Genomic DNA, 55,650 nt, shown 5'->3' with positions numbered 1-55,650 from the left:
GTCCGACCCGAATACCCGGATCTAGGATGAGCGGAGCTCCGGCATAGAACCAAACACGAGGCTCGCCGACGAAGAGACGATTTTCCCGGAACCGCTCGTCCTGCGTGGCATCCTCGATGACCAGGACGTCATCGCTCGTGATCGGGTAGGTGCAGAATGCCATTTCTCGAGGAGTGCTGTCGATCTCGAGCCTGCAACGGGCCTTGAACCACTGCCGGTCCTGATCGACCAGCGAGATCACAGCGACCGGGACTCCGAAGGCGCGCTGCGCGACGAGCACGACGGCATCGAAATGAGCCGCCGGCGCTATGTCGAGAATGGCCAGATTGAGCAGGGCGTGCAGGCGTTCAACTTCCGTCGGAAGAAGAGGGTACAAGGGGCAATCTCTTGAAACGGCAAGCAAAGGATAGCTCGATCCATCCGGCGCTCTCCAGGAGTAGTCTTTGAGAAAGATCAGGCCGAAGGGATGGTTCGCAAGGGAATCCTGATTGAAGATGAATGCGCGTTTCGGTCGTCCGAACTGGCCTGTTGCAGCGTGCCCGTTGTCGCGGGCCAGATCTGTCTCTGAACGGTGCAGAAGCGTCGAGACCGCTCAATGTGGCTAGGATCAGTTTTCCCTCGGAAGAGACGGCCGCCCTTGGCCTGTGCCTATACCCGGCCTACCTCTCGGGACTGTCCCAAGCTACGCAGGAAGGAGTAGATGTCGAGACCAGTCACTCGCGGTGTAAACTTATCGCGCAGGGAACTTGTCGCCCTACTGTAATGAAGTCGTGGTCCCAGAGAAACCGTCGTGGCACCGGTTCAAAAGCCTGATCATCGATCCAACCAACTCCTCGCTGCTCTGGATTCCAACGATTTTCTCGCCTGGAGCCCGACCTCGAATTTGTAAACCTGTCCAAAGGTGATGTGCTTTATGATGCCGGCGACACCATCCGGCATACCTATTTCCCGCACAATGCCATCGTGGGTCTCATCAATGTCATGGAGGATTGCCGCTTCATCGAAGTGGCGTCGTTCGGGCGCGCGGGGCTAATCGGCCTGATCGGCGCGATCGTCTCCCCGGAATCCTTCGGGCGATATACGGTCCACATCGCCGGCACCGGCTCACGCATTGCCATCGCCAAGATGCAAAAGGCGATTGGTGCAAGACCGAGGCTTCGACGGCTGGTTCTCAGCTACACCGACGCACTTCTCGCACAGACGTTTCAAACAGTTTCTTGCAACGCCGTTCATTCTGTCGAAGCCCGTTGCTGCAACTGGATTCTGAGCACACGGGATCGGATCGATCAGGATGATCTTCCTCTGACCCATGAGCTGCTTGCGGAAATGCTCGGTATTCAGAGATCCGCGGTCAGCATCGCCCTGCGAACGCTCCAGACATCAGACCTGATCGGCCAGAGCCGGGGTGTCATCACGGTGAAAGATCGCGCCGGCCTCGAAGAGGTGGCTTGCGAGTGCTACGGCAAGATCCTCGAACGCTTCAAAAAGTTGCTCCCCGGTCCTCATTTCCGATCATGACCGCATAGGCGTTGCGGAAAATGATCGCCACGCGGCACGAGCCGAGGCTGTTCTCAAAGAGCGTCAACAACCTGTCCGCAAAGATTTTTAGACGATCACGTGATGCAGGTTCGTTGGGAACCGCTCACCTGGACATGCGTTAGCTCGCGATTACTGGACAGGATTTCGCCTATGAAAATGATGTCTCTCCTGGCCGCGGCTACGATTGGCTCCGGCCTCCTTGTCACCGTCCCCGCAATGGCCCAGCCGCAAGTTCAGTTTGGCATCGGTCCGGATGGTCGGCCTCAGATCGGTGTGCGCGATCCCGAGCAGGAGCGGCTTGAGCGTCGCGAGTATTGGCGCGAGCGCCGAGAGGAAGATCGTGCCCGGGCGTATGAGCAAGGGCGCCGCGACGCCGCGCGCGAGGGCCGGCGCTATGGCGCTTACGATGATCGCTGCCGGAACATTACCATTCAGGAAGAGGATCATCGGGGCCGTCTTGTCACCAAGCGGATCCGCCGCTGCGACTGACCCGCCGTGAGCCCGGACGTGTCAGCAGGCTGACGGGGCTTTCAAAGCGACGTGCCCACTTCTGGGCTGGCCGCCAGCAGAAAGCCGTTCTCTGCGGCACTCCGGAGGACTGCGGAAAGTCCCCCGGCCGGGCATGTCAGGGCCACCTTACGGGTTGCAGCCGTGCGCTTGCTGTACTCACGACCGCTGCCGTTATTCGGACCTGCGATTTTCGCGCTCCTTGCGACGCAACGCCAGCAGGAGTTCGACCTGCTCTATGGGAACTGGCGTGTTGTCTGGCGGGAAATAGACTGCATGAAGCCGCCGGCCGATCATCGCCCGCGACTCTCGGGTAAGGGGTGGTGCATTGCCGTGGCATTTCTGATCAGGCATGGACACTTACTCGGTTCAGGCACCAAACTGGCTCCGCAGAATTGTAAGTTTAGGTTAATAAAGGCTTAATGCTCCATTGAGCCGCGTCTGCGGGCTGCGGCCCAAATGACCTGAGCCATAAGACCGAGCGTAGCTGGCCACTCCAACGGTCCTTCTCCGGCGCAGGCGGCGGGAAACCGCCTGAGTCCCCGCGAGCCCTCGAGGGGCGGAACGGAACGACTGCTCCTGGCGTTCGCCCAGTGGCTGCCCACGGTGACGGCCTACTTGCGTTGTCACATCAGGAGGACGTCGAATATGGCAAACGGCGATCGCTGGAGAGGCGAACAGGATCGGTATGGCTATCGGAACGCCGATCGCGACCGTTGGCGCTCCGAAGGAGGACGGGACGATTTCGAGCGTGGGGGGCGCTACTCCGGCCGTTGGGCTGGAGAGACGAGCGGCTACGGGTCTTATGGCCGAGATGACGAGACCCGCAGAGGCCGGTTCGGCGATGATGCCCGGGTGTACGAGCGTGGCTATGGTCGAGGAGGAGACTATCGCAGCGGCTACAGCGGCGGTGGTGGCGAATTCCAGGGCTTTGGCGGTGGAGGCAGCTTTCGGGACGACTATCTCGGCGGTCCGGGCTCGGGAACCTATGGCGGCACGGGGCGGGAGCGTCGTGGCTCCGGTTACGGCGCTTTCGGCTCAGGCGGAGATTATCAGGGCGGCGGTCGTACACACCGCGGCGGGCGCGATTTCTCTCAAGGCTCGTACAATACCGACCGGGATTCTGGCAGCCGACAGGGCGGCTATTTCGGCGGTGATCGCGATCGCGAGCCAGCGGCGCGCGACTTCGGAGACGGTCTCGGCTACGGGACCGGCTATGGTGGGCAGCCCGATTACGATCCGGCCCTTCACCCGGACGAGCCGTACCTTGGGGGGATGTATTACGGCGGAGGTGAGGTCCGCAGCGACTATCGCGGTCGGGACACAGGCTATGAGCGGGGAGGGGGGCGTCACGAGCGTGGCTTCCTCGAGCGCGCCGGTGACGAGGTCGCGTCCTGGTTCGGCGATGAGGATGCGGAACGGCGGCGTCAGATGGACCAAGCGCAGTCAGGAAGGCACCGCGGACGTGGCCCGAAAGGATATACGCGTTCCGATGATCGTATCCGTGAGGATGTGTGCGAGCGCCTGACCGACGATCCCTATGTCGATGCGTCGGAAATCGATGTCAGCGTCTCGAACCGCGAAGTGACACTGTCCGGTACGGTCGACAGCCGGGAAGCCAAGCGGCGCGCCGAGGATTGTGCGGAGCGGATCTCGGGCGTTACCCACGTCCAGAACAATCTGCGCGTCAATCAAGGCACATCGGGCGGCACGGCAGCCTCAGTGGGGATCGGCGGCACGACCGGCGCAGCCGGCACCGGCATGTCGGCCACTTCCAGGGGCACTTCGACGAGTAGCAGCACTGCCACGGCAAGTTCCAATCGCTCGAGGACGGACACGACAGTTTAGCCTGGAGCATAAGAGGCGCCCTGCCAGATCAAGGCGTCTCGTGTTTTCTGGCTGCCCACCTCCCGATCAACATTGCGACCCGGAGTAAGTCTCCGATCGAGATTGCGGTTCTGCCTGTGCTGGCGATGGAGTGACGTGTCTCACGCCCGGGCGCGCGAGCCTCAGCGGAACGCTTCGATCAGGGCCGCATCCGGGAAGCAGGTCTCCTGACGCTGACCCCTGGCTTGCCACTGGCCAATTGCGGTGCGCGTCGCAAAACCGACCAGGCCATCTACCTTGCCGACATCGTAACCTTCGGCCTGCAGGCGTTTCTGCATGGCCCAGATATCACTTCGCTTCATGAGATCGAGTGGTGACCAGTGGCCGGTCAGGGCGGAGGCGCCGCGCAACCGGTCGGCAAGATGACCGATGAAGAGGGCATAGAGGTCGGATTCGTTGTACTGCTTCAGGACGTAGAAGTTTTCCGAGACGAGGAACGACGGGCCCAGGCGACCGGCCGGCATGAGCAGGAATGCAGTTGTATTGCGGCTCTCCGGTGGGAGGGCCGCGCCACCCACACGCGTGATGCCGAGGCGCGCCCATTCCCGCGCGGGCCGGCCCTGCCGCGGCCCCTCGAGGGTGCAGGAGACGCTCGCAGGCACGTGGACCTCAATGCCCCAGCCTTGACCCGGCCTCCATCCGTGCTCCCGCAGATAATTCGCGATGGAAGCCAACGCGTCGGGCACGGAGCGCCAGATGTCGCGCCGACCATCGCCGTCTCCGTCAACCGCAAAACGCAGGAACTTCGAGGGCAGGAGCTGCGGCTGGCCCATGGCGCCGGCCCAGGAGGACAGGAGGGTCTCTCCAGGCAGATGATCCTCCTCGAGGATCACCAATGCCGCGAGAAGCTCAGGGTAGTACAAGGCGCCCCGACGCCCCAGGAAGGCCTGGGTTGAGAGGACCCTCAGGGCTTGGTGCCGCGGGGCCACCCGGCCGAAATGCGACTCCCGTCCCCAGATCGCCACAACGATCTCGCGCGGGACGCCATAAAGCTGCTCGATCGCCACGAGGATCGATTCCCAACGCTTCAGGAGACCGCTCCCGGTCTTGGTGAGCGAGGCGAGTTGGGCCTCCGCGAAGTAGCGGCCCGGGCTCTGGAACTCCGCCTGCTTTTGTTCGCCCGGTGCCGCGGGCCGGCCGGGAATCTGGAGTTCCGGGAGGTCCCAGTCGAGGGTGATCGCCGCAAAAGCGCGATCGAACGTCTCCCGCGAGACGCCCCGCTTCTGCGCATCGAGCCAGACCGTCTGCACGAGCCAGTCTCGGAACTGCGCCTCGACCGCTTGGCGCGCATCGGGTGCTTGAGCCCTTGCAGGCGGAAGCCCAGCGGCAAGGACGGTGCACAGGACGACCGCCAGAAGTGCCGCGCGCACGTGGTCCAGAGGAGAAACGAGGTCCGACATGGCGCAAAGAGTAGCATCGCGGGACCGTTTGTCCTCCAGTCGCAGCACCATACGCGCGAACCGGCAGCGTGACGCAACCATGGACTGGTTCGGCTCCTAACGAGGGAATGAACAGCCGCAGGAATCTCCGGCTGGGGCGACCCGGGAGAGCCCAGCCCCTCTGCTGCGCTGCGAGACAACATTCTCCCCATTCCGGGGCGGAAGAGGTAAGCTCGGCCTTCGTCAGCCGAGGGAGGTCCCTCGTGTCACCCGCCAGCATTCGTGAGTCCCCAACCTCGCCCGAAGTTGGTGCGTCCGACCTCACGCCCGAAATTCTCGGCGCCCTCCAAGCCCTCGCCGATGTCGAGGCGCGGTATCGCGCGGAGCGGGACCGGCTGGGGCAATGGTCGGGGCCGAGAGTCTTGAAAGAACGCTTCCTGGCTCAGCTGGAGGAGCGCCATGCACGGGAGCGGCAACCCCTGGTGCAGCGCCTCGCGGATCTTCAGCAGGAAATGACGTCCGCAAAGATGTTTGCCGGGGTCCCGCTGCACTGATCCGGCCCCGCCCGGAGAGAAACTGCTCCTGACCGGGCAGGTTCGGGGATGGAGTAGCCTGCGTCAGTGGTATGTCCGGGCACCGATCGCCGGACCATATCCGCCGGCACCAGGGCGATCCAAAGCCACGGTCCTTGGGAACTCACCCGCAGCATGGCCGTTAACCGGGGCCATTTGATCCGCCCATCCGAGGAGGAACTGGTGAGTCGGAAGCCCCGTTGCCGCGTTCTCGTCGTCGAGGACGAAGCCGTGATCGCCATGCTCTTCGAGGACATGGTGCTCGAGTTCGGCAGTGAGGTTGTCGGACCGGTCGCGAAGATCAAGGACGCCCTCGATCTCGCTCACACTGAGCTCGATGCGGCCATTCTCGACATCAATCTCGGCGGAGCCGTGATCTTCCCGGTGGCGGATGTGCTGAGCGAGCGCGGCATCCCGTTCATCTTTGCGACCGGCTATGGTGCGACGAGCCTTCCACTGCGCTTCCGCGACCGCCCGGCACTCCAGAAACCGTTTGATTTCGAGTCCTTGGCCAAGGCTCTTCGCAAGATCCTTGCCAGCCAACCGTGTCATACGGAAGCCGCGTGACGTCTTTGCCGGCCCGGTCGCTTGGCGCCCGGGCGGATGGCCGCAGCAAAACCCATTCTCAGCAGCACACCGCATGGTTAAACTGAAACGGGGGCTTCCTCGAAACGGGGAGAGCCATGCAATTCGTATGCGATGCTCCAGGCCGGAAGACGTGGTTTCGAATCGAGACGGAAGCGGAAGCTGCTCTGGAATCCGATTTGATGGATCACGCCGTCGAGAAGCATTTCAGGCTGGCGCGTGAGCAGGCAACTGCAAGCTATGCTCCGCCGCCCAGTGTCTCCGTCGAGCGGAATATCGGGCTGAAGGCGCACCTACAGCGCATCATGCCAATCTTTTTGACCCTTCGGGACGACGAGGGCAACGGGCTTGCGACGGCCATGCTCCCGCCGTACGACGGCCATGATCCAGCGTTCCGGCCGATCATCGTCGGGCCTGGAAACAGTGATCCTTATCCGGAGCACGAGTCAGCCATCGCGATATTGGGCAAGCACTTCGGCCTCACTCTGGATCGCACCCGGTGCTATCCCTATCGGCGCTCCTGACGTGGTGACGCATCGCGAATGCCTGTGTCGCCAAGCACAGGCTCTGCGAACGAGCTGCCATCCGAGTTCAGCATTTCGAAGCCTCAACGAATTCTGAAGGACGCATTCAGGGATGGTTCAACCTGCCTGCGCGATGCTGATTTCCGTTGGCGCTGATGTGATTGCAAAGGACAAACAGATGAAGATGTTCGCATCGCAATTGAAGGGCTTGTTCCCTGCTGGCCTGGCTGCACTCGTTCTCGGTAGTACTGCTTTCATGACAGCAGCTCCGGCCCAGGCACAATATGGATATCACGACGGCTATCGACCGCGCGTGGAGCGTCGCATCATCGAGCGTCGCGTCGAGCGACCCGTGGTCGAAAGGCGGATCGTGCGGCGAGCGGTCAGTCCGGATTGCCGCATTGTTGTCTCTCGCCGGATTAACCGATTCGGCGATCGCGTCCTGACCGAGCGGCGGATCTGCCGCTGATTTTGGAATGTCGATTTCAGGCTATACGCGGCCCCCGAGCGGGGCCGCTTTCATTTTGGCGTCAAGAACCATGCCGCAACGAGGCAGTGGAGAGTTTCCGAATGCTCGTCTCCGGCACCTACATGGGCGGCTCGAGGCCGTTCTTGCCCACGAGAACACGACTTGCTTGCAGCATTCCGTCAGGACGCTTCATTGCAGTGACGATGACCTTGGCGCCCGGTGCGAGGTCGGTCCTGTCGGATGGAACATAGGTAACGATCGGCGCATCGGGAGGAACCACGACGGTTTTTTCCTTGCCCTGATACATGATCGTCAATGTGCGCCCATCGCCTGCTTGAACCACTTGCCCGACAGTCCCGTTCGTCATCGAGCTCTTCGGGCCGAGATCATACTCGCGATGACCTTCGCCAACGCCGCGCATGGACTCGGGAAAGACCTGAACTTCAATCGATTTCAAATTACCGGTCGGTTGTTCGACGGCCGCAGTGCCAACGTAGCTGCCGGGCTTGATGTCGGCCCAGGATGCCTCGACCAGGCCGGTCACCGTTGCGTCGGTTGCGAGTTGGACGGCAGCGTCAGCTCCGCTGCGAGTCTTCACGTGGAGGGTTTCACCATTGACCTGCTCGATCGTGCCCCGGATGCGAACGGAACTGGAGGTTTGTGACCAGGCCGTCGATGACAGAATGAAGCCTGCGAAACCAAGGGCAGCTACAGTTGCACGGAAGCCAGGAGTGGTAGAGTTGATCATGTCGCGCTCCTTTGTAAGCATGCATGAATCAGGATTCCCGAGGCGCTATCTAGGGCTATAGCGTTTGGATATTGCTTGGGATCGAGGCTTATGTTCACTGTGTGACCTCGGACGCTCGTTACACTCACTCTTTCTTGTGAATGGGTTGCGCGCGAACGCTGTTGATGATGTGCTCTTTCATCAAGCGTGGCGACGCGCTGTGCTTGCGGGGTTGGCGCTGCCACCCTCACCCGCCGCCCTTCGGGCGTCGACCTCTCCCGTCAAGGAAGAGGTGAGGCGGCGCGGCCTGCACATCGCCTCTCCCCCCCGAGGGAGATGTCGGATGCGAAGCGTCCGGGTGAGGGGGAAACACTGGGCTCTCCGAAGTTGCACCTACTCTTGCATGATGCAGGCTTACGTACTCGCGGATTGCAGCTGATTTCGTATACATTTCGACTGCTCAAATTCCAGCGTACCATTCATAGCCTCGATCCTCCCAGAACCCCCCGCGTCCGCGGCCGATTTCGGCGAGACTCTCGACCGCCTCGATCCGCATGACGTATTTCGCCATCTTGTAGCCGAGCTGGCGCTCCACCCGCACGCGCAGCGGCGCGCCGTGCGGGATGGGCAGAGGGCGATCGTTCATTTCGTATGCCAGGATCGTCTGCGGATGATAGGCATCATCGAGCCCGATGCTCTCGTAATATTGTCCGGTGCCGTCCATCGTCGGCTCGAGCGCGTCCGCGCAGCGGAACACGACGTATCGGGCCTTGGGCTGCATGCCGACGTTCTCCAGCACGTATCTCAGTGGGACACCCTTCCACTTTCCGATGCAGCTCCAACCCTCTACGCAATCGTGACGCGTGATCTGCGTCCGCGATGGCATCGAACGAAGCTCATCGAGAGAGAATTGCCGAGGCCGTTCGACCAGACCGTCGACCTGCAATCGCCAACCGGCGAAACCATTCTCGGCGAGGATCTGATAATCGAAGTCGTCGACCGAAGTTGACCCATTCGCCCTGAATATCGGTGAGAGATCCGCCTCCGTGTATTCGCGGGCGAGGGCGTCCGAGCCGAGAGCCAGTCTCTGGGCCTTGTGCGTCACGGCTTCCGCGCTATCCAGGACCCGGCGGAACCAAGGCAGCTCGGGCAGGCGGTCGCATCCGCCGAGCGCCAGTGTCCCGGCTAAAGCGATGCTTCGCTTCAGAAAACTCCGTCGATCAGGAACGGGGCGCAAGACGACCTCCCGGAAGGACATAAGCCCCGGTGACCATGGAACGCAGGTTGTTCCAGGCTCCGGAGAACAGGACCATGGCGATGTGGACGATCACGAACAGCACGAGGCCGGTTGCGGCCACGAAGTGGATGGTGCGCGCGGATTGCCGCCCACCGAACAAGGTCAGGAGCTCGGGGAAAGCGGCATTGATCCCGGGTGACATCGTCAGGCCGCTGAGGACCATGAGAGGGAGCAGCACGAGGGCCACGAACAGGTAGGCCAGCTTTTGAAGCACGTTGTAGTGCCGCGCCTCATCGCCGGCCGGAAAACGCAGGAGCAGATGCTCGCGGATCGAGCGCCCGATCTGCCTGATCTGTTCGCCGGTCGGCAGGAGGTCACGACGCAGGTGGCCGCTCAGAAGACTGTGCAGCAGGTAGACGGCGCCGTTTGCGACAAGTAGCCAGGCGAAGAAGAAATGCCAGCGGCGGCCGGTCGCCAGATCCTGGTAACTCGGCAGGGTCAGCCAGGACGGAAAGCCGCGCGCGCGGATCGCGCCGTCGTATCCCGTCGAAGCTCCAAGAATGCCAGTGGTATCGAAGGAATGGCCGAGGATGGTTGTAACTCCGACGATCCCCCGCGCGCCGTCCTCGGCTGCTGTCAGCGCCAGCACCGGATCGTCGAAGGTCGAAGCCTGTCCCCAGTAGAGCGCCGGATGGGCGTTGAAGATCTGGAGGCCGCTCAACAGGAGGATCAACAGACAGAGCGTATTGATCCAATGGGTCACCCGAACGATAATCGAGTGCCGGCGAATGGCGACTGCAGCTTGTCCGATCATGGATATTTCCTGTCGCGCTGCACGACGATACACCCGGGACGGTGCTGCAGACGGGCCCATTCCAACACAACTGCGTGAGCGCCGGCCTGGACGGGGAACAGGAGGGCAGGGCTCTTTCTCCGCCGGGACGGATGCAAGGGGGCTATTTGACACTGTCCGCCATGCGCCGATCCAGGCCTTACCTCGTCACTCGGAAACGACGGCGTCGAGGCGCATTTCTGGATGGATGCCGCAGATCAATCGGAACTGGCCGGTCTCCGGGAATGTAACAACGACCCGACCGCCCGGTGCCTGGGCGTCGGACGAGAAACTAAGCCGGGGGTCGTCAATGCGCACGTTGTGCGTTCGCGTGTCGTCGTTCACGATCGTGAGTGCCTCGCCCTTCTTCAAGGCAACGGCGCCCGGCGTGAAGCGGCGGTCCCTCTGACCGACCGTGCCTGCCGACACGGGAGGTCGATCCATCGCTGAGCCTGCCATCTGCACGCGTGAGGGCAGTCCGAGCGGGCGGGGAGGATCCTCGCTCGATAGGCTGGCCAGAAAGGCAACTAGCTGGTCTCGCTCGTTCTCGGTGAGGTTGAGCGCAGGCTTCAGGTCGCCGGAAAGTGTCGGTCGCCTCTGAACACGACCCACATAATGCGCGACCACATCCTCCAGACTGTTCAGCGAGCCGTCATGCAGGTACGGCGCGGTCCAGACTCTCTCGCGCAAGGATGGTGTCTTGAACGCATGGTCTGCTGCCGGCAGATCGAGCACGCTTCCGCGTCCCCGGTCCGGCCCGGCGGTCGCCAATCCAATATCGTGGAACGCCTCGTCGGTGAACCGCCAGCCGGTGTGGCAAGCGGCACATCCTGCCTTTCCGACGAACAGCATCAAGCCGGCACGCTCGTCTGAGCTCAACGCGGTATCATCACCTTCGACCCAGCGGTCGAAACGAGTCCCCGGCGAAACGAGGGTGCGCTCGTATGCAGCCACCGCCTTCGCGATGTTGGCGGGCGTGACGGCTGGATCGTCACGAAAGGCCGTCGCGAACTTCGCACGCATGCCGGCGTCGCGCGCGAGTTCGGTTGCCGTCTCGGTGATATTACCACCCATCTCGTGGCGATTCTCGACGGGAAAGCGGACTTGGTCTTCGAGCGAGGTGGCACGCCCATCCCAGAAGAAGGTGAGGCCCCATGCGAGATTCCACAGCGGCGGCGTACGCCGTGCGAGCGGCTCGCCTGCGAGCCCGATGCGGCGCGGCACGCCATCGGAGAACGAAAGCTCCGGCTGATGACAGGACGAACAGGCGACGCCGTTCGAACCGGAGAGCCGAACATCGTCGAAGAGCTGGCGGCCAAGCGCCACCTTCTCGGGCGTGGTCGGATTATCCTGCGGCGCCGGGATCTCCCGAGGCCGTGCAAACACGTTGCGCCAGTGCGCGGCATCGAAGACGGACCCAGGCGTTGGTGCCGCCGTGTTCTCGCCGGGATCAGCCCGTGCAAGGCCGAGACCGGCCGCTGAGGCGGCGACCGCAGCGGCCGCGATACGCGCGCACCACGGTTTCGAGGAAAGGCGCCTGCGGGGATCTGTCATCATCAGCGGAAGCGAGAGAGCTGCAACTCGATCTTCGAGACATCGGCCAGAACAGCTCCGAGATCCTTGACCGGGGAAGCTGGCGGCTGAAGTGCCGGCCACGCAGCCTTCAGATCGTTCAAGGCTACGCGTATAGCCTGCACGGCGTCCGCGTCCTTCCTGGCGAGCTCATCCGCGATGCTCTCGAACAGGTGATCGGCCTCCATTACGAAGCCGCGCGAGTCCTGATACTCGACGACGTTGCTGATCGTGCCACCCTCGATCGCCTCCTCGTATTCGTCGGCTGCCGTTTGGAGCACCTCCACTATGCTCTCCAGGGCGAATGCGGACCAATTGCTTTCTTGTGCCTGCACCGCCTTCTCTACCGCGCCGAGGCGCTCGTCCACGCTCGCGCGAGCCCGGGCATAGGCCTCCTTGTTCTTCGCCTTCACGGTCTGGGCTAGCGACTTCAGAGCAGTCAAAAAGGGCGGAGTGTCGAGGGATTTCAGCTGTCTGGCGATCCCCCCATAAATCTCCTCCTGGGGATGCAGGAAATGGGGCAATGCCTCGGCCCATTGACCAGACTCGACGAGCTCGTTCCCGACCCGCAGGTGACCTCGAATGAGTTCCACATCGCGATAGAGGCGCAGGATTGGGGGTAACCTCGCGGATGTGCCGCCTTCGCCGGCCTCCCCGCTCTCGCCTTCGCTACCAGCTGCGGCTGCACGAACGGCCTCTCCGGCCTCGCCGCCGGGACGTGCCTTCGAGCTGTGCCCCTTTTCGCCGCCATGGGCTTGTGAGGCGTGCCCACCGCCTTCACCTCCGTGGCTCTTGGTCTGCGCAATCTGGATGGGCCTCTCCCCGGCGCCCGGACCCGGTGCGGCGGTCGTGAGAGCGGCGGGCGAGGTGGCCAGGACGACGGAGCTCAGCCCCACCCACATCTTGTGTCGCTTCATGAACATCTCCTTCGACGGCCCAAGATCACCGTGGCAGTCTAGAAATGTTGTAAACTACTTTGTTTTACAGTCACTTAGCTACATGCTACCCGGCCGATCGGCAACCCCGGAGGCCCGCTTTGCTGATCACCATCGCCCATGTTCTCGGTACCGAGGAGCTGAAGGAAATCCGCACGACTCTCGCCGGCATGCGCTTCGAGGACGGCCGCCATACGGCTGGCTGGAGCGCGAGGCTCGTCAAGGATAACGAGCAGGCTCGTCCGGGCCCGAGCCTGTGCCTTCTCCAGGAGCGCGTCGCCCAGGCAATCCGATCGCATGAGGTCTTCGAGCTTGCGGTTCGGCCGCGGGCGCTCACACCGCTTCTGTTCAGCCGCTATGACGTCGGACAGCAATACGGGAGTCATGTCGACAACCCGCTGATGGAGGGGGTGCGCACGGATGTCTCGTTCACACTGTTCCTGGCCGACCCCGAGAGCTACGACGGCGGTGAACTCGTAATCGAGACGAGTGCGGGCGAGGACGAGGTAAAACTCCCGGCCGGGTGCCTGGTCGCGTATCCGTCGACGACTTTGCACCGCGTTGCCCCGGTCACGCGCGGCGAGCGGCTAGTGGCCGTTGGTTGGGCGCAAAGCTACGTGCGAGATCCGGGGCGGCGGGAGATCCTGTTCGACCTCGAGACTGCAAAACGCCGCCTCTTCGACGCGCAAGGAAAGACGGCGGAATTCGACCTGATCGCGAAGAGCGCCGCGAATCTGCTCCGCATGTGGGCAGAATAGAAGGTTTCGGAACACTGAGTGGAAGATCCGATCTCGTGATCCGCTCCGCCAACTCGTGCTATACCTTGTGCCGATCCGAGGAGCACGTCCATGCCGATCCGATCACTCGACGAGACGTCGATTCGGGCACTTGCGACCCGTGAGAGCTTCGAGCGCGGCCGCGACTACTGGCGGCGTGGCGCCGTCTCGACGCTTGTGAGGCGCGGCGACGAATTGACCGGAGAGGTAGAAGGAAGCGAGATCGAGCCCTATCACGTCACGATACGGCTCTATGAGGGCGGCGTCACGAATGCGCGCTGTACCTGCCTTTATGATTGGGGTGGCTACTGCAAGCACATCGTGGCGGCACTCCTGAAATTCGCCAAGGACCCGGACGCCGTGATGGAGCGACCGTCTCTGCGCGAGCTCCTGAATTCCCTCGATCATGGCCGTCTCGTCGACCTGATCATCAGGCGCCTCAACAGCGATCCTAAACTCGGCGGATGGATCGAGGCCGAACTCGCGACGCAGCCTCACCCCGGCCGCCGGACTCCAATCGATCCCGAGCCGGTCGCCGCTCAGGCCCGCACCGTGCTGGCCGGACGGTACCGCCAGCGGCACTATTGGGACGATTACCGGTCGTCCGGTGATATCGAGGAGCTGCATGCACTCGTCGACAAGGCGGTTCCGTTCCTCGAAACCGGGGACGGTCGCAATGCTCTTCGTATTCTCGAGACGATCGCTGACACCTTCGTGGTCGAATGGATTGAATTTGCGAGCGGTTCGGACGAGCACATGTACGAGCTGTTCGTGGATCTCGGCCGGATGATGGCCGAGGCGGTGCTGATGAGCGATCTCAAGGCCGCTGAACGTGATGCCCTCGTCGATACGGTCTCGGGCTGGCAGGATCAGCTCTCCGATTATGGCGCGGAGGAGGGCTTCGGCCTGACGCTCCGTGCGCTCGAAACAGGATGGAATGAGCCGGCGCTCCAGGCCGTCCTTGCAGGCGAGGCCAAGACTTGGCCGCCCGCGGACTACGACGATGATTGGGAAGAGCGCGAGCTGACCGCCGTACGACTCAGGGTTCTCGACGCGGCCAACCGAACGGATGCCTATCTGAACCTTGCCCGCGCGGCGGGTGCCCATCCGAGCGTGGCGATCATGCTGGCGAAGCTCGACCGCATGTCCGAGGCCCTGGCCTACGCCCGCGAAACGTTCACGCTGCCAGACGAATCGCTGCAACTCGCCAAGGTGCTGCGCGATGGCGGGCGACATGAAGAGGCGCTCGCTATCGCCGAGTCAGGCCTCAGCCTGGGACGGAGCAAGCGTGGTGACAATAACGAAGCAGACGACGAGGGCTTTGAGCTTGCCGACACGTGGGTGGGAGGCTGGCGTCCGGGGCGTTCTGTGGTGCCATTGGCCCAATGGCTGCGCGACTATGCCGGACCGATGGGCCGCAGGGACCTTGCGTTGAAAGCAGCCCGGACTGCATTCGAGCATACGCTCTCTCTCGAGGATTACCGCGCCGTCGAAGTGTGGGCCGGCGAGAACTGGAAGAGTGTTCGCAGGGAACTGCTCGATCTTCTGAAGGCCGCACGGCAGGCCAGGGACCGTGCAGAAATCCTCCTGGATGAGGGTCTGATCGATGATGCCGTGCGCTCCGTCGGTGAGGGGGAAAGCTACGAAACGAGTGACGACGTTCTCATGCGGCTGATGGATGCCGCACATGCGAGTCACCCTGATTGGGTGATCCGCGTCGCCGAGCGCAAGGCTGCTCGCATCATGGATGCGGGGTCCGCGGGCGTGTACGATCTTGCCGCCAAGTGGCTCGAGCGGGCGGCTCAAGCCTATGACGCCGCCGGCCGGATCGACGAATGGTCCGCCAGGATCGAAGGCCTCATCGAGCAGCACCGCCGCAAATACAAGCTGCGTCCGCTCCTCGAGGCGTTGAGATACGATCGATAGCCGGTTATGCTGTGCGATAATTCGAAAAGCGCAGTGTTTTCTCCCTCACCCGGACGCTTCGTGTCCGGCCTCACACGCCGCGCAAAAGGCGACGTGCCGGCCGCGCCGTTCCCACCTGCCCCCTTGTGAGAGAGGTCGCCCCAATTTAGCAGAACGAACCCAAATGTGGTGTGTCTGCAGTGACATACCTTCACTTCGCCCCTGGTGGGAGAGGTCGCCCCGAAGGAGCGAGTGAGGGGGGCCGGCGCCACGTCTGCAAGAACAGCACCGTACTGCGCTCGGCAGCGAAGGTGCGGTTTACGAATTCAGTCCCGCACCCACTCGATCTAATCGCCTCCCGTGCGTCCGAACCAGATGCTCACCAGAGCTGCCAGGGCGACGAGCGTCAGAAAGCCATTGGCGATGATCAGGAGCGGTGGCGGAATGCGGCGGGTGTCCGGCTTGGGCGGAGGTGCTCCCGGGAACATCTCGCGCCAGACTGCAACAATGAAGCAGAATGCGCTGAATAGAACGAGCAGCGATCCGGTCACGATGGTCATCCACTCGGGAATGACACCTTCGAGGAGCTTCTTCGCTCCTATGCCGCTTGCGAGAGAGGCGAGCCCTGTGCGGACCCAGGCGGCATAGGTTCGTTCGGCCGCGAGCACGGTGCGGTTGGCCGCGAGTTCCGTTCTGCGGTCGGCCGAGTCCTTCAACTGTTCGGCCGATGCGCTCACGTTCTTGGACGAGTGTTGCAGCGTCCGGGCGGACTGCTCCAGCGCTCCGATTTTTCCGCGTTCGTCGTCGGGAGGCGTCATCCAGTATGCTTCCGATTACTGTTGCGGCGATCTACAGACCGATAATCCAGCAGTCGGCCAAAGGTTCTCGAGTTCCCGATCCGTCGGGGGATCCAGAGATCTCGCGTCCTGTGCCATTCCTCGATCGACTGCTCCGGGTATTCGTCGAAGCACTGGTCATGAGGGCCGATGACCGGCTCGGCCCAGCCTGCGCGGGACCCCAGCATCATGTGGACCCGCGTGGGCGGGATCGGGAGTTCGCTGTCGATGGCCGAGGCGAACGGATGCACGAGATCGGGCCAGCGCGGATCGAACAGCCATAACGCAGCAGCGCAATGCCGGCAGAAGTGGCGCTGTCCCTCGCTCGTCGCGCAGTGCCCTTGATCGTCTGCTATTTCGGCGCGGTAGATGCTGAGCGCTTCACGACCTTCGACGGCAAGAGTGTTCGCCACCGCACCGAGGTTGATCGCGAATCCACCTCCTCCTGCCGTCTTGCGGCAGATCGAGCAGTAGCAAAGCTGGTAAGGATAGGGCGTGTGACTCTCGACTTGGAAGCGAATGGCGCTGCATCGGCAGGAGCCCGAGAGAGTCATCGTCATCTGCATTCCCTCCGCGAATCGTGAGCTTCTTTCGACGCCGGCGCGGAAATAGTCGAGGTGAAGTCGAGAATCAGGTACTGCTCCGCGTAGCGCGTGTGGGTTGCAAAAGCGCCAGCATCACCACGAAGGCGACGATCAGAGCGCTCAGCGCGACGAGCCCGGTTCCGATACCACCTGCGAGCCATGCAGGGGCGGTCGGTTCAGGTGGGGCAGGGGCTCTTCCGGTCGGTAGCATCGGCTCTATCACCTGCGTCTCAGGGACGGTTGCAGGAGGCTCAGGAGTTGGAAAATACTTGTCGGGCAACCTGTAGGGAACATCGACAATGGCCGGCACCATGCCTCCCCAACGCGGGGGCTCGATCGAAAGTTCGAGGCTCCAGGGTTGTGCAATCTCGAAGCCGCTCGCCGCCGGGATCGTGAACAACCGCGGCTGGCCGCACTGACAACACCCGGCGCTCGCACCACATCCGCTCGGCCAAAGCCTGCGCCTCATCCATGGCGCGGTTCGGGCGAGCGTCACCAGCGCGACCGCAACCGTGCCGGTGATTGTAGCCACGGGGTCGGCAGGTCGCCGTGCGGCCCTGCCATGTCCCGAGCGGCTTCGACGAGCCCTGCCAACTCCTCGACGGATTCGCCGCGATAGCGCATGAGCATCAGGAAGGCCCCGCGTCGCTTGGATTCAACTTCGCCGGCTAGGATGAGGCGCATCGCATCCCGTGTCTCCTCCCGGGTCAGGCACCGGGAAAGCCCTGGCCCACGGGCAAGGATCCGCACATCGGCTGCGAACGGATGAGCATGCGCTCGGCCGGCATTGGAGGCATCAGGATTTCCATGTCGCGGCTCCTTGGGAAAGCTCGGCCTCGAACCTGAGGCGTCGGTCGAGTTTGGGGATGCATTTCGCGGCAATTTTGTCGCATCAGCGTCCAGCGGAGTTACATACCGGAGTCAACGCTCGTCACAAGGAGCACCTCATCACCTTTGCTTCTCGTTGTCAGCCCGGCTTTGTCGCAGGAGCATATCTCCTCGAACGGTGCACTGGATTCCCGCTGCCGAGATCCGGGCACCCTTGATGGATACGATAATTGCAGGCCGGGACGTGCTCCCACGCAGCGGTACGCAGCACGCTGCAGTGCAAGCGAGCGAGTGCCTTACCGAACAGCGTCACTTGTGACGGACCTGCGCTAACCAATCATTAACTATACAGGGGCAGCCTTGCTCTGCCGGCGTAAGATTCTCGCCGACTCGTCTGGAGGAGATGACAGCTCATGACGCAGTCGACCCTTGCTGAAGTCGCAGATGAAATGCTTGACCAGATCGAGCCTTTTCTCGGCGCAATCGAGGAAGGAGGAGGTGATGCCGATCTGCACCGTCTTCGGCTGCAACTCGTCGCCTTGACGTCTCAGATAGAACGGGATCCCGGCATCGAAACGGCCATGACGGACCTGTATTCGGCAGCCGCAGCTCTCGTCGACGACAGAGGTGTCGGATCACAGCCCATGGCACGAAAGCTGCGGTTGCTGCGAGATGCACGCCGGCGGTTCCGGGACAGGCTCACAGTGGCCAGGCGGTGCGAGGAAGGTCGCAGGAGCATCTGGCAATACAGGGACCTGCCGTTCGCCGCCTGAGCAAGGTGAGCAGTCCGGGACTTCTGCTGCGACGCTGTTGCGAGGCCCGATTGTCATCGGATATCATCGCTCCGGGGTGACTTCGCCATTGTTGCCGCCTTTTCGCGCCATACGACATGGGCGAGACGCTGCGATAATGGAGGATGAGATGCTCTGGATCGCACCCGCCCTGGCCGTAATGCTTGCCGTGCTTGTGATCCCCTCGATGGCCGGCGCGCAGGCCTGGCGGGATTGCGTGCAAGGCTCTTACGGTCCCGGTGGCTGTGAATCGATCGGCCCCGGCGGAGGTCGGTCCTATGGACCCGGAGGAGGGTTCTCCTACGGGCCGGGTGGCGGCCTGTCGATTGGCCCGGGTGGCGGCCAGTCCTATGGACCCGGTGGTGGGCGCTCCTACGGCCCGGGCGGTGGACTGGCGATCGACCGACCTCCCTACCGCGGCCTCGACACGGAGGCCCTGCAGCACGGGATCATTCGGAATCACAGAGGCCGCATGTAGTCGCACGAATGAGCGCAGCGAAAGCGTTTCTCAGCGTCGCGGCCTCCTATGGTGCCCGCCTCAGGTCGGCTCGCGCTTGGACGCTCGGCTCGCTACCCTCATGTGCCGGCATATGTTTCTGGATGTGGATGGGCCGACGCTCCGGCTGGCCGGATGCACCCAGCATCGTGGTCGCGTCGCCGTGCTTCGGCCATGGCTTCAAGTTCGAGAGCCTGGTCGGTGAGATGCTGGCCGATCTGGTTACCCAGGGCATCTGCAAGCTCGACCCCTCGCCGTTCGACATCAACCGATTCCAGGGCGCTTCAGTCACTCCGTGGGCCCATCAGGCTGTTTTGGACGAACATTCGCGGGTTTGGAACTTCGGCCCGCTCCTGATCGGGCGGCGAAAAGGACAAGACCCCGGCCTGCACGTCGTGTATCAAAAATGAGACTGACGGCAGGGGTTTTCAGTTGGAATGGGTATCCAGTTTGAGGAGATCGGCCAGCGCCTGAGGGCGCACCGCCTGGGTAGGGGCCTCACGGCAGGCCAGATCGCAGAGACGATCGGCGTATCTCGGGCAGCGGTTTATCGCCTCGAGAAGGGGGAGCTCGTAAAGATCGAGACGCTCGAGAGGCTTTCGGAACTGCTTGACGTCTCTCTGCCATCCCTCCTCGGGGTAGGCGTCGAGTATTACAGCAACGCAGTTTCATTCTTCGAGCGCATGCGGCAGCTCGAGGAACAATCCTTTCATGTTCTCGGCAATTTCTCGCCGATTTCGTTTCTCCTCCTGTCGGAGGATTACATGGGGCATCTCAAGAGGATGCTTCTGGAAGCGGCACCGGAGGACCACGAGCAGAGAGGTGCGGCGATCGAGCACATCGAAGCCGTCCTGGGGATCCTGCGGGAACGCCGTGCCTCTGCCGCGCGCCGGAAGATCCCTGTCGTGAGCGTTGTCGGGGCAAGCGACATCGAGCGCTTTCTGCGCATCGGGTTGATCAGCCGTTTCGACCTGTCGCTACAGGAGGTGAAGGAGCGGCGGCGAGCCGCTCGCCAGGAGGTGGAGCGTCTGGCTGACCTTGTGGAGCGCCAGCCGATCGGGGTTCAGATCGGTGTGGTCGAGGAAGCCCCGCCGAGCCAGACCTTCCAGGTATTCGAGCGAGACCAGGGCACATCGGTCACCCTGAGCCCATACCGCCTGGGCGACCAGCCGAACATCTCGGCCGGAATCGCAATGGTCACGTCAGCGTCAGAGGCCGTGAGGCTTTTCAAGGAAACGATTTCGCGCCAATGGGAGCGTGCTCACAAGGGCCAGCATGCGGCGGATATTCTGAGATCCATTCTCGCTCGTACGCCGACCTAGCCACTTGGACAGTAGCGTTGACAACCAATAACCGTTTTGGAACAGTCTCAAAATTGAGACTTTCCGCCGCCGGAGTTCCAGTGCCATGACGTCCCGTCGAATATTCCTCAAGGTTGCTGGCGGCTTGGCCGCCGCGACCATGATCCCGGGCAGTCCTTTTGCCCAGGGAGCGGCCAAATACACTGCCAAGATCGGACATCTCGAAAGCCCGACGCAGCCCCGTCATAGAGGCCTCGAGAAGGTCGCGGCGATCGTTCGAGAGGGCACGAAAGGCGAGGTCGAGTTTCAGCTTTTTCCGAACTCGCAGCTCGGTCCCGCCCGCCAGATGATCGAGGGAACGCAGTTCGGCGCGATGGAATGCACCGTGATGCCGGCGGCGTTCCTCGGCGGCTTCAATCCCGTCGTGTCCGTCTTTGACATACCCTTCCTGCTTCCGGACAGCGCCGCAAAAGCGAACGAACTGCGCACCGGCGCCTTCGGGCAGGCCATTCTCGACTCCTTCAAGTCGCGGGGCCTCGTCGCGATCGCTCTCTGGCCGAACGGTCGCAAGAGCATCACGTCCAATAAGGATCTGACGTCGATCGAGAGCTTCCAGGGTCAGAAGTTCCGTGTGATGGACTCGAAGATCCTGATCGATCAGTTCAGCGCCGTGGGTGCGAGCGCGCTCGTCATTCCGTTCGGGGAACTCTATACCGCCCTTCAGACGGGCGTGATCGATGGCCAGGAAAATCCTCTCGACACGATCACGACGATGAAGTTCCACGAGGTGCAGAAGAACCTCGTCGTCTCGAACCACGGCGCCATGGAGGACGTGGTCCTCTTCAATCCTGCCTGGTGGAACGCTCTCCCGGAGGGGCATCGGAAGGTCATTACCGATGCGTTCATTCAGGTCCGCCCCGAAGTCGAAGCCATGAAGCAGGAGGCGATGAGCAAGGCTCTGGAGCAGATCAAGGCCGCCGGCAAAGTCGAGCTGCGCACCCTGACCGATGCCGAGCGCGAGGCTTGGCGTGAAAAAATGGGCCCGTCGGCAGAAGCCGCCTATCTGCAGCGTGCCGGCGCAGAGGGCAAGAAGGTTCTCGACCTGTACAAGTCCGAGCTCAAGCGCATCGGCGCGTAGGGCCGGACATGGTGGAGCGTGTCATCCTCGATGGGATGACACGCCCTCCGCTCCGATCGTTGCAGGGGGCCTGTGCCATGCTTGATATCGTGATGAGGATCATTCGGGCAGCCGAGCGGGCGCTGCTGGCCATCGTGATGCTGGTCATGTCGCTCTTGTTCTTCACCAATGTCGCCGTGCGGGAGATCAGCCCGAGCCACGCATCGGATCTGGCATGGATCGAGGAGGCGACCCTCTTTGCGCTCGCTTGGCTGGTGTTCATCGGTCTCGGGCTTGCGCTCGAGCGTCGGCGGCATATCGCAATGACCGCTATTCTCGACAAGCTGGGCGCCGGAGCGGCCCGATTCGTTCACGCGGCGATCAACGTGACGGGGCTCCTCGTCTGTGCCTTCTTGACGAAGATCAGCTTCGACCTTGCCGTCTTCATTTACAACAGCGGACAGATCAGCCCGACGCTGGATATTTCCATGCTCGCCCTCTATGCGCCGCTTCCGATCGGTTTTGCTCTTCTCGCGTTGCGGTATCTGCTCGAGCTCGTGGGTGCTCAGGATCGCTTTCAGGTCCGCGACGTCGTCTCCGAACATTAGTGCTGCGGCACCCAGGATCCGACCGGCGAAATTCCGGGTTCGGCTCGCGGCTCTCAATCGAACTGCTCATGTCGAGATCATCAACACCCCAATGCAAAGCTACTGAAGCGCCGGGCAATGTCCGGATTCTGGTCCCATTCGCATCCGGGTGGCGTCGGTGACCGTGCTTTTCCTTTGCCTTCTCGCCGCCGTTCTGCTGGTCTGCGGCTTCGAGATGTTCCTCGTCATGGGTGTGCCCAGCATCCTGGCCTGGCTCCTGTTCTACCCGACAATTCCGCCCATCGTCATTGCCCAGAAGCTGCTGAGCGGCGTGAACGTCTCGACGCTGCTCGCAATCCCGTTCTTCGTATTCGCTGCCGACATCATGGCGCGCGGCACGATCGCCAAGCGCCTCACGGATCTCGTGAAGACCAACCTGGGGCACCTGCGCGGCGGGATCGGCCATACGACGGTTGTGTCCTGCATGGCCTTCGGTTCGGTCTGCGGTTCTGCCCCCGCAACCGTCGCCGCCCTTGGCCGTCTCCTTCATCCGGAACTCGTGCGAGCCCGGTATTCGGAAAAATTCTCGCTTGGCCTGATCGCCTCGAGCGCCGAGTGCGCCCTCCTGATCCCGCCGAGCATCACTCTGATCATCTATGGCTGGCTCACCGGAACGTCGATTGCGGACCTGTTTGCAGCAGGGCTCGTGGTCGGGATCGTGCTCGGCATCGGATTCATGATCCTGGTGCAGGTGGTTACGGTGCGCAGTGGCGCCGGAGCTTCACCCAAGGCGAGCCGAAGCGAGCGTTTGCTGGCCCTGCGGGATGGCCTGGTTGCACTTGGCCTGCCGGTTGTCATTCTCGGCGGAATCTACAGCGGAGTGTTCACGGCAACCGAGGCTGCCGCCGTTGCCGTAGTCTACGCTCTCTTCGTCGAAGTCCTGATCTATCGCTCCTTCGGCCTGAGAGCCTTGATGGAGGTTGCCGAGAGCTCCGCAATCACGGTCGTCGTGATCTTCATTCTCCTCGCGATGGGATCGCTTCTGTCCTATTTCATCACGCTCGCGCAGGTACCCAGCTATTTCACACAGCTCTTTACCCAGTGGAACGTGAACTGGATCACGTTCCTCCTGCTTGTGAACGTGATCCTTCTGATCGCGGGCATGTTCATCGATCCGAACTCGATCCTGCTCGTTCTCGTCCCGACATTCTTTCCCGTCGCGATGTCGCTCGGTATCGACCCCGTGCATTTCGGCCTCGTCGTCTGCCTCAATATCTGCATCGGGATGATCACGCCGCCATTCGGGCTCGATCTGTTCGTGGCGTCGTCGACCCTCAAGCGGCCCGTCGAGGTGATCATCGGAGGCATCTGGCCGTTCATTGCGACCAATATCGCCGTCCTTCTTCTGATCACCTACGTGCCGCAGATTTCGACCGCCATCCTCGGCCTCATTCGCTGAGCCGGTTATCGCCATGGAAGCTCTTCTCGATACCTGCATCCAGGTCCCGTCCGCACTCGAGAGAAATGCGGACGACGTGGTGGCGCGGGTTCTCTCCCACGAATGGGTGAACAGCGAGTACAAGCACCTGATCCTCGACGCTCCGGATCCGGCTCCACGTTCCCTCGCAGGGCAGTTCTTCAACATCGAATGCCCTTCGACCGAGAGCGACAAGCCTTTCTTCCGTCGCCCGATGAGCACCTACAAGGCCGACCCGCAGAGCGGGACGGTCGAGTTTCTCTACAAGGTGACCGGGGCCGGGACCCGCGGTCTGGCGACTCTCGTGACCGGGCAGGACGTTCGCATTCTCGGTCCTCTCGGCATCGGCTTCAGGCTCGCGGAGGACTGGAGGAACATCGTGGTCCTGGGACGCGGCGTCGGTCTGGCCACACTCGCCCCGCTGGCGGAGACGGCAGCTTCGCGTGGCGTGACCGTGACGGCGGTCCTCAGCGCTCGTAACCCGGCCCGGGTGATGTCCGTCGAGCGGTTCAGGGATTCCGGCGCGCAGGTCGAGGTCGTCCTCGACAGCGACGGAACGAGCGCGCCAGCCAACGTCGAGGCGATGCTGCGCAGGCTTGCCGAAGACGGCCGAGCGGATGCATTTTTCACCTGTGGCTCCAATCGGCTTATGCTGCTCATGCAGCGGCTCGGACGGGAGCTCGGTATTCCCGGGCAGGTCGCCATGGAGCAGCAGATGGCCTGTGGCCTCGGCATGTGCTTCTGCTGCGTGCGCACCTTCAAATCCGGGAATGCCACCGTGAGCCGGAGGGTTTGCTGGGAGGGCCCCGTTTTCGATCTCCAGGAGCCTCTGTCATGGTAGGTGCGGGCGGCACGACCGGATTGCCCCCGCAGGCGGCTCCTTTCGCGGTACGCTCCGGAGTTGTCGATCGTCAGGAGCTTCTGTCATGGCGGATCTGAGCGTCAGGATCGGGGGACTCACCCTGGCCAACCCGGTGATGCCGGCCTCCGGCACCTTCGCGGACGGCCTTGCGCCGATCGTGCCTTTCGACCGGCTCGGCGCCATGGTCACCAAGACAATCACAGCCGAGCTTCGAGGCGGAAATCCGACGCCCCGGGTCGCAGAGGTCGAGGGTGGGATGCTGAACTCGATCGGTATTCCATCGAAGGGCAGCGATCATTTCATCGAGAAGATGCTGCCGTTCTACACGCGGTTCAGGCCTCCACTCGTCGTGAGCATCTCCGCTCCGACTGCCGCCTCGTTCGCCGACCTTGCCGAGCAGGTCGATCATCCGGGCGTGGACGCGATCGAGGCGAATATCTCGTGCCCGAATATCGAGGAGGACGGCAAGGCCTTCGCGATGAATGTCCGGTCGACGGAAACAGTGGTGCGCAGGTTGCGGCGGGCCACGAAGCTGCCGCTATGGGTCAAGCTGACGCCGAATACGAGCGATATCGCTGCCATTGCCCGGGCCGCCGAGAGCGCAGGCGCCGATGCTCTTGTCGTCGCCAACACGATCCTCGCGATGTCGATCGACGTGGAGACGTTCCGGCCGAGGCTCGGCAACATCATGGGCGGCCTTTCCGGCTCGGCCGTGAAACCGATCGTGGTCCGCATGACGTATCAATGTGCCAGAGCCGTCAATATCCCCGTTATCGGGTGTGGTGGCATTTCGACGGCGCATGATGCCGTGGAATACCTGCTGGCCGGTGCGACCGCCGTGCAGGTCGGCACGGCAACCTTCCTTCGCCCGAAGGCGATGGTCGATGTGATCGACGGGCTCGCGGCGTATTGCGATCGCAAAGGCATTGCCCGTGTGGCGGATCTCACAGGAGCGATGGTCGACACCAACATGATCGTCGACGAACTGGAGGTGGTGCCATGACGGTGGCGTTGGCGCGGGTCGTGGAGGATCAGCAGAGCCTGCGGGAGATTGCCGTCCAGCTCTTCAACGACCTCGCCCAGGCGACCAGTGATGGTGTCGGGATCACCCGGGAGTGTTTTGCCGAAGGCGAGAACTACGCGATCGAGCTGTTTCGTGCGACGGCCGAGGCACACGGCCTGCATACGTCGTTCGATACCGTCGCCAACCTCATCATATCCCTGCCGGGCGATGATGGCTCGAAGTCGGCTCTCTATCTGGGGTCGCATGCCGATTCCGTGCCGCAGGGAGGCAATTTCGACGGGGCGGCCGGCATCATCGCGGCTCTCCTCTGTCTGATCCGCCTCCGTCGGGAAGGGCTCCGCCCGCCGACTCCGGTGCGCGGGATCTGCCTCCGGGCGGAGGAAAGCGCCTTCTATGGTCGGGCGAATATCGGATCGCGCGCCCTGTTCGGACTGTTGAGCGCGGAAGATCTGGACGCGAAGTGCCGAGGCAAGGGACGGACGCTCCGGGCCGCGATGGAGAGCACCGGGATCCCGGTAGAGCGAATCGCAGCCCGCGAGCGCCTCTTCGATCCTGCCGCGGCCTCAGGATATCTCGAACTGCATATCGAGCAGGGGCCGGTCATGGTCGCCCGCAACCTCGCGACGGCGATCGTGACGGGAATTCGAGGGAACATTCGGCATCGGAAGATTACGTGCCGAGGCGAAGCGGGACATTCAGGCGCCATTCCGCGGTGGTTGCGCAAGGATGCGGTCTTCGCCCTCTCCGACCTGATCATGCGCCTTGACGAGCATTGGCGCGTGCTGCTCGAGCGGGGCCTCGATCTCGTGGTCACGACCGGCATCGTCGGCACCCATCCCGAAGAGCATGCCCTCAGCCGCATTCCGGGCGAGGTTGATTTCAGCTTCGAGGTGCGCAGCCAGAGCCACGACACGCTGGAAGCATTCTACGAGCTGTTCCGGTCCGAGTGCCGCGCCGTCGCGGCCCAGCGCGGGGTCACTTTCGAGTTCGACCACCGCGTCTACACGGAGCCGGCGCGCATGGACGAGGGCATGATCCGCCGCCTCGTGAACGCGGCAGCCCGCGTCGGAGCGCCGGCCGAGTTGGTGCCGAGCGGGGCCGGGCACGATGCGGCGGTCTTCGCCAACGAGGGAGTGCGCTCAGGCATGATCTTCGTCCGCAACGCCAACGGCTCTCACAATCCCGCCGAAGCGATGGAGATCGACGACTTCATGAAGGGAGTCGAACTCATGTACGCCGTCGTATCCGAGGAACTGTAATATGCGATCGATTACCATCCGCCGGCCGGACGACTGGCACGTTCATTTTCGGGACGGCGCGGTGCTGCAGCAGGTCGTGCCTTTCACGGCGCGGGTGTTCGGGCGCGCCATCGTCATGCCCAACCTGACGCCCCCCGTCACGAATGCCGCCACGGCTGCGTCATACCGTGACAGGATCATGAGCGCGGTGCCGACAGGTGTGGCCTTCACGCCCTTGATGACCTGCTACCTCACGGACGATACCGATCCGTCCGATCTCGTAAGGGGCCATGCAGGCGGGGTCTTCACGGCGGCGAAGCTCTATCCCGCCCATGCGACGACGAATTCCCAGCACGGCGTAACCGCGATCGAGAAGATCTACCCCGTGCTCGAGGCCATGGCCGAGCATGGGATTCCTTTGCTGACACATGGTGAGATCACCCGCGCCGAGGTCGATATCTTCGATCGCGAGAAGGGCTTCATCGACGAGGTCCTGATCCCGGTCATGGAACGGTTCCCGGGCCTCAAGGTCGTCATGGAGCACATCACGACAAAGCAGGGCGTGCAGGTCGTGCGATCCTATCGCGGCCGGATGGGAGCAACGATCACGCCGCAGCACCTGCTCTATAACCGGAATGCCATCTTCCAGGGTGGGCTTCGCCCGCACATGTATTGCCTTCCGGTCCTGAAACGGGAGGAGCATCGTCTCGCATTGCGTGCTGCAGCGACCAGCGGGGAGGCGAGCTTCTTTCTGGGGACCGACACGGCGCCGCACCTCCAGCACCTCAAGGAGGCCGCCTGTGGATGCGCGGGAGTGTTCAGTGCGCCCGTAGCCCTCCAGGCTTATCTGAAGGTCTTTGCGGAGGAGGGCGCGCTCGACCGGTTCGAGGCTTTTGCCTCGCTCAACGGTCCGGCCTTCTACGGTTTGCCTCCGAACGAGGAGAAAGTAACCTTCGTCGAGGCCTCGACTTTCCTCGCCGAGCGCGTGAGGGTCGAATCCGAGGGGGAGATCGTCCCCCTGTTCGACGGCGAGATGGTTGACTGGGCCCAGGCCAGGGGCGCATAAGCGCCCGGTCGCGCCAAAGTGAGACTTCGAACGCCGTCGGATCGGGTCCGGCGGCGCTTTGGTGTGCGCGGCCCCTGATGGCCTGAGCACGAAGAGGAAAATTCATGAGCACGTTCAGCCTTCCTACGGACCGGGATGCCATTGCCCGTCAGACCGCGCGCATGCTCCTCGAAATCCAGGCGGTGCATTTCAACGCCGACCAGCCCTTCATCTTCACTTCCGGCTGGGCCAGCCCCGTCTACGTCGATTGCCGGAAGATCATCTCGTATCCAAGGCTGCGTTCCGCGCTGATGGATTTCTCCGCGACGACGATCGTTCGGGACGTCGGCTACGAGTCGATCGACATCATCGCTGGCGGAGAGACGGCCGGGATTCCCTTTGCGGCCTGGATTGCCGACAAGCTTGCCCTGCCGATGCAGTACATCCGCAAGAAGGCGAAGGGGTTCGGCCGCAACGCCCAGATCGAGGGCGATGTCGTGGCCAATGCCCGTACTCTGCTCGTGGAGGATCTGGCGACCGACGGCCGGAGCAAGGTGAATTTCTGTCAGGCGCTCAGGAAGGCCGGAGCCCAGGTCGATCACTGCTTCGTACTCTTCTACTACGACATCTTCCCGAACAGCCGCGAGCTCATGAAGGAACTCAACGTGCAGCTGCACCATCTCGCGACCTGGTGGGACGTTCTGGCCGCTGCGAGGGAGAGCACCCATTTCGATCCTGGCGTGCTCCGCGAAGTGGAAAGTTTCCTTCACGAGCCAGCAAAGTGGTCCGCCTCTCGCGGCGGCATCTCGGAGTTCGGCAAGCAGCCTACGGAGTGACACTCATGCACGGGTAGGTCCCGGGTTCGAGGCGCTCACGCCCGATCCTTCGTCGATCGTCATCACCCCGCGCCCGAGATGTGGGTGCTGTGGCTCGGAGGATACAGCCACCGGGAGGCGTTTCCGTTAGCCTTCAGGAGTTCGCTCGAGAAAGCGCGAACGGTCTCTTCCGCGGCCTGGCGACACGCGATGGCTTTTCAGCCACTTCGAGTGTCCTGGAACCAGAAGAGCAACCGATCGTTCGCGGTCATGGGTGCCGTCTGTGCCGGACTCGAACAACGCTGTGGAGGGGGTGATGCGACGTCTCTCGTTGGCTCTCATTGGCGCACTGGCCGTTTCGGGCTGTGTCGCACCGGCCCAGCAGGGGCGGATCGCGAACGCGACGCCGCAAGCGGCACCCTCGTCCGGACCCAAACGGATCACTTATGACGGGGCCGGCAACTTCACCCTGCCGGACGGAACCATCGTGGTGGCGGATGCCGATGGCGGGTTCACGTTGCCCAACGGGGCGCATGTGAGTCCCGACGGCTCCGGCGGTGTCATCCTCCCCAACGGGGCGAGATGCGGTTCGGATGGACGCCAGGGCTATATCTGCCCCTGAGGCAGGATTATTGCAGCTTGACAGGCGAGTAGCCGGCCAGTCCATGCCGTCGTGAGCGCTTGGGCGGCCAGCTTCCGACCATCGCCGCCAATCCTATGACGAAGCTGGCGACGAGAGGCGCGCAGAGAAGACAGAAAATGGGGCTCACGAACCAGAGCCCTACGAGGGTGGCGAGACCGGCTACGATACCGGCCACGATGAGAGCAGTGTTGCTCAAGGCTCGCGACCTTTCTGGCTGGTGAAGGATTGGGGTCTGGCGCCGGCAAGTTCCTGACCACCGCCGTGGGGCGGAGGCTGGTCCCATTCCCGGCTAACCTGCGATCGAACAGCCCGACCCGGATAAAGGGCCACTATATCCTTAACGGCAGGTTAAGGTATCGCGCGCACTTTTTCCTCAAGATTGACGAAGAGGTCGGCACGACCCGCGCGAGCTTCACACTCGCCGACCCACTATCGGCAATGCACGACGGCAGGTGAAGTGGTTCACAGACAGGAGAGGACAGTCTCGGTGATACTCGGGCTGCAATCCGGGGGACACCGGCATTTTCGCGAGATCGGATCAACTGAAGGCCGGAGGTCCTGCTGCAGGCGCACAGCAGGGATTTTACGCGGATTTTACGAAATGTTGAGATATACGCTCGAACAGCGCCAGTTGGGCGCCGATCACCGAGAGGGGCGAGCCATGGACAGCGATCCTTACACCGCCTCGTCTGACGGTGGCCCTCATGTCCGGGAGCACACCCGCAAGATGCTGGGGCGACTCAACGTGAGGCAGGCCTCCAAACGGCAGCAGAAGCCAGAATCAGTCCGGGTCATCAAGGCTGATCGACAGGACGACGACTCCGGCGGCGTCGGTGACGTCTAGCCTCCAGCCTGCCCAACCGGTAGCCGCCACGGGGTTTTCGTGCCGCAATTCCTCGATCGCGTTCAGAACCTCGACGCGTGCCTCGGCCAAATCGGCTAACTCGAGGCCCTCCTCGTCGAGGATGGAATCGTTCCAGCTGATCAGGTGGAAATAATAACGCGCCACAGTTGCCCTCCGAAGCTTAGCTATATCTATTGTCAATCGGTTGGTGCAACAAAGGATTGAGCCGAACCCCAGATTCCTGGCTGGTGCCAAGTCCGGGAGCCGCGACCAGAATGAGGCCGGGTCCGGGCCGACCTGAAACCGATCGTACATGAATGGCCGAACGAGCACATCCACCTGAACTGCAGGCGGGCACGCTCAGCTCCTCTCCTTACATCCCTCTGAATCCTCGCTCATCTGGAACGACGGATCTCCTCCCCCCATTCCCAATGTGAGGTCTCCTCTTCCCGTTCCAAGGAGCTCTTGCGGTTAGGGTGACCGGAACCGGCGTGGCGCCGACCTGCAATCCGTGAGCGTTGCATTCGCGCCCACGACCGATGTCGCGCCATGGGATACGCATGAAACCGAACCTCGACATGGCTGAGACCGTCGCGATCCAGACGAGGCCATCATTGCCGGCGTTTTTCGCCCTTGGATTGCAGTGACGGGGCGACATGCCATGCGAGGGCGGCCCCAATGACGAGGCTCTCCGCAGCAATGTAGGGCAACAGGGCCGAAGCCATCTGGGCAAGGCCCGGTGTCGCAAGCACGGCCACCGTTCCAGCGCCGAAGGGGAGGGCGCAAGCCACCCCGTAGAGAATTGCTGCGATCATCAGCCGTGTTGAAATGATGTCCATTCGCGCACCTCGCGGACTGAAACCATCAGAGTTCGGATCTGCAGTCAGCGGGTGAATTGCAAAGACCACGTGCGGTTCCGGAAGCGTGCGAACTCGAGCCGCGAACCTCGTGCGGGTCGGCACTATCTCGGGCGGATGCTCCCCCGATCAGGGAACGAATTCCGGCCGGCTCCGTCCGGGCTGGGGCATCCTGGCGGACGACCGTCTGCGCCCGCTCGCTCCGGGCAGGGCGCTCGTCAGCACCAATTCGTCAGCGACAATTCGATCGAAGTGGGTAACGGCCCATGTACCGTGCCATCCGGCTTGCCTGTGAATGACACCTCGGCGGCAGAACCGAATCGGGCCTCGCGAGTAGACACGGGCAGACCGATTTCCCTCTCCCGGTGGCCCATGGATCCTCGATCAGCAATCAGACTCTTCGCGGTCACTGCTCTGGCTTTCACATGCGGGATAGCAGCCGTGGCGGCGGCTCAGCTTGCCCGGTTCGCTCTGTTCTGAAGCGCGCCGCTCGAGGTACTGACATCACCATGTGATTTGCGGAGCCTGCATGGGTCTGCGCCGTACCTCAGCACCGAAAATCTGCCACCCAGTCGAAATCGCGAGCCTCTCCTTACCCTGCAGGCTTTTCAGGCCGCCTCGACATGGCGAACTCAATTCTCACGGCGCGTGCGAGCTTCTGTCCTCATTTACCGGGTGTTGGCAGGAATGTTCCGGACCTCGGATCATCGCAGGGGCGTTTCGTCCTCTTTCAAGCGACTGGGGAGGAGCTCGCCGGACCGGTCGAGGACGGGATAGGCGGCAGCCACCAGGTGAGCGTTGATCCGGCGCAGGTCGCGCAAGATATCGATATGCAGCGCGCTGGTCTCGACGCTCTCCGTCAGCCCGGAACGCATGCGGGCGAAATGCGCCTCGGTCGCCTGCGTCTCCAGATCGCGAATGACCTCCTTCTCCTTGATGAGCAGACGCGCCGAGCGGATGTCGCCGGACACGAAGACGGCGGCGGCGAGCCGTTGTGTCTCGCTGAGACGCTCCAGGATAACAGTGATCTCGGCTGCCCCCTCATTCGAGAATCGGAGCTTGCGCCGGATCTTCTTTCCCGCCTCTTCCATGAGGTTCTTGTCGATGATGTCTCCGACATGCTCCAGATTGATCGTGAAGGTCAGGACCTCGGAAATGCGGCGCGAGTCTTTCTCGTCGAGGTCCTCCAAGCTGATCTGGGTCAGATATCGCTTGATGGCGTCGTGCAGACGGTCGAGTACGTCGTCCATGCGTCGGATCTCGTGAACGAGCTTGCGGTCATCCGTGCGGAATACGTCCAGGGCGCCACGCAGCATCACGTCGACGGTATCGGCCATGCGCAGCGCCTCACGGGCGGCATTGGCGATGGCGACGTTGGGAACCCTGAGCGCAGCCCGGTCGAGGTACTGGGGAGCTGCCGGGTCGGCGATCGTCACCTGTTCCGGGAAGACGCGAACCAGCAGGCGCGCCACCCAAGGCAGCGGTCCGATGAACAACGCTGCAAGCCCGAGGTTGAACGCCAAGTGGAAGTTGGCGGTGAGCCGGCCGGCGTCGGGCGAGATCCGCTCGAGGCCTGCCGTGATCGGGTTGAGGAGCGCCACGACCAGAATGCAACCGACCACCCGGTTCAGCAGATTGCCGACCGGCAGGCGCCGCGCTGCCGGATTGCCGCTCGGCCCCTCGACGAGCGGGTTGATCGCGCTGCCCAGATTGGCGCCCGCCACCATGGCGACGGACGCCTCCGGCGTTATGACGTGCCCACCGGCCAGTGATGCGATCAACAGTACGGCGGCGACGCTGGAATGCGCCGCCCACGAAAGCAAAGCTGCCAGGAGCACGGCAATGATCGGGTCCGCCGTCAGGATGCCGAACAGCTCGCGGAGCGCCGGCGCCGTCTCGGCGGGCTCGAGAGTGGCGAGGAGCAGATGCAACGCCATCAGCATCAGCCCGAGACCGATGCTGACCCGTCCCAGATCACGGGAGCGGGTCTTTCCACCGCGCCGAAACGCTATGAAGCCTGCCAGCAGCAGCACGGGAGCGATGTGGGTCACATCGAATGCCAGGAGCTGGACGATGAGCGTCGACCCGACATTCGCGCCGAGCATCACGGCGAGGGCCGGAGCCAGGGCGACGATGCCGGTCGCGGTGAAACCGGCAACCATAAGGCCGGTCGCGGTGCTGCTCTGCAGGAGCATGGTGACACCGAGACCTGCGAGGAACGCTGCCCAGCGGTTCCGCAGCCCGGCATTGAGAATGCCTCGCAGATCGGCGCCAAAGGCTCGCGTCAGGCCGGACTGAACCATATGCAGCCCCCAAAGGAGCAGCACGACGTTTCCGGTAAGCTCGAGCAGAACCCGTGTCGCTTGCATGCTGCGCCCTTCATTCTCCTGCCCTCCGGGGCCGGTGAGGTGCGGCGGAGTCTCCGGACAGCCGGATGCCACTCCCGGTCAAGACGACCATTCGCTACCCACCATTCCCGACAATATGCCAGTTCGCCAACGCGCCAAGCCTCGACGAATTCCCTTCGCGTTCGGTGCCGAGAGTGGCCTCGCCGAGGAGCTTTCGAAGGACGCTCAGGCGAGCGGGGGCGCACGGGTCCAGGACTGTCACCCGATCGCGAGATGGGCCATAGATGGCGGAACGAACGCAACATCCCGAAGGAGACAGTGGCATGGGCGCGGAGGCGAGACTCAAGGAACTCGGGCTGGAACTTCCCACCCTCGCGACACCCGTGGCGAACTACGTCCCGTTCAAGGTCGATGGAAGGGTGATCTATCTGTCGGGCCAGGGTCCGCGCAAACCGGACGGCTCCTATCACACCGGCAAGGTCGGGCGGGACGTCTCGGTGGAAGAGGCGTACCAGCATGCTCGCATCATCGGGCTCGGCCTTCTTGCGGCCGCCCAGATGGCAGCAGGCAGTCTCGACCGGGTCGAGGTCCTGAAGGTGCTCGGCATGGTGAATGCAATGCCGGACTTCGGGGACCAGCCGAATGTGATCAATGGTTGCTCCGATCTGTTCGTCGCTGTACTCGGCGAGCGGGGACGCCACGCCCGGTCCGCCGTGGGCATGGGCTCGCTGCCAAACGGCATGAGCGTGGAAATCGAGGCCGTGATGCGGATCGTCGACTGATCCCGAGTGACCGTCTCCTGCCTTTGGTTGCCGCAGAAGGCCGGGAACGATACCCCTTTCCCATGGATCCGGGCTCTACGCCCACCGTCAGTCAAACGATGGACCCCTGATGACACCGCTCGCCGAAGAGATAGCCCGCATCTATGGCACGCCTGCCGTCGTCATCGACCTCGACAAGGTCGAAGCCAATATTGCGCGCACGCAGGCCATCTGCGATGCGGCCGGAATCGCGAACCGGCCGCACATCAAGACCCACAAGTCTCCGGAACTAGCGCGCTGGCAGCGTGACGCCGGCGCGCGCGGAATCACATGCCAGAAGCTCGGCGAGGCCGAGGTGATGGCCGACGGCGGCCTCGATGACATCCTCATCAGCTACAACATTCTGGGCGAGGAAAAGCTCGGTCGCCTCGCCTCCCTCATGCGCCGCGTGTCCATGACGGTGGCTGCGGACAACCCGGTGACGGTCGCGGGCCTACCGAAAGCCGCCGCCATGGCAGAGCGTCCGCTCGACGTGGTCGTCGAATGCGATACAGGCCGCAAGCGGGCGGGCGTGGAGACGCCGGGCGAGGCGGTGGAACTCGCGCGTCAGATCGCCGGGTCGCCCGGCCTGCGTTTCGCGGGTTTCCTGATGTACCCACCCGAGGACGGCTGGCCGGCGACGCAGACCTTCCTCGACATAGCGACTGCCGGGTTAACCGATGCCGGCCTCGAGGCCCGCATCGTGTCCACCGGCGGCACTCCGAACCTCGTGAATGTCGGCAAGCTGAAGGGCGCGACGGAGCACCGTGCCGGAACGTCGATCTTCAACGACAGGATGCAGATGGCGGCTGGAGTTGCGAGTCTCGAGGATTGTGCGCTTCTGGTCTATTCGACGGTCGTGAGCCGTGCGGCACCCGAGCGCGGCATTCTCGATGCCGGGTCGAAGACGTTGACGAGCGATATCGGCGGGCTCGACGGGCATGGGTTCATTCTCGAACACCCCGAGGCGAGGATCGCGCGTTTCGCGGAAGAGCACGGCTTTCTCGATCTCGCCAAGTGCAACGATCGTCCCAAGGTCGGTGATGTCGTGCGGATCGTGCCGAACCATGTCTGCGTTGTCGTCAACATGGTCGACCGGCTCGTGACGGTGCGCGGCGACAGGCTCGTCGGTGACATTCCGGTTGCGGCCCGGGGACGTCTCGCGTGAGGTCGAGGCTGCACAATCGCTGATCCCGGCTCGGCAAGCCGGGACAGCTCGTCTCAATCCAGGGTTTGCCGGAATCGCGCGACTGCCACGCCCATCGCGACGAGCGTGAAGGCGGCGAGAGCCAGCACATCGGCCTGCATGTCCGAAAACTCCGCACCCTTCAGCATGATGCCGCGGACGATCCGGAGATAGTGAGTGAGGGGGAGGATCTCCCCGAACATCTGCGCCCAGTCGGGCATGCCCCGGAACGGGAACATGAACCCCGAAAGCAAGATGCTCGGCAGAAAGAAGAAGAACGACATCTGCATCGCCTGCAGCTGGTTCGAGGCAATCGTCGAGAAGGTGTAACCGACCGAAAGATTTGCGAGGATGAACAGGAGCGTGAGCGCAACGAGGAGCAGCAGGCTGCCGATCACCGGCACGCCGAAGAGCAGGCGCGCCGCTCCGAGAATGATGGCCATCTGCAGCCCGCCGACTGCGAGATAGGGCGCGATCTTGCCGAGCATGATTTCAACGGGACGGATCGGCATCGCGAGAAGGCTTTCCATCGTGCCGCGCTCGATCTCCCGGGTCACGGACAGCGCCGTGAAGATCAGCATCGTCAACGTCAGGATCGTGCCCATGAGCGCCGGCACGATGTTGAGGCTTGTCTCCCCGGTCGGATTGAAGCGTCGGTGGATCCGCAGTTCGAAGGGAGGAGGGCGAGCAGCCAGTCCGGCCGTGGGCCCCGAGAGATCGCGCGTGAAGACGGAATTGACGAGGCCCTGCAAGGCCGAGATTGCGCCGCCGGTTGCCGTCGGGTCGGTCGCGTCCGCAATGACGAGGATGGCAGGTTTCTCGCCGCGCACGAGGTCGCGTCCGAAATGCGCCGGAAGTTGCACGCCAAAGAGCACGTCTCCGGACAGAATGAGCTCATCAAGCTCCGATTCGGTCCGTGCGACGCGCTGGACCGCAAAATAGTCCGTCTGCTCCATGGCCGCGACGAAGGATCGTGCAAAGGCGCTGTCATCCTGGATCAGGACCGCTGTCGGGAGATGCCGCGGATCGGAGTTGATTGCGTAGCCGAAGAGGATGAGCTGGAGGAGAGGGACGGCGATCATCATTGCGAAGGTGATGCGATCGCGGCGCAGCTGGATGAGCTCCTTCGTGAAGGTGGCGCCGATGCGGACGAGCGACGCGCGCAGGCCGGTGGTTCTGCGGTCTACCTCATCACTCGCCGGACTCATGCGAAATTATCCCGCGCGTGGCTCATGAGATCGATGAAGACGTCCTCGAGGGTCGGCTCATCGACCCGCCAGACGTGTGAACCATCCTCCCGCAATCGGCGCGTTGCTTCATCGAGCTTCCGTGCATCACGACCCGATACGTGGAGCGCGGCACCAAACGGAGCGACCATGTCGACTCCGTCGCGAGTCTTCAGGATATTCGCGAGGGCCGGGAGATCAGGTCCGGTTACCGTGTAGGTTGCGAGATGGGCATTGGCGATAACTTCTTCGACCGTGCCCTGAGCGAGCAGTTGGCCATAGGCGATATAGGCGATCTCGTGGCAGCGCTCGGCTTCGTCCATGTAGTGGGTGGAGACGAGAACCGTGAGGCCTTCCGCCGCCAGCGCGTGGATCTCGTCCCAGAACTCCCGTCGTGCTTTCGGGTCGACGCCGGCAGTGGGCTCGTCGAGGAGGAGAAGGTCGGGGTCGGGAAGAATGCATGCCCCGAGCGCCAGGCGCTGCTTCCAGCCGCCCGAGAGCTCACTCGCGAGCTGGTCGGCACGGTTGCTCAGGCCCAGGCGATCGATAGCCGCCTGTGCAGCCTTCCGGGGCTCCGGGAGGTTATATACGCGCGCCACGAATTCGAGGTTTTCGCGGATCGAGAGATCCGCATAGAGGGAGAACCGCTGCGTCATATAGCCGACATGCCGCTTGATGCGATCGGCCTCCGTCACGATGTCGTAGCCGAGGCAGGTTCCGTGTCCGGAATCGGGCGTCAGAAGCCCACAGAGCATACGGATCGTGGTTGTCTTGCCGGAGCCGTTCGGGCCGAGAAAGCCGTAGATCAGGCCGCGGCGGACCTGCATGGTGAGGTCCTTCACCACGGTACGGCCGCCAAAGGATTTGGTGAGCCCCGAGACGTCGATGACGATCTCCGGCGTTGCGGCAACGGCTGGGCGGGCAGCGCTCACGGGACTGCCTCCGCGGCTAGTCGGGGTTCCGGGGCCACACTGATCGGAAGCCCGACCGGCAGCGCAATATCCGTGAGCGGGCGTGCCTCGGCCCGGAAAACCAGCTTGGAGCGCTCCTGCTCGCTGAAGATCACGGGAGGCGTAAACTCCGCCTCGCGCGAGATGAAGGTGATCCGAGCCTGCAGATCCGCCGGGCAGCTGTCGCAGGTAACCGCCACGGTCTGGCCCAGCACCAGTGTCGCGAGCACCGTTTCGGGCACGTAGAACCGGAACTTGAGATTGGCGGGCGGGAGGAGAGCGAGCACGGGTTGCCCGGCATTCACGACTTCTCCGGGACGGAAGTAGACGTCCTGCACCCGGGCGGCCACGGAGGACACGACGCGCCGCTTCGCGAGCCGTGTCTCGGCCTGCTGGAGGGCCGCCTCTGCGACATGAACCGCGGCCTCGGCGGCGGCAATCTCGGCGGAACGGCCGGAGAGCCGGGCGGCTTCGATCTGGCGTTCTGCTTCCTGGAGCGCTGCTTTGTCACGTTCGAAGGCGGCCTCAGCCTGGTCGAGACGCGACTGTGACGAATACCCTTTGTCGAAGAGCGTTCGTTGGCGGTTGAAGTCGCCCCGGGAAAACTCGAGCGCAGCCTGCGCGCGCTCACGGGTCGCCTCGAGCACGGCGATCTGTTCGGGCCTCTGTTCGGCGGCGCGCAGGTTTTCCGCCTGGGCCTGCATCTGCTTGAGGCGCGCCTTTGCCTCTTCGACCTGCGCGGTCTGCATGGCCGCGTCGAGGGTGAACAGCAGCTGGCCTTGGGTCACCTGGTCACCGGCGTCGACGAGGAGCCGGTCGATGCGACCGCCTTCCTCCGGAGCCATCTGGACGAGGTCCCCCTCGACATATCCCTGATAGCCCGGCGGGGCCGTGTCCGAGCGAGTGAAGTACCAGATTCCGGCACCCAGTACGATGACGATCAGGAGGAGAGCGGGAAGGGCCCGTTTCATGACGATGCTGTCTTCAGGGCACGCATGAGGAGATCGACATGCGCGTCGAGCATTCCCTCCACATCGAGCGGCTCATAATCCTGGAAGAGGCTGGTCCACAGCAGGCCCACGACGAATGGCGCGATGATGAGTTGAGGGAAGCGGGCGAGCTCGTCGGACCGGATTTCGCCACGCGCCGCCGCGCGCTCGATGATGCCGCGCAGGAGGCGCAAGCCCCGGCTCAGGACCTCACGGTGATAGAGCTCGGCGATTTCCGGAAAGCGTCCGGCCTCGCTGATGATCAAACGCACGATGTCCCGACGACTTGTCTCGAGAACCTCCTTTCGGATGCGCCGGAACATCAGCCTCAGCACGGCTTCCAGCGGAAGGTCCGAGGCGGCGACCTGTGCCTCGATCCCTTCGATCGGGGTGGAAATTGCGGAGTGGATCAGTTCCTCGAAAAGAGCCGTTTTCGATGGGACGTAGAGATAGATCGTCCCCTTGGCGACGCCGGCTCGTGCAGCGACCTCGTCGAGGCGGGTATCGGCGAAGCCCTTTTCGACAAACAGGTCGAAGGCCGCAGCAAGGATGGCCTGAAGCTTGTCCTGCCGCTGTTCCAGGTTACGGGCCCGTGAGGATTTGCGAGGCACGACCGTTCCATGACTGACCAGTCAGTCATAACACAGGGTGCTGCCCGCCTCAAGATGGAGTCGGCGCAGTTTGCGAAATCCTGATGCAACCCGTTGAAGTTGGGCGTGATCAGAGCTGGACCTGATGAACCATGACGCCACAAAACGCCAGCAGGCCGAAGATCAGAAGCGAGGCAAGGATCGCCGAAATATAAAATCCCGGCTCGCCGAATACTTTGAGGTCTTCACGCAGACTCATTGGATACCCCGACGGACATACCTTCGCCAACGTGACGGCCGAGGCTGAGTTCCAAAGAGGCTGATCCCGCGGAACTTACGGCAAGCTTGGCCGTTATCGGGCGATTTCGAAGGAGGTGGCGAATGATCTCCAGGCGCAAGGCGCTCCCTGCGGTGATTGTCGCAGCCCTTGTCTCGCCGTGTTCGGCCGAAACGGTCTATGTCTCGAACGAGAAGGACAATACGATCTCGATCATCGACGGCGAAACGCTTGCGACAGTTGGGACAATTGCGGTGGGAAGGCGCCCGCGCGGAATCGGCTTGAGCCAGGACAAGAAGAAGCTTTTCGCAGCGGTCAGTGACGATAACCGCATCGACATCATCGATCTTGCGACACGGAAGGTCGAGGGCTCTTTGCCCTCCGGACCTGATCCGGAACTCTTCGTGGTGCATCCGGACGGCAAGCGTTTGTTCGTCGCGAACGAGGACGACAATCAGGTTTCCGTGATTGCAATTCCCGAACGCCGTATCATTGGCGAGATCGAGGTGGGAGTAGAGCCCGAGGGAATGGGTGCCAGCCCCGATGGACGCATCGTCGTCAACACGTCCGAAACGACGAGCATGCTGCATGTGATCGATGCCGAGACCCTCGAAGTTCTGGATAACCTCCTCGTCGATACGCGTCCCAGGGTCGCTCAAGTTTCGGCGGACAACCGCCAGATCTGGGTATCCTCTGAACTGCGAGGATCCGTGGAAGTGTTCGATGCACAAGCGCGAGAGGCGCTCGCAAAGATCACATTCGAGATTCCCTCAATCTCACCTGAGTTCGTCCAGGCCGTCGGTATTCAGCTCACGCGGGACGGAACGCGCGCTTACGTAGCCCTCGGACCTGCAAACCGCGTTGCGGAGATCGATGCAAAATCCTACAAGGTGCTGCGTATGTATCTGGTCGGCCAACGCGTGTGGCAGCTTGCGCTCTCGCCGGACGAGAAGCGTCTCTACACAGCGAACGGCGCCTCCAATGATGCCTCAGTCATCGATTTGGAACACGGTCGCGTCATCAAGTCGATCCCCGTCGGCCGGTCTCCCTGGGGGATTGTAGCAGCGCCATAGATACTGCAGCCTGCAAGTCGTGCCTGGTGATAGGTCGGGGCCTTGCACTCGTGTTCTACTTATATCTCCGTCATTGCGGGTAGAGTGAAATCATCCTGGTTGGCAGGTCCAGCCTGGATTGCTTCGCCTTCGGCTCGCAAGGACGGAAGTGGGTTCGGCGTCACACCAGTTCCGGCCGCGCTCCTCATGCCCTCACACCCTCACCGTCATTGCAAACGGAGGGAAGCCATCCAGGAGCGCATCCGTCGACGGGAGGATTGCTTCGCCTGCGGCTCGCAAGGACGGTGAGACGGTAGAAAGGGCAGGGCGTCTCTCCCCTCCGGCTCGCAAAGCGGGTTGTGCCTTCGGCAGGGCCCGAGACCCGCGGCACCGGGGTCGCAGTCCAGGAACTAAGCTGGATCGGTAGTCGTTGAGTCGTGCCGTAGCAGACTGCCGCTGCATGTATCCGCGTAAGGAGGGTCATCGTGAGCTTTGAGCGCGCCACCCGCCTCCCTCTTATCGGTGCCGTCGTCTGGCTCGCACTTCTTCCCCTTGCCTACGCCCAGCAATCGCCCCAGCCAACCGCGCCGGCCTTCGCGACCCAGCCCGAGGATGGCCAATGGACGATGCCGACCAGGAACTACGCGGGAACCCGCTACAGCGATCTCGCGGAAATCAACACCGAAAACGTCAAGAACCTCCAGGTCGCCTTCACGTTCTCCCTTGGCGTGAATCGCGGTCAGGAGAGCGCTCCGCTGGTCGTCGGGAACACGCTGTACGTGGTCTCGCCCTATCCCAATATCCTCTACGCACTCGATCTCACTCAACCGGGTGCGCCACTCAAATGGCAATACAACCCGAAGCCCAGTTCATCGGCGCAGGGCGTCGCCTGCTGCGATACCGTCAATCGTGGCCCGACCTACGCGGATGGCCGGGTCTTCTTCACGACGCTGGACGCCCACGTCGTTGCCGTGAATGCCGACACCGGCGAGGAGCTCTGGAAGGTCAAGCTCGGCGAGATCAACAAGGGCGAAACCATGACCATGGCGCCCGCTGCCGTGAAGGATAAGGTGATCGTCGGAATTTCCGGGGGCGAATACGGAGTCCGCGGCTGGATCGAAGCTCTCGACGCCGCGACTGGGAAAAGCGTGTGGAAAGCCTACAGCACCGGCCCGGATCAGGACGTGAGGATCGGACCGGCATTCAAGCCATTCTACGAGCAGGACAAGGGGCAGGACCTCGGCGTCTCCACCTGGCCTCCGAATGCCTGGGAGCAGGGCGGCGGCACAGTCTGGGGCTTCATCACCTACGATCCGGATCAGAACCTCATCTTTTACGGCACTGCCAATCCCGGACCGTGGAATCCGAATCAGCGTCCGGGTGACAACAAGTGGACCGCCGGTATCTTTGCCCGGGATGCCGATACAGGCGACGCCCGCTGGTTCTACCAGTGGAATCCGCACGATCTGCACGACTGGGATGGCATTAACGAGAACATCCTCATTGACCTTGATTGGAAGGGGCAGCAGCGAAAAGTCCTTGTCCACCCGGATCGCAACGGGCTTGTCTACGTCGTCGATCGCACGACCGGCGAGGTCCTATCGGCTAACTTCTATCACGCCGTGAACAGCCACGAAGGCGTCGACCTCACGACGGGGCGCATCAAGGTCAAGTCGGACAAATACCCGATCCAGAATCAGGTCGTCCGCAACTCCTGCCCGACAGCACCGGGCGCGAAGGACTGGAGTCCCTCGTCCTTCTCCCACAAGACCGGCCTTCTCTACATTCCTCACAATAACCTGTGCATGGACTGGGAGAGCGTCGAAGCGAACTACATCGCGGGCACCCCCTATGTCGGCGCGGAAGTGCGCACCATACCCGGACCCGGTGGGCATATGGGTGAGCTTTCGGCGTGGGACATCGTGGCCGGCAAGGAAGTCTGGACTATCAACGAGCGGTTTCCCGTCTGGGGTGGCACCGTGGTCACTGCAGGCGATCTCGTCTTCTACGGCAACATGGAAGGCTGGTTCAAAGCGGTGCACGCCCGGACCGGCGAGGTGCTGTGGCAGTTCAAGACCTCTTCCGGAATTATCGGTCAGCCAACCACTTACCGAGGCCCTGACGGAAAGCAGTACGTCGCCATTCTGTCAGGTGTTGGAGGATGGGCCGGTGCCGTGGTCTCGGGCGACCTCGACGTACGCGACGGAACTGCGGCTTTGGGCTTCGTCAATGCGATGCGGGATCTGAAGAACGTCACGACGAAGGGAGGAACACTGTATGTGTTCAAGCTTCCCTAGGACCGGTCTCTCGCGCACTGCATCTTCGAGTTTCCGGAGCCGTTCCATAGCCGACCTGTCAACGCTGATCGTTCTCGCATCAGTGCTTCTCGCAGGCGCCGCCCGGGCCAGGGAATTGCGCGTCTGCGCAGACCCCAACAACCTTCCGTTTTCGAATGCGGCCGGAGAGGGATTCGAGAACAAGATTGCCGCCCTGATTGCGAAGGATCTCGGCGCAGCACTCACTTATACTTGGCGTGCTCAGCGTCGTGGCTTCCTGCGGGAGACTCTTCACGCAGGCCTCTGCGATCTCGTGCCGGGTCTTCCGAGCAACATGGAAAGCGTGCGAACGACGAGACCCTATTATCGCTCGACTTATGCGTTCGTGACGCGAGAAGATGGCGTGCAGGTTGCGTCCCTCAACGATCCCGTCCTAAGAGACGTTGTCATCGGCGTTCAGCTGATTGGTGACGAGGGGTGGAACACACCACCTGCGCACGCCCTCACGCGCCGGGGTATCGTGCAGAACGTTCGCGGGTACACGCTGTACGGGGATTATCGAGAGCCGAACCCGCCCGCGAGGATTGTTGCCGCGGTAGCGGGTCGCGAGATTGATGTTGCGGTCGTATGGGGACCTCTCGCCGGCTATTTCGCGCCCCGGCAGAGCACGCCGCTTCGGGTCACACCCGTGAAACCTCTCTTCGATGGACCGCAACTCCCGATGGTGTGGGACATTTCCATGGCGGTCCGGAAGGAGGACGAGACGCTTCGTCAGGAGGTGGACGACTCTCTCAGCCGTCACGCCCGCGAGATTGATGCAATCCTCTCCGAGTATGGGGTTCCTCGGGTCGATCGCAAAGCAGGGAGGTCCGGGTGAGATGAAATGGGCCGGCACTCTCACCATCTTAGTCCTCCTTCTCGCCGCGTGTGAGCGCGAGGATCGCCAGTTCCGCTCTGATCCGGTCGCCACAGAAACGGAGGAGAAGATCACCATGTCGGCGATCTCTCCGGGCTCGTCTGGACCAGTCGAGATTCACACCGGAAAAGGCAAGGAATACGAGGACAACGCCTATCACATCAGCCAGGGCCAGAAATTCTACGTCTGGTTTAACTGCAATGGCTGTCATTTCAACGGCGGCGGCGGCTCGGGGCCTGCACTCATGGACGACCGGTGGATCTACGGAGGGAACATCGAGAATATCGTGCAGACCATCCGGGAGGGGCGGCCGAACGGAATGCCCTCCTTCCGTGGCAAGATACCCGACGACCAGATCTGGGAGATTGCCGCGTATGTACGGTCCATGGGGCGGTACACGCCGAAGGCCGCGGCTCCGGGACGTATGGACGACATGCATTCCGGACCAGCCGAGCAGCGGCGCTCACCTGCATCTATGAACGAAGGTGGGATCGTCCCGCCATCCGCAGAGATGCCCCAATGAGGCGCTGATAATGCGGTGGTCCAGAGCCTTTGCCTCCATCTTCGCTGCTACAGCCTTAGCGGGCTGCCAGGGATGGCAGTCGGCCCTGGATCCGCGTGGGCCGAAGGCGGGCGCCATTGCCGATCTGTTCTGGATTTTCGTAGGCGTCTGCGCCGTGGTGTGGGCGCTCGTCGTGATCTTTCTCTCCGTGGCGGTCTGGAGGCGACGCGGAGAGCGCCCGGATCCTCTCGTTACCAACGCCGCGCAGGAACGGCGCATCACCATCGTGGTCGGGACGTTCGTGGGCTTGACCGCGATAACGCTCGTTGCCCTCACGGCCTTCAGCTATGCCGGGCAGAAGCGGCTCTTCGATACGCATGAAGGGCGGATCACTCTCAAGATCACCGGCCACCAATTCTGGTGGGAGGTCAATTACGAGGACCCTGATCCCCAGCGCTCGTTCACGACCGCGAACGAAATTCACATTCCGGCTGGAGAACCGGTGCGGATCAAGCTCGAGTCCACCGATGTCATCCACTCGTTCTGGGTCCCGAGCCTGATGGGTAAGCAGGATCTGATCCCGGGCCGGCAGAACCTGATCCAGATTCAAGCCGATCGCGAGGGCGTCTATCGCGGCCAGTGTGCGGAATTCTGCGGCTGGCAGCACGCTCATATGGGAATCCTGGTGATCGCGCATTCCAAGGATGAGTTCGAAGCGTGGCGCAACCAGCAGATCAGCGCCCGGCAACCGCCCGAGGACGAGGAACGGAACGAGGGCGAGCGCATCTTTCTCTCCAAACCGTGCGTCATGTGCCATACAGTGCGTGGCACGTCGGCCGGTGGAACAGTCGGTCCGGATCTCACACACGTCGGCAGCCGCCAGTACATCGCGGCCGGGACCCTCCCGATGAGCCGCGGCAATCTCGCGGCCTGGATCATCGATCCTCAGCGCATCAAGCCCGGTGTCAACATGCCGTTGATCAAGCTCGACCCCGAAGAGGTCCAGCCGCTCGCACGCTACCTGGAGGGACTGAAGTGAGCGATGTCGCCACCAGCGTGAAGGATCTGCGCGACACGCATCTGGATGGCCCCGAGCTCTCCGCGCGCCTGGCAAAGACGTGGGGCACGGGCAAGGGAATCATCGGAGCCCTGTCGACCGTCGATCACAAGATTATCGGCCGGCGCTACATCGTCACCGCCTTCGTCTTTTTGGCCCTGGCGGGTCTCGCGGCCGTGGCCATGCGCCTCCAGCTCGCCCGGCCCGAGAGCCGCCTGATAGGGCCCGATCTCTACAACCAGCTCTTCACGATGCACGGAACGACGATGATGTTTCTGTTCGCCGTGCCCGTGATGGAGGCCTTTGCGGTATTCCTCGTGCCGCTCATGGTCGGCACCCGCAATATCGCGTTCCCACGTCTCAACGCCTTCAGCTATTACGTCTATCTGTTCGGCGGCCTGATGATCTGGGTGGCCTTCTCTCTCAATGTCGGCGCCGATACGGGCTGGTTCTCTTACGTGCCGCTCTCCGGTCCCGAGAATTCGCCGGGCAAGCGTGTCGATTTCTGGGCGCAGATGATCACCTTCACGGAGGTGGCGGCGCTCGCGGTGTCGGTCGAAATCGTCGTGACGGTGCTGAAGCAGCGCGCCCCCGGCATGACGCTCGATCGCATTCCGCTCTTCGTATGGACGCAGTTCGTCACCGCCTTCGTGGTCATCTTCGCGATGCCGGCTGTGATGATAGCCTCGACGATGCTGATCCTCGATCGGCTGGTAGGAACGCAGTTCTTCAATCCGGCCGAGGGCGGCGACGCGCTGCTCTGGCAGCATATGTTCTGGTTCTTCGGTCATCCCGAGGTCTATATCATCTTCCTGCCGGCCACCGGCTTCGTATCCTCGATCATAGTCACCTTCAGCCGCCGCCCGATCTTCGGTTATCTCGCGATGGTGCTCGCGGTCATCTCGGTCGGGTTCCTCTCATTTGGGTTGTGGGTCCACCACATGTTCGCCACCGGGATTCCGCAGCTGGGAGCCAGCTTCTTCACGGCCGCTAGCATGGTGATCGCGATCCCGAACGGGATTCAGATCTTCTGCTGGATCGCGACGCTCTGGAGCGGAAAGCCGGTCTTCAGGACGCCACTCCTGTTTGCGCTCGGTTTCATCGTGGTGTTCGTGATCGGGGGCCTGACCGGTGTCATGGTCGCGTCCGTGCCGATCGATACCCAGGTCCACGACACCTATTTCGTCGTGGCGCATTTCCACTACGTGCTGATCGGGGGCGCCGTTTTCCCGCTGCTCGGCGCGGCCTATTACTGGTTCCCCAAGATCACGGGCCGCATGATGAGCGAGCGGCTCGGCAAGTGGCACTTCTGGCTCGCCTTCGTGAGCTTCAATGTCGCCTTCTTTCCAATGCACATCCTTGGCCTGCAGGGCATGCCGCGGCGGATCTACACCTATCAGCCAGAACTCGGGTGGGGGAATCTCAATCTCCTGGTTTCGATAGGCAGTGTTTTCTTCTTTCTCAGCTTCCTCCTGTTCCTTTGGAACGTTCTCTACAGCCTTCAAAAGGGTGAACCGGCCGGCAACAACCCGTGGGGTGCCGGCACGCTCGAATGGGCCACGACCTCTCCGCCGCTGCCGCAAAACTTCGACCGGATTCCCTTTGTGACGGATCGAGAGCCGCTCTGGGCCGAGCGCGACGCGCTCCCGGTCGTGACCGGGCTTCCCGTCAATTATCGTGAGCTCCTGGTCACCACGGTCTCGGAAGCGCGCGCCGATATTCGGGAAACTTCCCCCACGCCGACCATCTGGCCGCTTCTGGCTGCGATCGCCACGGCGGGAGCTTTCATCGGCTCGATCTTCACGCCCTGGGCCGTGACGTGGGGAGCCCCGGTTGCCGCGTTCCTGCTGATCGCGTGGTTCTGGCCCAAAGGAAGCAAGGAGGATGAGGAATGAAGCCGCGACCCATCCAGGACGTCTCCGCACTGCCGACCTATGCGTTCGGCTCGCGGATGACCATGTGGTGGGGCACGCTCGGCTTTTGCCTTCTCGAGGGCACTGGGTTCGCACTCGCGGTCGGTGCGTACCTCTATCTCGCCTTCATCAATCCGCAATGGCCCCTGAGCGCACCGCCGCCCGATCTCCTTTGGTCCGGCCTGCTCACTGCTGTCCTCCTCGCCAGTCTCTGGCCGAACCTTTGGACCAAAAAGGCTGCCAAGGCCGAGGACCTTCGGCGGGTGCGCATCGGCCTCGTGATCATGTCTCTCGTAGGTGTCGCCCTGGTCGGCATTCGCGTCATGGAATTCACCGGGCTGCATGTCCGGTGGGATCAGAATGCCTACGGGTCCATCGTCTGGATGCTGCTCGGGTTGCATACGGTTCACATCGTCACGGATGTGGCCGACACGATCGTCCTGACCGTGCTGATGTTCACCCGGCATGGCGAGGGCAAGCGCTTCAGTGATACGGAAGATAACGCCTTCTACTGGAACTTCGTGGTCGGATCCTGGCTGCCGATCTATCTGCTTCTCTACTGGTCGCCGAGGCTGTGATGGCGAATCTCGTGGAACGAGGTCTTCCATCTGCCGGGATCTATGCAGGCCCGGCCGCGTGGCTGATCGACACCCAGGCGAACTACGCGCTCGTTCCCTGGGTCTGCGCCCACCAGGTCCGTCTCGTCCCGGTCGTCGCCCTCGTGATGCTGCTGGTGAGCCTGTCGGGCGGCTTCCTCTCATGGCGCGCCTGGAGTGCAGCGGGCTCCGCGCCGGAGGCGCATCCGAGCGCCGGGGGGCGGCCGCACCGGTTCGTTGCTGCGGTCGGGATAGCGGCTGCGCTCTTGTTCGGGCTTGTGATTATCCTCCAGGGTACTGCAGGTCTCGTGTTCCACGGGTGCGAACGATGAAGGGGGTGCTCACGGCTCTCCTGCTGCTGGCGCCGGGGTTCGCGCTGGCCCATGGGGGTGATGAAGCGCATGCGCCGGCCTGGACCCTGGCGCCCTGGATCACGGTCCCCCTCATCGTATCGGGTGGCCTCTATGTGAGAGGCGTGACGAAGCTCTGGTCCCACGCCGGGTGGGGAAGGGGCGTGCAACTTTGGCAGGTGCTGAGTTTTGCCGCCGGCTGGGGGTTGCTCGTCCTGGCCCTCGTTTCTCCGCTCCACTGGCTCGGCGAGCGCCTGTTCACGGCGCACATGATCGAGCACGAGACTCTGATGGCGCTCGCGGCGCCTCTTCTCGTGATGGCGCGCCCGGTCGGCGCCATGCTCTGGGCGTTGCCGCCCCGCACACGCCGCACCGTCGGAAGCATCGGTCGTGCTCCGATGCTCCGGACCGTCTGGAGGCGCCTCGTCGACCCGCCCGTGGCGGCGATCGTTCACGGCGTCGCACTTTGGCTGTGGCATCTCCCCGTGCTCTACGAGGCCGCTCTCCACAACACATTCCTGCACTGGCTGCAGCATCTGAGCTTTCTCGGGACCGCGCTCCTGTTTTGGTTCGCTCTTCTCCAGGGGAGGGCGCGACAGCGGGGGTATGGCGCCGCCGTGCTCTACCTCTTCATCACGGCGCTCCATTCGAGCTTTCTCGGAATTCTCCTCGCCTTCGCCCGGGCACCGGTCTTTCCGAGCCAGACCTCTTCCGCGCCAGATTGGGGGTTGACGCCGCTCGAGGATCAGCAATTGGCCGGCGTCATCATGTGGGTGCCCGCTGGACTCGTCTATGCGGGCGCAGCGCTCGTACTCGCCGGCCTTTGGATCTGTCATTCGGGCTCGCTCGCCACGCAAGGAGGCGCTCGTGCCATCGCCTCACGCTAGGAATCCAGCGCCGACGGGCGAGACGGTCATCGTGGTGCCGACGGAGTCTGCACGACTGCGGCACCGGCCCGGGGCGATACTGGCAGTGCTTGTCGTTCTGGCCCTGCTGGTCGCGGGCGGGATCTACGGTGCCTATCACTACAAAAAGGGCCAGGAACAGCGTGCCGCCGCGATCCAACTCACGGGAGGCAATCCCGATCTCGGCGCTGCACTGATCACCCAGTACGGATGCGGCGGCTGCCATACGATCCCCGGCGTGCCTCGCGCCGCCGGCCGCGTCGGGCCTCCGCTGCAGGATATTGCCCGGCGCGTCTATATCGCGGGCGTGCTGACGAACACGCCCGACAACCTCATCCAATGGATCGTCGACCCGCGATCCGTCAATCCCAAGACGGCAATGCCGGTGACCGGGATCTCGTCCGAGGAGGCCCGGCAGGTGGCGGCTTACCTCTACTCGCTGCAGTAGCGCCGTCGGCCCTGTAATCAAAATCGATCCGGAACCCCGGAGAGGCGTTGTTACCTCCTGGGTCGGAGGGTGCACGGGTCATGGCTCACGGAGGTTCCAGGAAGGTCATCTACGCGGCTCTGGCCGGGAATCTCGCCATCGCGGCGACGAAGTTCGCGGCTGCCTGGTGGACGGGATCGAGTGCGATGCTGAGCGAGGCCATCCACTCGACTGTCGATACCTGCAACCAGGGCCTGTTGCTTCTTGGCCTCAAACGAGCAGCGCGGCCCCCGAGTCCATCTCATCCGTTCGGGCACGGGATGGAAATCTACTTCTGGGCATTTGTTGTGGCTCTCATGATCTTCGCGCTCGGCGGTGCGTTCTCGATCTATCAGGGCCTTCACAAAATCGCCGCGCCGGAACCGATTCACGATCCGTGGATCAATTTTGCGGTGCTGGGCGCATCGATCGTCTTCGAAGGGCTGTCGTTCCGCGTCGCTCTGCGGGAGCTCCGCGCCGTCCGTCCGGGTGTACCGCTCTGGCAGGCGGTCAAGGGCAGCAAGGACCCGAGCGTTTTTTCCGTGGCGGTCGAGGATGCAGCGGCCCTGACGGGCCTCGTCGTGGCACTGCTCGGCGTTGGAGGTGCTTATCTACTCGACCAGCCCGTGCTGGACGGCGTAGCTTCAGTGGCCATTGGCTGCGTCCTCGTGCTGGCGGCCGCCTTCCTGGCGCGAGAGACGCTAAGTTTGATGACCGGCGAGAGCGCTTCGCGGACGGTTCTCCACTGCGTCGACTCGATCGTCACGGCCGATCCGCGCGTGAACCGGGTCGAGGAGGTCCTGAGTATGCATTTCGGACCGGATGACATTCTGATTGCTCTCTCAATCGATTTTCGCGACGAGCTGAACGGTGCTCAGATCGAGGAAGCGGCACGGGATCTCATCACGGCTCTGGAACGTGCCGATCCCTCCATTACCCGAGTCTTCCTGCGTCCCGTCAGCCGTGCGGATGCAGAGGCGACGGGATGATGCAATGCCTGTGATGATCTACTTCGACCTTGCGAGCCGCAGGCGAAGCAATCTACCCGTCGCCGGATGCGCTCCTGGATTATTTGAGCGCCAGGCAAGCTGGTGCGGTCCGACCGGTCGAAGTCCGGCCCGGGTAAGCCGTAGCGGGCGCCCAGTAGCGAGTGTTGCGTCAGTGTCGGTGACAGCCCTGGCGAAGCGTACACAACGATCCTGTGGGGTGGGCGATTGAGCCGCGAAAGCCAGCAACTCGCAGAGGCCGAGCCGGTCAGCAACGTCGAAGGCAACATGTGCGATGCCGCTATGCGAGACACTGACGCTCTGCCGTGGTCGAAGACCCCATCACGCAGGACAGGATCGCGTCGGAACCTGGGAGGTCTCGCGTTCGACCACATGTGTCGGCCGAACTGAGAAACTTACCCCCTGACGAAACGAAGAACTGCCCCCTCCCGAGCGGAGGAGGAATAGATGTCGATTGAGGCTTCAGGGAATCCTGCATTGGCGAGAGCAATGCGGGGAGAGGAGATGCTTCAGGCTGAGGAGGTGGCCGCGATGTTGCGGCTGCATGAGCTTGGCTGGGGAGCCAAGCGGCTGGCGCGGGAATTCGGGTGCGCGCGCAACACGGTGCGGCGGTATCTGCGCGAGGGCGGGCCTGTTGCGTTTCGCAAGCCCGTGCGCCGGACTGCGTTTGACGGGCTGGACGAGTGGCTGCGGGAGCGGTTCTTCCGTCATGGCGGCAATGCGGACGTGGTGCGCCAGGAGCTCGCGAGCGAACATGGGATGGTCATTGGGCTGCGCTCGGTGGAGCTTCGGGTGCAGCGTTGGCGCCGGGAGCTGAAGGCGCAGATGCGCGCGACGGTGCGGTTTGAGACGGCGCCGGGACATCAGATGCAGATCGACTTTGGCGACACGCGGGTGTGGATCGGCGGCGAGCGGGTTCGGGTGCACCTGTTTGTGGCAACGCTGGGCTACTCACGGCGGCTGCATATCCGGGCCTCGCTTCGGGAGCGTCAGGCGGACTGCGCGATCGACCTCGACACGAACAGCGACTCGGTTCCCTGGCTGATCGGGGCGAGCGTCCAGGTCGTGGTGCTGGGCGGGCGCGTGATCGTGCGTCATGCGGGCGAGGTGGTGGCAGATCATGCGCTGTGCCGGGGACGCCACCAACGGATTGTCGAGCGCGCGCATCTGGCCGGCGTGGTCGGCCTTGTGGGGCCGGTGCGAGCCGGGCCGACGGAAATCGTTCCACCTCCCGCCCTGTCGCGGCCGCTGGCCGAATATGAGGCGCTGGTGGGAGGAGGCTGGTGATGCCGAGCATCGATCACGAGATGTTGGTCGCGATGCTCGACCGCCTCAAGCTGACGGCCATCCGCGACCAGCTCGACACGCTGCTGGACGAAGCGGCCCGTTCGGACATGACCTTGCGCGAGGCTTTGGCTTTCATGGTGAGGTGCGAGATTGCGCGACGCGACGAGCGGCGGATCTCCATGGCGAGCAAGATCGGGCAGTTCCCGTTTGTGCGCGAGCTCGACGGCTTTGACTTCGACGCACAGCCGTCGCTGGATCAGCGTCAAATCCGGGAGTTGGAAACGTGCCGCTGGATCGCTCATGGTGACATGGTCTTGTTCCTGGGGCCTCCGGGCACAGGCAAGACCCATTTGGCGGCGGCGCTCGGACGCGAGGCGATCCGGCAGAACGATAGCGTCCAGTTCGTGACGGCCGCCACGCTGGAGGCGATGCTGGCCAAGGCCCATGGCGACGGCTCGCTCGACAAGCAGCTGACGATCCTGGCGTGGCCGAAACTGCTGATTATCGACGAGCTCGGCTATCTGCCGTTCGAGGCCAATGCCGCGCATCTGTTCTTCCGGCTGGTATCGCGCCGCTACACGCGGGGCTCGATCCTGATCATCTCCAACCGGTCAGTGGGTGAATGGGCCAGCGTGTTCGGGGACGCGAAGATCTCATGACGCCTCCTTCCTTGATCGTCTGGTGCGTTGCAGACGATCCCGCAGGTAGCGGATCTGATCGTCTGTCAGATCAATTTGCCAAGGCTGACTCTTGACGAGCTGGCGGCCCACCAGGAATCCGCGGGCCAGATAGTCGAAGATCGTCTGCGGCGTCACGCCCACGGCCGCGGCCGCGCCCTGGACCGAGTAGCTACCGTCGGGCCAGCGCATCGGATTGGCCGCAACTCCGTTGATCTTCACTGTCGCAATCCCCCAGCGGGTGCGCAGCAACCAGACATTCTCACCCCGGAAACGGCAGCCGCGTGCCGCCGTGAAGCCTTCCTGGTTCAGAACCTCTGCAACCTCCTTGTCCATCTTGCCGGCAGCATTCAACTCGGTGATCCGCTGCCGCAGGCGATCGAGAACGGCATAGCCCCTGTAGGTGTGAACACGGCGCTGCACTTCATGCTCACTGGTGGCACTCGTCTGCCAGAGGATCTTGAGCCAGACATGACCTGTGATCCTCTTCTGATCGAGAACCACCTCTCGAATGATGAAGCGCAAGATGCGCTTGCGCTCGGCCGCCGTGGTGGTCGCGGCATGCCACACCTGCGGCAGGTTCTGACCCAGAGCCTGCAGAGTTGCACGATCATCAGCGCTCAAGACCAGAGGCTGGTCACGACGCCAGCGATCGTGCTCCTGCTCGATGGCCTCGGCCGCGCGCAGCTTCTCCTCCCAGGCGCGTTCCAGAGAGCGGGCCACCAGCCGGTTCTCGGGCTCGACCGCATCGTACTGGCGCCGGGCTCGCTCCGCGTCATAACGGGCGCGCTCGCGCCGCAGCATCCACTGCCGCTCGAGCTGCCGAGCCTTCTTATCCAGCTGCCCAAGGGCGGCCATCGCAATGGCGATCTGGTCGGGCTTCAGCGCCTCCAGCAGGATCGCCTCGACGCGGGCATCCACCGTCAGAGCTCGCACCTCCTGGCAGAGAGGCGCCCCGGTTTGATCCCGATCGGCCCGGCAGCAATAGACCGGGTAATCACCATGTGGGCCCGTGTAGCGCAGGCCCATGCGGCGGCTGCACCGGCCACATACGGCGATGCCCTGCAGCAGCGCCATGCCCTTGCGTGGGACACCCGCATGACCGGCATCGTAGCGGTTGGTGTTATCGGCCAGACGCTGCTGGTTGGCCATGAACTCCTCCCAGCTGATGTAGCCCGGGTGAGCCTGCGGAAGGCACACCTCCCACTCGGCGATGGGAACCTTGATCGTGGTGGGGCGGCACGATCCAGCCCGCGCTTGGCCGGGAGCTTGCCGCCGCCGCCCATACACATACGCGCCAGCATAGGCGGGATTTTGAAGAATGCTGCGGACGCGAGCGCTAGTCGCCTCGCGCCAGACCACGTCGTGCGGCGCGGGCCCCATCAGCGGCCGCACCGGGACCGGCAGCCCGTTCGCCTGAAGGTAGCGCATCACAGCATGGGCGCTGTGCAACTCACGGAATTTGGCGAAGACCAGAGCCAGACGCGTCTGCACCTCCTCATCCGGATTGAGCGTGACGACGCCCAAGCGGTCATGAGTCAAGCCAGCCGCGACCGGAAGGCGGAGTTCGCCGCGGGCGGCTTTCTGACGCTCGCCCTGATGCAGGCGCAGCCTGATCTGATGCAGTTCCGCTTCGCTCATGATGCCGGACAGGCCGAGCAGCAAGCGGTCGTGATACGCACACGGATCATAGAGCCGCTCGCCATCGGCGATCAGAACCCCCGAACAGCGAGCACAATTCCAGCAGCTGATGCCAGTCGCGGTTATTGCGCGCCAGCCGCGAGGCGTCGAGGCTCATGACCAAGCCAGCATGGCCGAGGCTGATCTCGGTGATCAGCTTCTGGAAGCCCTGGCGTTCGGTCGAGCCGGCTCCGGACTTGCCCAGATCCTCGTCGATGACGTGGATCCGCTCGCGTGGCCAGCCCAGATCCTCCGCCCGCTCGGCCAGGCGGTACTGCAACCCGGTGCTTTCCTGGTGGTGCTTGATCTGATTCACCGAGGACTGCCGGACATAGATGTAGGCCAGCTTGGCGCGGCGGGCTGAGGTCAGCCGCTCGTCAGAAGGGTTCGTGACGCTCAGCATCGGAGCTCTCCCTGCTCGATGGCGGGATCGGGTGCATCCGCCGCAGGAGCTCGGCCAAAAGCTGGGCCACCTGCATTCGCGTCTCGGCCGAGAGGTTCGGCCACGGTCGGATTGGAAGGTTCCCGGAGCGGTGCAGGTGCAGCCCCGCCGGGGCAGCGATCTCCAGGTTCGAAAGGAAGCGTTTGGCCATCGCAGATCACCTTCTGTGCGGACGCGGTGATCATGGTGGCCAAATGCTGCGCCAGTGGGAGCAGGGTGCGGACGCTGATCCGCAGAGCCCCGTCTGGCAGGTTTGTGCGGTCGTCCTCCGCCAGATCGGTGATGGACCGGCGAATGGAACGCCGACGACCATCCGACAGGGCAATCACGACAAAGGAGGGCCCCCGCGCCGAGCGCACGGAAACGAGTTCGAACTGCTGTCCGCTCAGTGCATGCCGGGGATCAGCAATCGTCACATGAGACACGAGCCGGTCAACGATCGAGGCGTTCTGCAGTGTTCGGGGATCCCGTGGTCGCCACCGCGATCCTTGATCGCCTGCTTCATCATTCAACGGTGATCACCATCCGCGGCGACAGCTACCGGCTTCGCGAAAAACGCCGTTCCGGCCTGCTCCAGAGGGCCGGAACGACCCTCGAAACCGGCGAAACCGCGAAACCATGACGGGGGTCAAATCTTCAGTTCGCCCAAGGGGTCAAATCTTCGGTTCGCTTGACAACATGGACCGCCCGCTCACGGACTTCCGGGGAAATAGGGTGGTGTTCTCTTCATCGTGGCTCCCTCCTGTCAGGAGTTGGAGCCTCCGGAAATCCCGGCTCGGGTAGTGTCCGGAAGGTTCTGCAAATGCGCTGAGTGAGGTGGCTATAGCATGCTGGTGGTGTTTGGACGTCACCGATCCCGTGGGAGGGAACACGCCATGACCGTGCGCGAGACTAGACCCGGGGAGCATGCTGTAACGGAGCTGCTGGCGCGGGATGCGGATTATCTGCGCACGATGGCCGAGGCGATCGTGCAGGCGACGCTCGAGGCCGAGATGACGGAGACGCTCGGCGCCAAGAAGAGCGAGCGCGCCCCCGCAGCCAGCGCGCCAGCCAGAAACCGTCGCGTCCGGCTTCATAAGCGACGACGATGCGCTTGATCTGGCGCCCGGCCTGGCCGGCTTCGTTGCGCCAACGATGCAAGAGCTTCAACAGGGCCTTCTCGTCCGCATCGAGCTTCTTGAGTGGCTGGCGTTCAACGCCCGGAACAACCGCCGCAACGAGCCACTTCGCTTGGCTCATCTCAATCACGGCGATGATTGTGCTGCCCTGCTCGAGGGCGGCGAGGGATCTGCTCGCGTCAAAGGGGGGCGACCTGGGGCGCTCCATCGGTTTTGAGAGCGCCAAGGGTGCCTTACCCCCGCCACTCG

Annotated in this window: 58 protein-coding genes and 4 pseudogenes (1 of these 62 running past the window's edge); 39 read left to right on the top strand and 23 right to left on the bottom strand. The window is 63.0% G+C overall.

Going from position 1 to position 55,650, the window contains the following annotated elements:
- Positions 1 to 376, bottom strand: the 5' portion of a protein-coding gene (locus BN1233_RS11535; RefSeq protein ID WP_046863655.1) for a GAF domain-containing protein. The gene continues 296 nt to the left of window position 1, outside the view; only the first 376 of its 672 coding nucleotides appear in the window; its start codon is at positions 374 to 376; its stop codon lies beyond the left edge, outside the window.
- Between the two features lie 530 nt (positions 377 to 906).
- On the opposite strand from BN1233_RS11535, the gene BN1233_RS11530 reads away from it, so the two are divergent.
- From BN1233_RS11530 to BN1233_RS51030, 3 genes are all read left to right on the top strand, one after another.
- A complete protein-coding gene (locus tag BN1233_RS11530; RefSeq protein ID WP_244470681.1) occupies positions 907 to 1,518 on the top strand; it encodes a Crp/Fnr family transcriptional regulator in 612 nt (203 codons plus the stop codon).
- Between the two features lie 171 nt (positions 1,519 to 1,689).
- Complete coding sequence (locus BN1233_RS48310) at positions 1,690 to 2,028, top strand: hypothetical protein (RefSeq protein ID WP_048707801.1); 339 nt, start codon at positions 1,690 to 1,692, stop codon at positions 2,026 to 2,028.
- Positions 2,029 to 2,694: 666 nt separating this feature from the next.
- Positions 2,695 to 3,894, top strand: coding sequence for a BON domain-containing protein (locus BN1233_RS51030; protein ID WP_046863653.1), 1,200 nt, complete (start codon positions 2,695 to 2,697; stop codon positions 3,892 to 3,894).
- A 161-nt stretch (positions 3,895 to 4,055) separates the two neighbouring features.
- Here the strand turns inward: BN1233_RS51030 and BN1233_RS11515 are convergent, their stop codons facing one another.
- A complete protein-coding gene (locus tag BN1233_RS11515; protein ID WP_052763761.1) occupies positions 4,056 to 5,333 on the bottom strand; it encodes a lytic murein transglycosylase in 1,278 nt (425 codons plus the stop codon).
- 242 nt (positions 5,334 to 5,575) lie between these two features.
- Between BN1233_RS11515 and BN1233_RS11510 the strand changes: the two genes are divergently transcribed.
- The 4 genes from BN1233_RS11510 (at position 5,576) to BN1233_RS11495 (ending at position 7,462) form a co-directional block, all read left to right on the top strand.
- Positions 5,576 to 5,866 (top strand): hypothetical protein, encoded by a 291-nt coding sequence (locus tag BN1233_RS11510; protein WP_048707794.1) that lies wholly within the window; start codon positions 5,576 to 5,578, stop codon positions 5,864 to 5,866.
- A 201-nt stretch (positions 5,867 to 6,067) separates the two neighbouring features.
- A complete protein-coding gene (locus tag BN1233_RS11505) occupies positions 6,068 to 6,451 on the top strand; it encodes a response regulator (protein WP_048707809.1) in 384 nt (127 codons plus the stop codon).
- A gap of 200 nt (positions 6,452 to 6,651) precedes the next feature.
- On the top strand, positions 6,652 to 6,993 hold the full coding sequence (locus tag BN1233_RS11500; protein ID WP_244470679.1) for a hypothetical protein: 342 nt from the start codon (positions 6,652 to 6,654) through the stop codon (positions 6,991 to 6,993).
- A 178-nt stretch (positions 6,994 to 7,171) separates the two neighbouring features.
- The gene (locus tag BN1233_RS11495) at positions 7,172 to 7,462 is read left to right on the top strand and encodes a hypothetical protein (RefSeq protein WP_147707162.1); all 291 of its coding nucleotides are present in this window, start codon (positions 7,172 to 7,174) and stop codon (positions 7,460 to 7,462) included.
- 118 nt (positions 7,463 to 7,580) lie between these two features.
- Here the strand turns inward: BN1233_RS11495 and BN1233_RS11490 are convergent, their stop codons facing one another.
- From BN1233_RS11490 to BN1233_RS11465, 5 genes are all read right to left on the bottom strand, one after another.
- A complete protein-coding gene (locus tag BN1233_RS11490) occupies positions 7,581 to 8,210 on the bottom strand; it encodes a hypothetical protein (protein WP_046863649.1) in 630 nt (209 codons plus the stop codon).
- A 439-nt stretch (positions 8,211 to 8,649) separates the two neighbouring features.
- Entirely contained in the window at positions 8,650 to 9,447 is a 798-nt protein-coding gene (locus tag BN1233_RS11485; protein ID WP_046863648.1) for a molybdopterin-binding protein, read from the bottom strand.
- A complete protein-coding gene (locus BN1233_RS11480) occupies positions 9,410 to 10,240 on the bottom strand; it encodes a cytochrome b/b6 domain-containing protein (RefSeq protein WP_046863647.1) in 831 nt (276 codons plus the stop codon). Before BN1233_RS11480 ends, BN1233_RS11485 begins: the two co-directional genes overlap by 38 nt.
- A 186-nt stretch (positions 10,241 to 10,426) precedes the next feature.
- The gene (locus BN1233_RS42790) at positions 10,427 to 11,815 is read right to left on the bottom strand and encodes a cytochrome c peroxidase (RefSeq protein ID WP_052763760.1); all 1,389 of its coding nucleotides are present in this window, start codon (positions 11,813 to 11,815) and stop codon (positions 10,427 to 10,429) included.
- Complete coding sequence (locus BN1233_RS11465) at positions 11,815 to 12,747, bottom strand: hypothetical protein (protein ID WP_046863646.1); 933 nt, start codon at positions 12,745 to 12,747, stop codon at positions 11,815 to 11,817. Before BN1233_RS11465 ends, BN1233_RS42790 begins: the two co-directional genes overlap by 1 nt.
- A 119-nt stretch (positions 12,748 to 12,866) precedes the next feature.
- On the opposite strand from BN1233_RS11465, the gene BN1233_RS11460 reads away from it, so the two are divergent.
- Together BN1233_RS11460 and BN1233_RS11455 are read left to right on the top strand one after the other, a co-directional pair.
- Positions 12,867 to 13,523, top strand: coding sequence for a Fe2+-dependent dioxygenase (locus BN1233_RS11460; protein ID WP_046863645.1), 657 nt, complete (start codon positions 12,867 to 12,869; stop codon positions 13,521 to 13,523).
- 90 nt (positions 13,524 to 13,613) lie between these two features.
- Entirely contained in the window at positions 13,614 to 15,467 is a 1,854-nt protein-coding gene (locus BN1233_RS11455) for an SWIM zinc finger family protein (RefSeq protein WP_046863644.1), read from the top strand.
- Positions 15,468 to 15,793: 326 nt separating this feature from the next.
- Here the strand turns inward: BN1233_RS11455 and BN1233_RS11450 are convergent, their stop codons facing one another.
- From BN1233_RS11450 to BN1233_RS49110, 4 genes and pseudogenes are all read right to left on the bottom strand, one after another.
- Positions 15,794 to 16,264 (bottom strand): YidH family protein, encoded by a 471-nt coding sequence (locus BN1233_RS11450; protein WP_147707160.1) that lies wholly within the window; start codon positions 16,262 to 16,264, stop codon positions 15,794 to 15,796.
- An 89-nt stretch (positions 16,265 to 16,353) separates the two neighbouring features.
- Positions 16,354 to 16,842: pseudogene (locus BN1233_RS11445) on the bottom strand (GFA family protein); the annotation flags it as partial.
- A gap of 70 nt (positions 16,843 to 16,912) precedes the next feature.
- Entirely contained in the window at positions 16,913 to 17,266 is a 354-nt protein-coding gene (locus BN1233_RS46815; protein ID WP_048707791.1) for a hypothetical protein, read from the bottom strand.
- Between the two features lie 92 nt (positions 17,267 to 17,358).
- Positions 17,359 to 17,616 carry a hypothetical protein gene (locus BN1233_RS49110; protein ID WP_280139390.1) on the bottom strand — a complete coding sequence of 86 codons (258 nt, stop codon included), beginning with the start codon at positions 17,614 to 17,616 and terminating at the stop codon, positions 17,359 to 17,361.
- A 491-nt stretch (positions 17,617 to 18,107) separates the two neighbouring features.
- Between BN1233_RS49110 and BN1233_RS11435 the strand changes: the two genes are divergently transcribed.
- From BN1233_RS11435 to BN1233_RS11375, 13 genes are all read left to right on the top strand, one after another.
- Positions 18,108 to 18,467 (top strand): hypothetical protein, encoded by a 360-nt coding sequence (locus tag BN1233_RS11435; protein WP_048707788.1) that lies wholly within the window; start codon positions 18,108 to 18,110, stop codon positions 18,465 to 18,467.
- 148 nt (positions 18,468 to 18,615) lie between these two features.
- Positions 18,616 to 18,963 carry a hypothetical protein gene (locus tag BN1233_RS42785; protein WP_147707156.1) on the top strand — a complete coding sequence of 116 codons (348 nt, stop codon included), beginning with the start codon at positions 18,616 to 18,618 and terminating at the stop codon, positions 18,961 to 18,963.
- A gap of 128 nt (positions 18,964 to 19,091) precedes the next feature.
- Entirely contained in the window at positions 19,092 to 19,391 is a 300-nt protein-coding gene (locus tag BN1233_RS11425) for a hypothetical protein (RefSeq protein WP_046863642.1), read from the top strand.
- Positions 19,392 to 19,418: 27 nt separating this feature from the next.
- Positions 19,419 to 20,303, top strand: coding sequence for a helix-turn-helix domain-containing protein (locus tag BN1233_RS11420; RefSeq protein WP_046863641.1), 885 nt, complete (start codon positions 19,419 to 19,421; stop codon positions 20,301 to 20,303).
- Positions 20,304 to 20,388: 85 nt separating this feature from the next.
- Positions 20,389 to 21,420 (top strand): TRAP transporter substrate-binding protein, encoded by a 1,032-nt coding sequence (locus tag BN1233_RS11415; RefSeq protein WP_052763758.1) that lies wholly within the window; start codon positions 20,389 to 20,391, stop codon positions 21,418 to 21,420.
- A 77-nt stretch (positions 21,421 to 21,497) separates the two neighbouring features.
- Positions 21,498 to 22,007 (top strand): TRAP transporter small permease, encoded by a 510-nt coding sequence (locus tag BN1233_RS11410; RefSeq protein WP_046863937.1) that lies wholly within the window; start codon positions 21,498 to 21,500, stop codon positions 22,005 to 22,007.
- A 157-nt stretch (positions 22,008 to 22,164) separates the two neighbouring features.
- Positions 22,165 to 23,445: a TRAP transporter large permease gene (locus BN1233_RS11405; protein ID WP_244470677.1), complete on the top strand. Its 1,281-nt coding sequence runs from the start codon at positions 22,165 to 22,167 to the stop codon at positions 23,443 to 23,445.
- 13 nt (positions 23,446 to 23,458) lie between these two features.
- A complete protein-coding gene (locus BN1233_RS11400) occupies positions 23,459 to 24,304 on the top strand; it encodes a dihydroorotate dehydrogenase electron transfer subunit (RefSeq protein WP_046863640.1) in 846 nt (281 codons plus the stop codon).
- Between the two features lie 85 nt (positions 24,305 to 24,389).
- The gene (locus tag BN1233_RS11395) at positions 24,390 to 25,328 is read left to right on the top strand and encodes a dihydroorotate dehydrogenase (RefSeq protein ID WP_046863639.1); all 939 of its coding nucleotides are present in this window, start codon (positions 24,390 to 24,392) and stop codon (positions 25,326 to 25,328) included.
- Positions 25,325 to 26,608, top strand: coding sequence for a Zn-dependent hydrolase (locus BN1233_RS11390; RefSeq protein ID WP_046863638.1), 1,284 nt, complete (start codon positions 25,325 to 25,327; stop codon positions 26,606 to 26,608). Before BN1233_RS11395 ends, BN1233_RS11390 begins: the two co-directional genes overlap by 4 nt.
- A gap of 1 nt (position 26,609) precedes the next feature.
- Entirely contained in the window at positions 26,610 to 27,653 is a 1,044-nt protein-coding gene (gene pyrC / locus BN1233_RS11385) for a dihydroorotase (RefSeq protein ID WP_046863637.1), read from the top strand.
- A 104-nt stretch (positions 27,654 to 27,757) separates the two neighbouring features.
- The gene (locus BN1233_RS11380) at positions 27,758 to 28,468 is read left to right on the top strand and encodes an orotate phosphoribosyltransferase (RefSeq protein WP_046863636.1); all 711 of its coding nucleotides are present in this window, start codon (positions 27,758 to 27,760) and stop codon (positions 28,466 to 28,468) included.
- A gap of 295 nt (positions 28,469 to 28,763) precedes the next feature.
- Positions 28,764 to 29,069, top strand: a complete 306-nt coding sequence (locus BN1233_RS11375) for a hypothetical protein (protein ID WP_046863635.1) — start codon at positions 28,764 to 28,766, stop codon at positions 29,067 to 29,069.
- A gap of 7 nt (positions 29,070 to 29,076) precedes the next feature.
- Here BN1233_RS11375 and BN1233_RS11370 read toward each other — a convergent pair whose 3' ends face one another.
- The 4 genes from BN1233_RS11370 to BN1233_RS11350 all read right to left on the bottom strand — a co-directional run bounded on the left by BN1233_RS11370 (position 29,077) and on the right by BN1233_RS11350 (position 33,160).
- Positions 29,077 to 29,286, bottom strand: coding sequence for a hypothetical protein (locus BN1233_RS11370; protein WP_046863634.1), 210 nt, complete (start codon positions 29,284 to 29,286; stop codon positions 29,077 to 29,079).
- Between the two features lie 585 nt (positions 29,287 to 29,871).
- Positions 29,872 to 30,099, bottom strand: coding sequence for a DUF6894 family protein (locus tag BN1233_RS11360; RefSeq protein WP_046863632.1), 228 nt, complete (start codon positions 30,097 to 30,099; stop codon positions 29,872 to 29,874).
- Positions 30,100 to 30,545: 446 nt separating this feature from the next.
- On the bottom strand, positions 30,546 to 30,773 hold the full coding sequence (locus BN1233_RS11355; RefSeq protein WP_048707783.1) for a hypothetical protein: 228 nt from the start codon (positions 30,771 to 30,773) through the stop codon (positions 30,546 to 30,548).
- Positions 30,774 to 31,495: 722 nt separating this feature from the next.
- The gene (locus BN1233_RS11350) at positions 31,496 to 33,160 is read right to left on the bottom strand and encodes a Na/Pi cotransporter family protein (RefSeq protein ID WP_046863631.1); all 1,665 of its coding nucleotides are present in this window, start codon (positions 33,158 to 33,160) and stop codon (positions 31,496 to 31,498) included.
- A 302-nt stretch (positions 33,161 to 33,462) separates the two neighbouring features.
- Between BN1233_RS11350 and BN1233_RS11345 the strand changes: the two genes are divergently transcribed.
- Both BN1233_RS11345 and BN1233_RS11340 read left to right on the top strand, forming a co-directional pair.
- On the top strand, positions 33,463 to 33,921 hold the full coding sequence (locus BN1233_RS11345) for a RidA family protein (RefSeq protein WP_046863630.1): 459 nt from the start codon (positions 33,463 to 33,465) through the stop codon (positions 33,919 to 33,921).
- Positions 33,922 to 34,027: 106 nt separating this feature from the next.
- Positions 34,028 to 35,107, top strand: a complete 1,080-nt coding sequence (locus BN1233_RS11340; protein WP_046863629.1) for a D-TA family PLP-dependent enzyme — start codon at positions 34,028 to 34,030, stop codon at positions 35,105 to 35,107.
- 53 nt (positions 35,108 to 35,160) lie between these two features.
- Here BN1233_RS11340 and BN1233_RS11335 read toward each other — a convergent pair whose 3' ends face one another.
- The 5 genes from BN1233_RS11335 to BN1233_RS50525 all read right to left on the bottom strand — a co-directional run bounded on the left by BN1233_RS11335 (position 35,161) and on the right by BN1233_RS50525 (position 39,139).
- Entirely contained in the window at positions 35,161 to 36,333 is a 1,173-nt protein-coding gene (locus BN1233_RS11335; protein WP_046863628.1) for an ABC transporter permease, read from the bottom strand.
- Positions 36,330 to 37,283: an ABC transporter ATP-binding protein gene (locus tag BN1233_RS11330; protein ID WP_046863627.1), complete on the bottom strand. Its 954-nt coding sequence runs from the start codon at positions 37,281 to 37,283 to the stop codon at positions 36,330 to 36,332. Before BN1233_RS11330 ends, BN1233_RS11335 begins: the two co-directional genes overlap by 4 nt.
- Positions 37,280 to 38,272, bottom strand: a complete 993-nt coding sequence (locus tag BN1233_RS11325) for an HlyD family secretion protein (protein WP_046863626.1) — start codon at positions 38,270 to 38,272, stop codon at positions 37,280 to 37,282. The genes BN1233_RS11330 and BN1233_RS11325 overlap by 4 nt, the downstream gene beginning before the upstream one ends.
- Entirely contained in the window at positions 38,269 to 38,901 is a 633-nt protein-coding gene (locus tag BN1233_RS11320; protein ID WP_052763757.1) for a TetR/AcrR family transcriptional regulator, read from the bottom strand. The genes BN1233_RS11325 and BN1233_RS11320 overlap by 4 nt, the downstream gene beginning before the upstream one ends.
- A 109-nt stretch (positions 38,902 to 39,010) precedes the next feature.
- Complete coding sequence (locus BN1233_RS50525; protein ID WP_280139389.1) at positions 39,011 to 39,139, bottom strand: hypothetical protein; 129 nt, start codon at positions 39,137 to 39,139, stop codon at positions 39,011 to 39,013.
- Positions 39,140 to 39,261: 122 nt separating this feature from the next.
- On the opposite strand from BN1233_RS50525, the gene BN1233_RS11315 reads away from it, so the two are divergent.
- The 13 genes and pseudogenes from BN1233_RS11315 to istB form a co-directional block, all read left to right on the top strand.
- A complete protein-coding gene (locus tag BN1233_RS11315) occupies positions 39,262 to 40,230 on the top strand; it encodes a PQQ-dependent catabolism-associated beta-propeller protein (RefSeq protein ID WP_046863624.1) in 969 nt (322 codons plus the stop codon).
- Positions 40,231 to 40,727: 497 nt separating this feature from the next.
- Complete coding sequence (locus BN1233_RS11310) at positions 40,728 to 42,506, top strand: methanol/ethanol family PQQ-dependent dehydrogenase (protein WP_147707198.1); 1,779 nt, start codon at positions 40,728 to 40,730, stop codon at positions 42,504 to 42,506.
- Entirely contained in the window at positions 42,487 to 43,362 is an 876-nt protein-coding gene (locus BN1233_RS11305) for a substrate-binding domain-containing protein (protein WP_082145392.1), read from the top strand. The genes BN1233_RS11310 and BN1233_RS11305 overlap by 20 nt, the downstream gene beginning before the upstream one ends.
- A 1-nt stretch (position 43,363) precedes the next feature.
- Positions 43,364 to 43,924 (top strand): c-type cytochrome, encoded by a 561-nt coding sequence (locus BN1233_RS11300; protein ID WP_046863623.1) that lies wholly within the window; start codon positions 43,364 to 43,366, stop codon positions 43,922 to 43,924.
- Between the two features lie 10 nt (positions 43,925 to 43,934).
- A complete protein-coding gene (gene coxB / locus BN1233_RS11295; protein WP_046863622.1) occupies positions 43,935 to 44,942 on the top strand; it encodes a cytochrome c oxidase subunit II in 1,008 nt (335 codons plus the stop codon).
- Entirely contained in the window at positions 44,939 to 46,855 is a 1,917-nt protein-coding gene (ctaD, locus tag BN1233_RS11290) for a cytochrome c oxidase subunit I (protein ID WP_046863621.1), read from the top strand. The genes coxB and ctaD overlap by 4 nt, the downstream gene beginning before the upstream one ends.
- On the top strand, positions 46,852 to 47,451 hold the full coding sequence (locus BN1233_RS11285; RefSeq protein WP_046863620.1) for a cytochrome c oxidase subunit 3: 600 nt from the start codon (positions 46,852 to 46,854) through the stop codon (positions 47,449 to 47,451). Before ctaD ends, BN1233_RS11285 begins: the two co-directional genes overlap by 4 nt.
- The gene (locus tag BN1233_RS11280; RefSeq protein ID WP_046863619.1) at positions 47,451 to 47,801 is read left to right on the top strand and encodes a hypothetical protein; all 351 of its coding nucleotides are present in this window, start codon (positions 47,451 to 47,453) and stop codon (positions 47,799 to 47,801) included. Before BN1233_RS11285 ends, BN1233_RS11280 begins: the two co-directional genes overlap by 1 nt.
- Positions 47,798 to 48,706, top strand: a complete 909-nt coding sequence (locus tag BN1233_RS11275) for a cytochrome c oxidase assembly protein (protein WP_244470676.1) — start codon at positions 47,798 to 47,800, stop codon at positions 48,704 to 48,706. Before BN1233_RS11280 ends, BN1233_RS11275 begins: the two co-directional genes overlap by 4 nt.
- Positions 48,687 to 49,172 (top strand): c-type cytochrome, encoded by a 486-nt coding sequence (locus BN1233_RS11270; RefSeq protein WP_244470675.1) that lies wholly within the window; start codon positions 48,687 to 48,689, stop codon positions 49,170 to 49,172. Before BN1233_RS11275 ends, BN1233_RS11270 begins: the two co-directional genes overlap by 20 nt.
- Positions 49,173 to 49,252: 80 nt before the next feature.
- Positions 49,253 to 50,179 carry a cation diffusion facilitator family transporter gene (locus tag BN1233_RS11265; RefSeq protein ID WP_046863618.1) on the top strand — a complete coding sequence of 309 codons (927 nt, stop codon included), beginning with the start codon at positions 49,253 to 49,255 and terminating at the stop codon, positions 50,177 to 50,179.
- Between the two features lie 465 nt (positions 50,180 to 50,644).
- Positions 50,645 to 51,484 (top strand): Mu transposase domain-containing protein, encoded by an 840-nt coding sequence (locus BN1233_RS11260; protein ID WP_046863617.1) that lies wholly within the window; start codon positions 50,645 to 50,647, stop codon positions 51,482 to 51,484.
- Positions 51,484 to 52,140: pseudogene (gene istB / locus BN1233_RS11255) on the top strand (IS21-like element helper ATPase IstB); the annotation flags it as partial. The gene BN1233_RS11260 and the pseudogene istB, both read left to right, overlap by 1 nt.
- On the opposite strand, the gene BN1233_RS11250 reads toward istB, so the two are convergent.
- Positions 52,138 to 53,592, bottom strand: coding sequence for a recombinase family protein (locus BN1233_RS11250; RefSeq protein WP_425311712.1), 1,455 nt, complete (start codon positions 53,590 to 53,592; stop codon positions 52,138 to 52,140). The pseudogene istB and the gene BN1233_RS11250 overlap by 3 nt on opposite strands.
- A 256-nt stretch (positions 53,593 to 53,848) precedes the next feature.
- Complete coding sequence (locus tag BN1233_RS49105; protein ID WP_197094529.1) at positions 53,849 to 54,244, bottom strand: recombinase family protein; 396 nt, start codon at positions 54,242 to 54,244, stop codon at positions 53,849 to 53,851.
- A 493-nt stretch (positions 54,245 to 54,737) separates the two neighbouring features.
- Between BN1233_RS49105 and BN1233_RS44620 the strand changes: the two are divergent.
- Both BN1233_RS44620 and BN1233_RS11240 read left to right on the top strand, forming a co-directional pair.
- A pseudogene (locus BN1233_RS44620) lies at positions 54,738 to 54,905 on the top strand (ATP-binding protein); the annotation flags it as partial.
- A gap of 205 nt (positions 54,906 to 55,110) precedes the next feature.
- Complete coding sequence (locus tag BN1233_RS11240; protein ID WP_147707152.1) at positions 55,111 to 55,380, top strand: transposase; 270 nt, start codon at positions 55,111 to 55,113, stop codon at positions 55,378 to 55,380.
- Here BN1233_RS11240 and BN1233_RS51025 read toward each other — a convergent pair.
- Positions 55,310 to 55,609: pseudogene (locus tag BN1233_RS51025) on the bottom strand (IS110 family RNA-guided transposase); the annotation flags it as partial. The gene BN1233_RS11240 and the pseudogene BN1233_RS51025 overlap by 71 nt on opposite strands.
- Positions 55,610 to 55,650: the final 41 nt, after the last annotated feature.

This window comes from Microvirga massiliensis, from assembly GCF_001006805.1.
GTDB classification, from domain to species: Bacteria; Pseudomonadota; Alphaproteobacteria; order Rhizobiales; family Beijerinckiaceae; genus Microvirga; species Microvirga massiliensis.
Note: the sequence above shows the minus strand (reverse complement) of the source record. Positions and strands in the feature narration are given on the sequence as shown.

Excerpts from the sequence above, each read along its gene's own strand:
- BN1233_RS48310 (WP_048707801.1), top strand. The coding sequence starts at position 1,690 with ATGAAAATGATGTCTCTCCTGGCCGCGGCTACGATTGGCTCCGGCCTC.
- BN1233_RS51030 (WP_046863653.1), top strand. The coding sequence starts at position 2,695 with ATGGCAAACGGCGATCGCTGGAGAGGCGAACAGGATCGGTATGGCTAT.
- BN1233_RS11515 (WP_052763761.1), bottom strand. The coding sequence starts at position 5,333 with ATGTCGGACCTCGTTTCTCCTCTGGACCACGTGCGCGCGGCACTTCTG.
- BN1233_RS11500 (WP_244470679.1), top strand. The coding sequence starts at position 6,652 with ATGGATCACGCCGTCGAGAAGCATTTCAGGCTGGCGCGTGAGCAGGCA.
- BN1233_RS11495 (WP_147707162.1), top strand. The coding sequence starts at position 7,172 with ATGAAGATGTTCGCATCGCAATTGAAGGGCTTGTTCCCTGCTGGCCTG.
- BN1233_RS11490 (WP_046863649.1), bottom strand. The coding sequence starts at position 8,210 with ATGATCAACTCTACCACTCCTGGCTTCCGTGCAACTGTAGCTGCCCTT.
- BN1233_RS11485 (WP_046863648.1), bottom strand. The coding sequence starts at position 9,447 with ATGTCCTTCCGGGAGGTCGTCTTGCGCCCCGTTCCTGATCGACGGAGT.
- BN1233_RS11480 (WP_046863647.1), bottom strand. The coding sequence starts at position 10,240 with ATGATCGGACAAGCTGCAGTCGCCATTCGCCGGCACTCGATTATCGTT.
- BN1233_RS42790 (WP_052763760.1), bottom strand. The coding sequence starts at position 11,815 with ATGATGACAGATCCCCGCAGGCGCCTTTCCTCGAAACCGTGGTGCGCG.
- BN1233_RS11465 (WP_046863646.1), bottom strand. The coding sequence starts at position 12,747 with ATGAAGCGACACAAGATGTGGGTGGGGCTGAGCTCCGTCGTCCTGGCC.
- BN1233_RS11455 (WP_046863644.1), top strand. The coding sequence starts at position 13,614 with ATGCCGATCCGATCACTCGACGAGACGTCGATTCGGGCACTTGCGACC.
- BN1233_RS11450 (WP_147707160.1), bottom strand. The coding sequence starts at position 16,264 with ATGACGCCTCCCGACGACGAACGCGGAAAAATCGGAGCGCTGGAGCAG.
- BN1233_RS11435 (WP_048707788.1), top strand. The coding sequence starts at position 18,108 with ATGACGCAGTCGACCCTTGCTGAAGTCGCAGATGAAATGCTTGACCAG.
- BN1233_RS42785 (WP_147707156.1), top strand. The coding sequence starts at position 18,616 with ATGCTCTGGATCGCACCCGCCCTGGCCGTAATGCTTGCCGTGCTTGTG.
- BN1233_RS11425 (WP_046863642.1), top strand. The coding sequence starts at position 19,092 with ATGGGCCGACGCTCCGGCTGGCCGGATGCACCCAGCATCGTGGTCGCG.
- BN1233_RS11420 (WP_046863641.1), top strand. The coding sequence starts at position 19,419 with ATGGGTATCCAGTTTGAGGAGATCGGCCAGCGCCTGAGGGCGCACCGC.
- BN1233_RS11415 (WP_052763758.1), top strand. The coding sequence starts at position 20,389 with ATGACGTCCCGTCGAATATTCCTCAAGGTTGCTGGCGGCTTGGCCGCC.
- BN1233_RS11410 (WP_046863937.1), top strand. The coding sequence starts at position 21,498 with ATGCTTGATATCGTGATGAGGATCATTCGGGCAGCCGAGCGGGCGCTG.
- BN1233_RS11400 (WP_046863640.1), top strand. The coding sequence starts at position 23,459 with ATGGAAGCTCTTCTCGATACCTGCATCCAGGTCCCGTCCGCACTCGAG.
- BN1233_RS11395 (WP_046863639.1), top strand. The coding sequence starts at position 24,390 with ATGGCGGATCTGAGCGTCAGGATCGGGGGACTCACCCTGGCCAACCCG.
- BN1233_RS11390 (WP_046863638.1), top strand. The coding sequence starts at position 25,325 with ATGACGGTGGCGTTGGCGCGGGTCGTGGAGGATCAGCAGAGCCTGCGG.
- pyrC (WP_046863637.1), top strand. The coding sequence starts at position 26,610 with ATGCGATCGATTACCATCCGCCGGCCGGACGACTGGCACGTTCATTTT.
- BN1233_RS11380 (WP_046863636.1), top strand. The coding sequence starts at position 27,758 with ATGAGCACGTTCAGCCTTCCTACGGACCGGGATGCCATTGCCCGTCAG.
- BN1233_RS11375 (WP_046863635.1), top strand. The coding sequence starts at position 28,764 with ATGCGACGTCTCTCGTTGGCTCTCATTGGCGCACTGGCCGTTTCGGGC.
- BN1233_RS11355 (WP_048707783.1), bottom strand. The coding sequence starts at position 30,773 with ATGGACATCATTTCAACACGGCTGATGATCGCAGCAATTCTCTACGGG.
- BN1233_RS11350 (WP_046863631.1), bottom strand. The coding sequence starts at position 33,160 with ATGCAAGCGACACGGGTTCTGCTCGAGCTTACCGGAAACGTCGTGCTG.
- BN1233_RS11345 (WP_046863630.1), top strand. The coding sequence starts at position 33,463 with ATGGGCGCGGAGGCGAGACTCAAGGAACTCGGGCTGGAACTTCCCACC.
- BN1233_RS11335 (WP_046863628.1), bottom strand. The coding sequence starts at position 36,333 with ATGAGTCCGGCGAGTGATGAGGTAGACCGCAGAACCACCGGCCTGCGC.
- BN1233_RS11325 (WP_046863626.1), bottom strand. The coding sequence starts at position 38,272 with ATGAAACGGGCCCTTCCCGCTCTCCTCCTGATCGTCATCGTACTGGGT.
- BN1233_RS50525 (WP_280139389.1), bottom strand. The coding sequence starts at position 39,139 with ATGAGTCTGCGTGAAGACCTCAAAGTATTCGGCGAGCCGGGATTTTAT.
- BN1233_RS11315 (WP_046863624.1), top strand. The coding sequence starts at position 39,262 with ATGATCTCCAGGCGCAAGGCGCTCCCTGCGGTGATTGTCGCAGCCCTT.
- BN1233_RS11305 (WP_082145392.1), top strand. The coding sequence starts at position 42,487 with ATGTGTTCAAGCTTCCCTAGGACCGGTCTCTCGCGCACTGCATCTTCG.
- BN1233_RS11300 (WP_046863623.1), top strand. The coding sequence starts at position 43,364 with ATGAAATGGGCCGGCACTCTCACCATCTTAGTCCTCCTTCTCGCCGCG.
- coxB (WP_046863622.1), top strand. The coding sequence starts at position 43,935 with ATGCGGTGGTCCAGAGCCTTTGCCTCCATCTTCGCTGCTACAGCCTTA.
- BN1233_RS11285 (WP_046863620.1), top strand. The coding sequence starts at position 46,852 with ATGAAGCCGCGACCCATCCAGGACGTCTCCGCACTGCCGACCTATGCG.
- BN1233_RS11280 (WP_046863619.1), top strand. The coding sequence starts at position 47,451 with ATGGCGAATCTCGTGGAACGAGGTCTTCCATCTGCCGGGATCTATGCA.
- BN1233_RS11275 (WP_244470676.1), top strand. The coding sequence starts at position 47,798 with ATGAAGGGGGTGCTCACGGCTCTCCTGCTGCTGGCGCCGGGGTTCGCG.
- BN1233_RS11265 (WP_046863618.1), top strand. The coding sequence starts at position 49,253 with ATGGCTCACGGAGGTTCCAGGAAGGTCATCTACGCGGCTCTGGCCGGG.
- BN1233_RS11260 (WP_046863617.1), top strand. The coding sequence starts at position 50,645 with ATGTCGATTGAGGCTTCAGGGAATCCTGCATTGGCGAGAGCAATGCGG.
- BN1233_RS11250 (WP_425311712.1), bottom strand. The coding sequence starts at position 53,592 with ATGCGCTACCTTCAGGCGAACGGGCTGCCGGTCCCGGTGCGGCCGCTG.
- BN1233_RS49105 (WP_197094529.1), bottom strand. The coding sequence starts at position 54,244 with ATGCTGAGCGTCACGAACCCTTCTGACGAGCGGCTGACCTCAGCCCGC.
- BN1233_RS11240 (WP_147707152.1), top strand. The coding sequence starts at position 55,111 with ATGCTGGTGGTGTTTGGACGTCACCGATCCCGTGGGAGGGAACACGCC.